A 48,719-nucleotide genomic window follows, 5' to 3' on the forward strand; every position below is an offset into this window, starting at 1 on the left:
GAGCCTCTAAAAAGCAAATTCCTATAGCATAAACAACACCAACTCTGTCACACCGAGCAGGTAGCAGCTCAGTCCAACAAGCGATTATGCAACACAAACTGCGTGTCGCATAAATACTAAAATGTTAGGCACACCTACAGCATCACAAAGGATAGTAATGTTAGTTTCTTTCAATACAGTTTTAGACTTTATTTGTTTAGCTGAACCAAATCAGTTAAAACGTAAGGAAATAATTGAAGTCAACAAAGTAAAACCATTTACCCATTATCAGGTTTGTGAATTCAATCGATTAAGGATAAGACCTGAGTCCGTTGTTAATACGTCTGAGTATATTAGGTTTGTTGTTTCTAAACAGTTGAACGAATTCGACTGGGAGGAGCATGAAATGGTGATGCAGGCCTCGCACCGGGGTGTGACAGCATCAATGGAAATTAGGGGTAAATCGGTTGTTATTCACAACAGTAATGGTAGTGAGCAGGGATTTGAAACGGTTTTTATGTTTCTTGAAATGACTGGCTCTGATATGGGGTGGCATAAGTACGTTGAAAATTTGCTTAACCTTAAGGTTATGTATATTGGCCAAACTGAAATTACAGATGGCTCCTATCTCAGATTTGATGGGCATGAAAAAATTAGTAAAGTTGCAAATGACATAATATCAAATAGGCCAGAGAAAGAAGTTATCGTTAAACTGATGTCATTCCAACCCCCATCCGCAACAGCCATGATGATACCGGAGATTGTAAGTGATGATTCAAGAGATGATTGGATGCCTGGCGGAGGGTTATTAGAAAACACCCCCAAGGAAGACTGGAAAACGGTGATCGAAGGTACTCTAATAAAATACTTCTACCCCGAATTTAATGTCCATTATCGCGATAATTTTCCTTCTGACAGGCATACGAAATACTCATATTTTTATGATAACGATGTTCGTTCAGTTTGTGTTGAGTTGCATGAGGAATACAGAGCATATATTACTTGTAGTGATAGAGTTGCTCCGAAAAGAATTCGTTTAATTGAGTATGCGCTTAAAAAAGACGATTCGGGAGTAATGCTGGTAGATAACGAAAATCAATTTCCGGATGAAGTCTATGAAGCACTTATGCCTAACAAGTAGCTGCACTGGAAAAATAGCTCGCTACGCTCCCTATTTTCCGGTGAGCTAAGCGTTAGGTGTTTCGAGAGTTTAGATGTCGACTTTAAGAAAGTTGTTTCGTTGGGAGCGAGGAAGGCAAAAGTCAGGCTACGATAAAATGCTGATTTGCGGAGCTTATTGGCCTATAAAGTTCGATACTTATTTACTTCGCTTCCCTAAAGGTAGTGAAATTAAACCTCATACCGATACAGTAAAAAGTGGCAAGCATTACCGTTTAAATATAGTGCTAAGAAGCGCAAGAGTAGGAGGTGAATTTATTTGCTCCAATCCTATTTTTGAAACAAAGCGTATTAAATTTTTTAGACCAGATATAAGCGAACACCAGGTAACTAAAGTGCAAGAAGGTAATCGTTATCTTCTGAGTATTGGGTGGGTTAAAAACACCTAACAAATTAATTAAACAATGGACGCAAAACAGCAGGCTTGCGCTCATTCTTCGCTTAGTTTAGCCTGCTATTTTCCGCCGTTTATTAAGGCGTTAATTCAAAAAGAATTTAGGTGAAATTTCCAGAGTTAGAAACATCTCGGTTAATTCTTAATAAGCTATCAAGAGATAACAGTCTTGCTTTGTTAGCTATTTTTCCGACGAAAACGTGGTTAAGTTTTACGATATTGAAGCATATAAAACTGAACATCAATCATTAGCGTTGATAGACTATTTTCAATAGTCGTTTTGCCGAAAGTAGGTAATCAATGAAACGCATGCTGATAATCTATCTACTTGCCTCATGGGGCTGTACCGGGTTAGCTTGGATCAACGGCGCTATTCTTTTATGGGATGGTTTTGATAATGCAGAGTATCGGGTTATTACTTTCGCGGTCGCACTGCTTTTTGGCTTGATCGGTGGCACAGTTTTTGGGGTGGAAAGAAGCCTGCGTAGAATCTACCGATGTTCCTACAATACTTCAGAGGAGCAGGCGAGGTCAAAATCTTACAGTGCTTGGACATTACTCTATGTATGTCTTATTTTCGGAACGCTTCTTATAGGTGTGATAATGGGAAGCGGTTTAGTCGCTATCGTCGGAAGATTACAAAGTGGATTTCATATCTTTGGGTAAACACTAATGCAGATGTGTTCTATGCTCTAATAAGAAAGTGCTGACTAAAGTGCTAAAAATCCGTTGAAGAATACCAGCGAAAGCGTTTAGCGCTTCTAGCAAGGTACTAACACCATTCCTTTCTGACAAACAGACAATCGGGTTTGATTAAATCTGACTAATCAAACCCGATAGACAAGGCTAACCCTTGTTAAACTAAGAATTAAACCAAGGTAAGGTTATGGTTCTAGTTTGTCTTGGGTGCTGGTTTCAAAGTCGCTGGCGTCGTGTCTTTCATGCAGCTGCTCATGAGGTTCTCCCCATGTTTTATTTACCATTTTTCCACGTTTGACCGCTTCTCTTGAGGCGATGAGTCCAGCCCAGCGGATCACGTGTTCATAGCCATTGACGTCTAAAAACTCTGCCGCATCGTATAGGTGCCCTTGGGCTAGCACGCCATACCACGGCCAGATTGCCATATCAGCGATAGTGTATTCATCGCCACAAATATATTCTCTTGTGGCTAAATGTTGATTTAGTAAGTCCAGTTGGCGCTTCACCTCCATCGTGTAGCGGTTGATTGGATACTCGTAGTGCTCGGGTGCGTAGGCATAGAAGTGACCAAATCCACCACCAAGTAGTGGCGCAGCCCCCATTTGCCAAAATAACCAGTTGAGGCACTCTGTGCGTTTTGTAGGATCCTGAGGAATGAACTTTTGAAACTTTTCAGCTAAATAAAGCAAAATTGAGCCAGATTCAAAGATTTTGGTAGGTTCCTTGGTGCTGGTATCTAATAACGCGGGGATCTTAGAATTTGGATTAAGTGCAACAAACCCTGAGCTAAATTGTTCACCTTCCATGATATTAATTAAAAAGGCATCATATTCTGCTTCTTTTACCCCGGCAGCTAAAAGCTCTTCTAGCAAGATAGTCACTTTCACGCCGTTTGGGGTCGCGAGGGAGTAGAGTTGTAACGGGTGTTTGCCTTGCGGTAGGGACTTTTCGAATCTTGCGCCTGCAGTAGGGCGGTTGATATTCGCGAATTTACTACCATCGCCACTTTGCCATGGCCACTGCCAAACTTTAGGTGGTGTATAACCCGATGTACTCATTTCATGAACTCCTTCTGTGACTGTCCAAATCCATTATAGAGTGTAGAAGTGAAATGGAAATGAACAAATTTCTGTGGTCACAGGTTTACCCGTTTTATCCAGATCTTAAGAGAGATCCGAACAAGCTATCAACAAAAGATGGGGGAGAGTAGTAGAATAAAAAATGCCGATCAAAAGACCGGCATTCTTGAATTGGTTGGTTGGGAGTTAAAACACAACAGTTTGTGTTGCTGAACAGGCCGCAGTGCTACCTTGTTCGCACACTTGGTAGCCGTAAGTACCGCCGCCTTTAACACTGATGCTGTCTGTATGACTATTATCATTGCTAGTTGTGACAATTTTACTACCGTTACGATAAATATCGACTTGTGACGTGCTTGCACCGTTCCAGCTTAAGTCAACATAACTGTTACCTTTTTGCTTATAACCTGAAGCTGAAAGCTCAACGCTCGTTGTGTTATCACCGTCACCTGAACCACCGCCAGCACAGCCATTAGCGGTTAAGTAAGCGCTTGCATCTGCTGCTTTAACGATACCGTAACCAAAGTACACGTCTTTACCTACAGCGCCAGCATCTGCTGCGGTTGCTTTTAATGCACTACGGATTTCTTCACCAGTACACTCTGGGTGGTTAGACCATACCAATGCAGCAAGACCAGCAACAGCAGGAGTTGCCATTGACGTGCCGCTCATTAAGCCATAATCACTCGTACCAATGCTGATATTCGCGTTTGTAGCGGCCATCAACGCAGTGCGATCTTCAAATGCAGCGCCAACCGCTGGGATTGATGTGCTGTTAGTATCACCTAAAGTGCCGTATAGCATGCCAGCCTCATTATTTACGATAATCGCGCCGATACCACCAGATGCTTCACAGTTTGCTACTTTATCGTGGAATGAAATATTACCACGGTCAATTAGGCACACCTTACCGTTTGCAGCGCCATCAGTTGCTTCAGCGGTGCCCATAAAGTAAAGCGAGCCTGACGCGTTACCACTGTTTTCCATTGCTGAACTTGCAAACGCCGCGCCGTCAGCGGTCATGCTTGAAGAAGTCGCCATGTCTGCTGGGTAAGTTGAAAGTGTATCAACACCGCCTGCAGTTACCTCTACACAAATATGCTCGTCGTTAGTCGCGCGTTTTCCACGGCCAGAAGTACAGCTTGGATACTGAGAAAAGTCTGCAATTTGATTATCTGCATCGTTTGCACCGATCATCATTACTGAAGGATAGCCAGCAGGATATGAACGAACATTGTTGCCATCGTTACCAGCTGCCGCAACCACTAAGCCACCAGCATTACGGAAGTTTTCAAATGCGTTTGATTCTGTATTGTTTGAGCCACCACCACCCAAACTCATATTGATGATGTTTGCACCTGCTTGTGAGCATAGGTTTGCTGCGTGAGCAAGGTCAGAAGAGTAGCCCCAGCCTTCTGCGTTAAATACTTTAATAATGTGCATTGGCACGCCAGGAGCCATGCCGATAACACCAATATTATTGTCAGCAGCACCGATAGTACCAGCCACGTGTGTGCCGTGTGGGCCACCATTTTCATACCAATTACCTGTGCCGCTGTCATTATCACCGGTGATATTACCCCAAATGAAGTCAGGGTTTGATTGGTCAAGACCTGAGTCAATCACACATACTTTCATGCCAGCGTTCGCATCGAAAGTAAGTTGATTTGCTTGTGATTGGTACACAGCATAAGGCGTAACCTGTTGCTGCATTGGGTTACCTGCGTCGTCGTTATAAATCCCCAGTGGGTAACGCTTTTGGTCTGCTTCAACGAGTTTGATGTGTGGGTTGTTTAATAAGCCTTTTACTTGACTAAGATCTTTGCCAGTAAAAGTTGCAGCAAAGAAGCCATCGCCATCAACATGCAGCTCAGCGCCAAGCTTTTTAGCAAGTGCTTTTACGACGCCTTTTTTCGAATTGTCGACCTGAATGATGTATCGATCGTCAGATGCCTGTGCTTGTGCCATAGCGCAAGCGCCAGCGATGAGTAGTGCCCCAGTTAACTTGTTTAATTTCATTGTTATTTTCTCAGTTACATTGCGTGAATATTGTTGTTAATAAAAACTAACAACTTCTTAACGGTGATTAGCATATAACCAATAACAAGAACTCGTAAAGAGTAAATTATGCAGATTTGTGGAATTAATAAGAATATTTAATTACTTTAATATAATGTATGGTTATGACAGGACGTCTAACCATACACCGTAGTTATTAATAAAGGAACTGTACTGATAATTGCTATTATATCAATTACAATTAAGCTGCACTGTGAAGCTGGTGGCGATGCTTCGTAGCCAGCAGCAGTAAGAAAGGTAATGCGAGTAGTAAGTGCAACGCGAGTTGCATCGGGGCATCCAATGCCAGTGGTTGCGTCATGGTTGCAAGTACCCCCGCGCCACTCATCTGTAATACCCCAATCAACGCTGAAGCCGTCCCTGCTTGTTTCGCAAACCCAGATAACGCTTTACCAGCCGCGGCTCCAATCGTAAATGCAAAGCCGACTGACGCCATATACATAGGCAGTAAAAAATGCGCTATTTTAGTTTGTGGCAAAGCCAGTAACAACAGGCCACTAAAGCTAAAAACGGCGAGGCCAAAGGTAAGCGACTTCTGGCTATTGCGCTTGATGAAGTGGGGCGCAATGAAACTTGCGACAATACTCAGCGCTGCATTGCCAGTAAACCAAAACGTGAAGTCGGAAACACTGCCACCCATTTTTGCCATGATCCACCCCGGAGCCGAAATCACAAATACCAGCATTGCAGCCATACCAAGCATCGCTAAGGCGGCATTGTAAATGAAAGTCGTGCTACTGAGCATCGGCTTAAAACGTCTCAAATCTAGGATATGACCGCTGTAATGTGTATCTTCGGGGCGAGTCTCTTTATAGATAAGAGAAACCAAGATGAGACCAACAATAGCAAAACCAAACAAAAAGCTAAAATTACTCTGCCAGCCAAATTCGACAGTGAGCCACGCACCTAAAAGAGGCGCTAACGCTGGGATAAAACATACAATACCGTTGAGGTAAGTGATCATTTGGCCACTGCCTTTGTGTCCAAAGCTATCACGAACGATAGCAAAAGCGCTGACGAATGTGGCACAAGCGCCTAGGCCTTGTAACACTCGAGCTACCATCATGAGTGGCCAAGTGGAGACTGTGCTTGCCATCACTGCGCCAAGCGCAAATAAAATTATTCCAACCAGTGCAACCGGCTTACGGCCATATTTATCCGCAAGCGGACCTGCTATCAATTGTCCAAGACCCACAGCTAACATATAAATACTCACTGTTTGCTGAATTTGACTTTCTGATACTTGAAGGTTGGACTGCATGTCCACAAACGCAGGTAGATAGAGATCGATACCTAAAGGGCAAAAGATAACAAGTAAAGCGAGAATAAAAATCAGTGCTTTTGAATTTGATTGGGTCATGGCGTCTCCTTTTGGCCGTTATTGTATTGTGGAGAATGAGAAAAGACAGGACAAAGCGCCGATTTAGCAAATTTTTAAGATATTTTATTCGCTGAGAATTGCAGACGGTTGATTAACTGGTCAGATGTGTTAATTTTAAGCAAAATCATTTTAGAAAAATCTTATGTCTGCACCACTTTTAAAAATTTATAAAAGGATGAGTTGGTTGCCATTTGGTAAATGGATGTTCAGTAAGGCGGTATGTCGTAAGGCTCCTTACTTTGGCACCATTAAGCCTAAAATCACACAATTGAAGCCCGGCGTTTGTAGAGCCACAATTCGTAACCGTAAAGCCATTCATAACCACATAGGTACGGTTCACGCTATTGCTCAGTGTAATCTTGCGGAGTTGTGTGCTGGAGTCATGACAGACGCAACCATCGACCATAAAACCCATCGCTGGATCCCAAAGGGGATGTCAGTGCAATATTTAGCTAGAGCTGAGACCGATCTGCATGCTGTGGCGCAAATAGAATATCCGCGAACATGGCAAGATAAAGAAGAGCTAGTTGTACCGGTGGAAGTTTTTAATACTGCGGGAGAGAAAGTATTTCACGCCGACATTAACATGTATATCAGCGCGAAAAGATCTTAATTGTTTATGGTTTGATCACCGGTAGGGTCAATTGCCGTGACGTTATTGGTTCGCTCGTTACGGTGCGTCAGTTTACCATCGACATGCGCACCAGCTTCAATCGTTAAGGTCTCGTGTTCGATATTGCCAAACACTTGAGCGCTAGGAAGCAGCGTGACTTGTTTGGCATGAATATCACCTTCCACTTTGCCTAATATCGTCAGTTCATTGGCTTGGATATTACCTTGTACTAAACCTTTATTGCCGATGATTAGTTTTTCGATGTCGAGGTTACCATGGACGGTACCATCTAATTGCAGCTCACCTTCACAGACAATATCGCCCGTGACTTTAGTGCTTTGAGCAATAATGGCTGGGACGTCGTTTCGTTGGTTTTTAAAAGAATTAAACACGAATGCCTCACTATCGCAGCGTAATTGCAATTAGATGTTACTTATTGAATGCACGAGCGATTTTAATTGGGTTTAGGTGTTTTTTACCTTGAATCACTTCATAGTGCAAGTGCGTCGCTGTACTTCTTCCTGTGCTGCCCATTAGTGCAATTACGTCACCTTTATTGATTTGCTGGCCTTTTTTTACCTTGATGGTGTGAAGGTGGCCGTAGCGTGTGGTGATGTCATTTGCGTGTTCAATTTCAATAAAGTTGCCATAGCCGCCATTTTTCCCAGCTCGTTTAACAGTACCAGAAGCGGGGGCTACTATCTGTGTTTTGTGCCAACCTGCGAGATCGATACCTTTATGATAGGCACGGCGGCCAGTGATTGGGTCTTTACGAAAACCAAAAGCACTAGAGACATAATATTTCTCCTGAGCGACAGGCAATGTATCTGGCAGTTGGCCAATCATAGTCGCTAACTGCGCATAAACTGCGTATTGGTCAATGGCATTAATAAAGCTGGCTTCTACCAATTCTAAGTCGGCTTGGAAGTAGGGGCCACCTTGCGCTTCTGAGAAGTCAGATGATAGTTGTAATCCCGCACTGTCGATGGATTCTTGCATCGCGGCAATGTCAGCGCTGAACGATTGCCCAAGTTGTTCGCTGAGCTGTCGTTGTTGGATGAGTAGGAGACTGGCTTGTGGAGCAAATTCGGTTGTGGTACTTGGTTGTGAGCTGTTAAGGTCTGTTGGTGTTTCTTCTAGCTCGCCTTCCACCGCGCTGTTATCAGTTGTTTGAGTCGAGTCAACCAATGACTCAAGCACACTGTGCTGCTGTGACAGTTGGTCAAGCATGCCTTTTTGCTGTGCTAATTGCGCTTGAAGCTGTGATTTTTCTGTTTGCCACTTGGCTTGCAGCTGCGCTAAGTTTTGTTGCTCTTTAGTAAGCTGGTCACCGTTTTCTTGTAATTTGAGTGAGGTATTGGCTATCCACATAGCGACAGCGAGCAAAATCAAAATCGAGCAAGCTTGAACCCAAGATGGTAATTTTAACATCTTGACAGTTGCGTCTTGACGAACAATTAATTGAGTCGGCTTAAACAGCTTTAGATATAGGCGCTTGAGTACTTGCAACATTCAACCTCAGATTTAAATCAGCGCTACACTCTAACAATTTTTAGTCAAATTTCCAGTTTTTAGAACTAAAAAAAGGCATGAAATCATCATGCCTTTGATTTAAAAGTAAATAAAATTGCGATTAACGCACGAATAATTGCGATTATTTTGCTGGAAGTACAGTGCCTTCAACACAGCCAAAACCGATACGGTTATAGCCTTGGGCTTCACACCAACCGCGCATAATCACTTTATCGCCATCTTCTAGGAACTTACGCTCTTCGCCGTTTGCAAGCGTGATAGTTTCTTTGCCGCCGCGTGATAGTTCGAGTAATGAACCCGCTTCTACATGCTCAGGACCAGACTGCGTGCCTGAGCCTAACATATCGCCTGGTAGGAAGTTACAGCCGTTCACTGTGTGGTGTGTAACCATTTGCGCAACCGTCCAATAGCTGTGCTTGAAGCTGGATTCAGACAGTTTGCTTGGTTTAGCGCCTTCGCTACGCATTTTTTCAGTCTCTAGTAAGACATCCATACGAATATCAATAGCACCAGACTCGCGGTTTTGCGTTGATTCTAAGTATTCCAGTGGTTGTGGATCGTTTTCATCACGGTGCCATTGAGTACGGTATGGTGCAAGTGCTTCTGTGGTCACAACCCAAGGAGAAACCGTTGAAGCAAAGTTTTTCGCAAGGAATGGACCTAATGGTTGATATTCCCATGCTTGCAAGTCACGTGCAGACCAGTCATTGAATAAACAAAAACCAAAAACGTGATCTTCAGCGTCTTTAATTGCGATAGAGTCGCCAAGTTCATTACCTTTACCTAAGTAAATACCTAGCTCTAATTCGTAGTCTAGACGCTTACAAGGACCAAATGACGGTGTATCTGCATCTGGTGCTTTGGTTTGGCCTTTAGGGCGAGGGAACGTTTGACCAGATACATCAATAGACGATGCACGGCCATGGTAACCGATTGGTACCCACTTGTAGTTTGGTAGCAGCGGGTTATCAGGACGGAACAGGCTACCTACCGCTGTTGCATGGTAGATTGAGGTATAAAAGTCAGTGTAATCGCCAATGTGGCAAGGTAGAGCGTATTCTACGTCATCCTGTGCAACCAATGCACCTTCAAGGCTTGATTGCAGTTCAGAACCTTCACGTAATGCACGAGACAGGGCAAGTCGAAGTGCTGACCAGTACTGCTGGCCCATTCCCATAAATTCATTTAATGCTGGGGCATTTGCAGCTTCGGCGGCCTTAGCAGCGTCACCTGAAAATAGGTTAGCGTCAACAACTGCGCCAAGGTCTAGTACTTGATCGCCAATCGCAACACCGCCGCGAAATTCTTCGTTACTGTTCTTACGACGGAATATTGCAAAAGGTAAGTTTTGAATAGGGAAATCAGTTCCAGTCGCATTCGCACTAGCTACCCAACTTGTTAATTGGATGTCGTGTGTTTCATTAATTTGAGACATTGCCTTTCCTTTAATTTTGGCTTTCAACTTGAGTTATGGTCAAAAGTGAAAAACTCAAGTCGTAATAGCAATTTGATAAACCACAAAAAGCAGCTATCGCTAGCTGCTTTTTTATTAATTTGATGTGTGTGTTTAGATTACACCACGGCGCTCTTGGTCGCGTTCAATTGACTCGAATAACGCTTGGAAGTTACCTTCACCAAAGCCGCCATCGTCAACACGTTGGATCATTTCGATGAAGATTGGGCCAAACAGGTTTTTAGTAAAGATCTGTAGTAGGTAGCAGTCTTCGCTTTGGCTATCTACTAGGATTTGGTGCTGCTTGATCTTTTCTTTATCTTCTTTAACCCAAGGCACACGGTCAAAGATAGTGTCGTAGTAGTGATCTACGATATCTAAGGTAGCAATAGTGCTCTTGTCTAGTTTATCTAGTGAACTAACCAAGTCGTCAGTCAAAAATGCTAAATGCTGAACACCTGGACCATTGTACTCATCTAAGTACTCATCGATTTGGTTGTTGTTGTCGTCTTTACCTTCGTTGATTGGAATAGAGAAGGTGCCACATGGTGACTTAAGTGCATAAGAAAGCAGCGCCGTTTTTTGACCTTTGATGTCAAAGTAACGAACTTCAGTAAAGCCAAATACGTCTTTATAGAAGTTAGCCCAAGTTTCCATCGTCCCTTTGTAAACATTGTTTGTTAGGTGATCGATGCGCTTAAAGCCTTTGTCTTCAACAACCTTTTGCTCTTCTAGGTCAACGAAGTCTTGCTCGTAGATAGACCCTTTATCGCCAAAGTTTTCGATGAAATAGATAAGGCTATCGCCGATACCGTAAATCGCTGGGTATGGTAAGTCTTTGTGTGTTGAATCAGTCGCAGGTTTTGCACCACGCTCAACTGCGGTTTCAAACGCCTTTTGCGCATTTTCTACACGCCAGCCCATAGAACAAATAGCCGGGCCGTGACTTTTAGCAAACTGTGCTGAGAAGCCTTCACGCTCGTTATTCAACAAAAAGTGAATATCGTGCTGGTTGTAGTAAACGATATCTTTATCTTTAAATTTCTTTAGTTTTGAGAATCCAAAGTCAGTGAATACCTTATCCATGTAATCAGCGTCTGGTGTTGCATATTCTGTAAACTCGATGCCGACTAGGCCTAGTGGATTATTTACTTCACTCATTGTTTTACTCCCGTATTAAGCACTGGGTGACTTGTTAGTATTTATGACTGGATGATTAATCAAATTACTGCAAAGGGGAAGCTAGAGGCAGTAAATAGCAGTATGAGACTTTGTAAATTTAGTTGCACAATTGCCATGTAAAAGACACAAAATTGACACAGGCGTGACGATAATTATTTTTGCTTGAATTTTGACTAAAAACAGCAAGGAGTTTTGTGGGGTATTTTGTAACTTTGTTTTTGTATTATTTTGATTTTATTTGCTTTTTATGTTTTTGATTGGTGAGTTATATGAGAGGGAGGATTTTTATCACACGACTAAATTGAGAGGGGAAATGATGCTAAGTGTATTCAAGGCTTTACACTTGGCTGTTGTGGGAGAGGTAAACCACGCTAAATCAGCGTGGTTTACGGCAAATATTATTGCTTCTCAGCGGATACTTCTAGTTCTTCCGCTAGGTAATGCTCTTGTGTATGAGGCTCGTGCTTGCCCTCAGCGCCGTGCATCCAATCTACAAGCTTGTTGCTTAATAGATACATTAACACAGCAGACAGCAAGGCTACGCCGCCTAAACCAATGAAGATGCTCATCGCATTTTCCATTGCTTCTTGGCCTTCACCGATGAAAGAGCCAACAAGACCTGCAAGCTTGTTTGCAACAGCCGTACATAGGAACCAAATACCCATTAGCAGTGATGCTAAGCGTAGCGGTGCTAGTTTACTTACCATAGAAAGACCGATTGGTGATAAACATAGTTCACCAAGTGTGTGGAACATGTAGAACAACACTAACCAAATCATGCTGATCTGAAGTGTACCACCCGCTTCACCACCTTCTGTTGCAAGCGCAAGCATCATGGTTAAGAAACCAAGTGCTAAGAACACCAGACCAATTGCGAATTTCACTGGAGAGTTCGGTTCTTTGTTATCTAGCTTTAACCAGATCATCGCTACTAATGGCGCAAATACAATGATGAAGATAGAGTTAAGCGACTGGAACCAAGAAGCCGGGATCTCAAAGCCCATAAACATACGGTTGGTATAGTCGTTTGCGAATAGGTTCATCAGACCACCAGCCTGCTCGAAACCCATCCAGAAGATAATTGAGAAAACACTCATGGTGAAAATAACACGGATACGATCTTTTTCTTTCTTCGTAAGCGGTTCTTTAGTCTGTGAGTCAGACATCTGTTGAGAAAGTTTAGCTGAAGGTACTTTACCGATATCGCCAAGGTATTTCTGGCTTAAGATAAGCTGCATAACCACAGAAATGATCATACCAACACCGGCTGCGATAAAGCCTGCCTGCCAGTTAACGACTGCTGCTACATAACCCGCAACAAGTGGACCTAATGCACCACCTAAGTTGATACCCATATAGAAGATAGTAAATGCACCGTCACGGCGCTTATCACCTTCTTGATATAGATCACCAACCATTGTTGAGATGTTTGGCTTGAATAAGCCATTACCTAAACAAAGCAGTGCTAAACCAAGGTAGAAGACATTTACTTCTTGTCCTGCCACAACGCTGTGAGGAATACCCATAATAAAATGGCCTGTAGCCATTAAAATACCACCAATAATGATGGCTTTGCGCTGACCTAATACGTTATCTGCAAGCCAACCACCAAACAGTGGGGTGAGATAAACGGCCATCGTAAATGTGCCGTAAAGGCTTAGTGCGTCGGCATTGCTCCAACCGAAGCCACCATTTTGAACTTGTGCTACAAGATAAAGAACTAAGATGGCACGCATACCGTAGTAGCCAAAGCGCTCCCACATTTCGGTACCAAATAATAAGAAGAGGCCTTTAGGGTGACCCAGAAATTCTCCGGCCTTCGGAACTGAATTCATATGTACTTCCTAATCTAATCAATGTGTTGTATCTGGCCATTTTTATAAAGGATGCGTTATTGCATCTAATGTTTTTCAATCAACACTGAATAATGAGCCATGTACTTAACATGCAACGTTTGAAGCGATGCGCGGTAAATAGAACATTTTTCAATGCAGATTGGCATTGCTCATCGAGTCACCGAGTAAAAATCTTAATCAGATATTTGCTTGTATGAACTCAGGCATGCCTGTACTTTTTTTGAACGGGTGACCAGTACCTATTTCAACTAGCGTTTGTTGTATGTAACGACTAACTAATTTAAAAAAGTGCGTCAGTATACTCAGTGAGAATTAATAGGGGAAGTGTTTGGAGTCAGAAAGCGCATAAAATGCGGTCAGTGATTCAGGGAAGGATCATTCTTTTAGGTGGCGGTTATATCTCAATGAATGGCGTAACCATTAAGGTTATGTATCTTTTTATCGCTGATATTTACCATTTGTTGCAGGTGTGGGAGCAGGTTGTCCCTGCGATCCATTTATCTTTACCTAGTCGAGAAAAACGCTTCCAACCAATTAGCGATAAGATTTGTGGGGGCAGTGCTACCCACCCCCATATCATTACGCTTCTTGACTCAAATATTGTTGAATAAACTCGGTTGCAGCTAAAAAGTCCTGCTCCAATTTATCACGCATTTGGATCAGCTGATCGGTGGTCAGCGTGCCTTCCTTACATAAAGTCTCAAACTCTATGGCAGTTTCTGCTACTTTTTCGGCACCGATAGTTTTGGAGATGGACTTAAGTTGATGACAAGCTTCAATGATTTCCTCTTGGCTCATCGTGATCACCGCACCATTTACATCTCGTGTTAACTGGCTACTTTGTTCTAAGTACATTCGGAAAAAGCGATTTCGTTTCGCTTCATCATGGTTCACATACTTGTTGAGCATGTCCATATTGATAGCGGGAGCTGGTTCGCTGGCCTCAGCTTCAATAATTTCAGACTCTACAACTATAGCCTCATCAACAACTGGCTCTAACTCAGCCGCTTGCTCTGATCCTACCGGTACTTGGCTAACGGCTACTGGTGCGACAGTTGATGGCTCAGTACTTTGTCGTGGTTGCTGTGTTTTTGGTAAGCTTTCAATACATTTATTGAGCGTTGCTTCTAGTACATTTAACTCTACTGGTTTGGTGATATAGTCATTCATACCACCCGCCTCACAACGTTCTCGTTCACCTTTTAGTGCATTAGCTGTCACGGCAATGATGTATGGTTGCTCAATGGTATCGGTTGCGGTTTCTACATAGTCTCTAATATGTTTTACCATGTCGTAGCCTGACATCTTAGGCATATGTAAATCAGTTAGTACGATTGGGAAGTGCTCTTTTTTCCAAAGTTCTAAGCCTTCCTCACCATTTTCTGCAACCTCGACACCATAGCCTAACAGGTGTAATTGGTCGGTCAGCACTTGCTGATTTAATACGTTATCTTCAACTAACAACACCAGCTTGTTGGTTGCTCTGGCTTCATCAACGCTTAAAAAGTCGTTGATGGTGCGAGAAGGTTTAATTTCCTTTGGTTTATGCAAACCGGCAGCGACCAAGATAGCCGTCATAAAGCTAGACTTACACAACGGTGATGCATTGAGATAGAAAATATTTTTGTGATTAAGCGCTGCTTCGTCCATTTTACTTAAGACAACAACTTGCTGTTCGTTTTTCTCAAGCGAGTAGACTACGGTTCTTAGCTCTTCATTGACTTTATCCATGCCGTCTAAACCGTCTAACACCCAAATCAATTTGTCCTCGTGTTGGTGTTCGGCTATCTCGCTTTCATCAATAGTAATCACGTTCGCACCCATAAATGAAAGGTAGCGATTTAAAATGGTGCGTCTCTCATTATTTGGGGTGAGCAGAGCAACAGTGCGACCGTTTAACATTTGTTTGTTTACGTAATTAACTTTGCCATCCACACTAAATGGTAATTCCACAACAAACTCGCTTCCCATGCCAATATCTGAGTTAACATGGATACTACCTAGCATGAGTTCGATTAAACTTTTACAAATAGAAAGGCCAAGTCCTGTACCGCCAAATTCTCGGGTGATAGAGCCTTCAGCTTGAATAAACGGATTAAAAATTTCTCTCAACTGAGCTTTTGTCATGCCTTTACCATTGTCAGTGACGGTAAAGCGTAGGGTGTAATGCTCCGAGGTGTTTTGTGCAACTTCAACGGAGATTTTTACATAACCTTGGGTTGAGTCGTCTGTAGTCGTAAATTTAATGGCATTACTGCAAAGGTTATAAAGTACTTGTCTAACGCGAACTGTGTCACCAACTAAATTTGTTGGAATGTCAGGAGCAACAAACAGCTGTAAGTCTAATTTACGCTTTTTCGCTACTGATGAAAGCACACGTGCGACTTCCTCTGTGGTTTCAGCCACCGAGAAAGCACTATTGTCTATACGTAATTTACCTGCCTCAATTTTAGAAAAGTCGAGAATATCATCAAGAATACCAAGTAAAGAAAATGCCGAGTCGCGAATAATCGTGGTGAGGCGGTGTTGAGCACCGTCAAGATCGGTTTGGCGCAGTAAATCAATGGTACCAATGACGCCGTTCATTGGTGTGCGGATCTCATGGCTCATAGTGGCTAAGAAAGTGGTTTTGGCATCACTTGCACGCTCCGCATTTAAAATCGCTTTTTCCAGCGCCAGCGTGCGGGCTTGAACTTCAGTTTCGAGACTTTCTTGAAGCTGTTTTAACTCGTTTTGCGTTGCTTGATCGGACTCTATGGATGACTGTACTTGCTTTAACAGTGCATTTATCGCTTCAGCAACCTCAGCCAGACCGCCACTATAATAAGTACCAACCGTCGACTTGTAGTTTTTATCCATCGTTAGGTGATTGATTTCTGCGATGAGTTCTTCAGTATCGTTGCTTGATGCGCCAGAAAGCCGACGTGCTGCAATGACAACGATCATCAAGGCACTAATAATAGCAGCAGCGAGTAATACATAAGCAATGAATGGGTCGCTTGATGGCGCAGCTGCAACGGGTGGCGTATAGGTCAAAATGAGTTCACCGACGTTTTGCTCATCTAGTAGCAGTGGCATGTGGTAAACCTGCATTGTGTCTTTGTTATAAGACTCTTCACGATTCAATGCAGTGATTTGCTCACCTGCACTTTGTTGAAATACCAGGTTTGGTTGCCCCATCCCTGTATTGACATACAAATAGGCGCCCAAATGCTCGTTAGAAGCTAATAATGCGGATACAATTTGCTTGGCACTGTCAAAACCGTGTTGTGTGACCACCTTAGCAAGGGGAGTTGCAACTGTTGTTGCTTGCTGCTGCAGATTCACGGTTGGTGCGGTAGGGACGTCAGCCTGCTTTGGCAGTAGGTAAGCACCTACGGCGCTGCATAGTCCAACAATCAATATTGCGATAAATAAAAAAAGTATCCGTCCATTTGCATTGGTGTTCGCGCTATTTGGCATGCTTAATCCCGAAAGAATTATTTATACTTATTAGTTGTAGCAATCCTATCACCTTCGGCAAGTTTTTACCTCTCGTTTTTCAATCAATAGTGGCAATAGCCTAAGATTATCTGATTGTTTTAAATCTTAAAATAATCAGGTTGTTATCTCGATAATTTTCACTACGCCTGCGATGTGCAAAGCAGTAAGCTTTAATAAAAATTAAATTCTACTTAATGCTTTTGTTAAATGATAAGTGTCCATGACGGTAATTACGCAGGCTAATATCAACTTTAGTTCAGAGACAATATTGCTCGCCAAGTGAGGTATAGGTAATTTAGGTGAACTAGAGCTGCGGTAAACGAATGGCTTACATGTTACCTTGCTATATTGCCGTGTAAATTCGTTTTACAATCAGGGGGGAGTCCTTGGGGATTGATAAGATAAGTCTCTGTAGTTTCGGTTTTCTTGAAAGACAGTCTCGTTAGTTGCTTCAAATTTGGTATGAATAAGGTGTTCGTAATGAAACTTTCGCGACATTAAAACGAAGCGCGGCGTGAAACAGGAGACGTGCTATAAAGACGAGAATCAAAAAGAGTGAATAAGTGTCGTCTAACTGTGGTATCAGAACAGCAAAAGCACATACCTTCTTGTTTGTTTCACTCCTTTATAGGTATATAAGCCTCAAGAGCTGGCTTTCTCTTTATTATAGGTCTAGAGTCGTTTGCCTTACTCAAAGATAAAAGTCGTTAAATACCGTAAAACATAGCTAGTCGAGTGTTTTTCCATCGAAAAAGCGGTATTTTAACCGCTTTGTCTGAAAACTGTGCAAACGATAAATGTATTTAAAAAAAGGGTTGACTTAGAACCGCAAAACCCGTTTAATACGCCGCACGCCCAGATAGCTCAGTCGGTAGAGCAGAGGATTGAAAATCCTCGTGTCGGTGGTTCGATTCCGCCTCTGGGCACCAAATTAAAATCATTGCATTAGCAATGTGGTGCATGCAGAAACTGCATGGTACACGAATTAGTGTGCCGACTTAGCTCAGTTGGTAGAGCAACTGACTTGTAATCAGTAGGTCATCCGTTCGACTCGGATAGTCGGCACCATTTAATTTAGGCGTCAGCCTGTATTTTCTAGAACGCTCAGTTGATTGAGTTTTTAGGATTAAGATACTAAAAAAGATTTGCCCAGATAGCTCAGTCGGTAGAGCAGAGGATTGAAAATCCTCGTGTCGGTGGTTCGATTCCGCCTCTGGGCACCAATAATTTAGTGTGCCGACTTAGCTCAGTTGGTAGAGCAACTGACTTGTAATCAGTAGGTCATCCGTTCGACTCGGATAGTCGGCACCACTTTATTTAGGCGAAAGCCTGTATTTTTAGATAGCTTAGGTATTAAGTTATTTAGATACTAAAAAAGATTTGCCCAGATAGCTCAGTCGGTAGAGCCGTTTGGAGTTGTATTGAAAATCCTTTTAAGGATTTAGATACTAGAAAAAATTTGCCCAGATAGCTCAGTCGGTAGAGCAGAGGATTGAAAATCCTCGTGTCGGTGGTTCGATTCCGCCTCTGGGCACCATCCCCTCTCGCTTACAGCGCATTTTGAAAATACCGTTTCCTACAAAAACACCCATTTCCTACAAAATCTATAGCTTCGTCGCGCATGACGGAGGCGATTTAGCGAACGCCAGAAAGCAAAAAACCGCGATAAAGAAACTCAGATTAAGTTTGGCGACTTAAGTTTCCAACGCGGCTTTCATAAACATTCGAAAGTGTTTATATGGCTATCTTAGCCGTAGGGTAATCCTGTGTCTAGTAGGTAGTTAAAAATTTGCTGACGACGTTCCTGTCGAAAACGAGTTGAGTAGAGAAAATTTATTTGGTACTCAAGATAATAAACTTGAATCAAAGCGCGGTCGTGGGCTTCACAGTACTCGATGTAAAAACAAAGCCCCTTCATATGATGTGCCCAAGTCGCACGTTAACCGCTTGGTTTTTATAAAAAGACTGGTTGACCAATCACAAGCCCGTGATGTGACTCGTTCAGATGTTGCTATGCTTGCCCGCTCCTGGAATGGGCGTAGGAAACATTTTTATCAAGATCGTGTTAATGCAATCAATGCCTTACATGCAGTATTTTGTGAGCATGTAAACCTTGCTACTCACCAAATCGAAATCTCCCTTAGAAATGCTTCGGATGCCGCTGGCCTCACTACTATTTCAGATGCAGAGCTTAGAAAAATAAAAGAAGATCCCTCGTACACTCCAAAAGTGTCTATATCGAGAGCCAGTAGAGCACTTAAAGATATGGTTGATATGAATTGGATCAAAGCGGATAGAGCGTGGCAAGTTTGGGATAATGAATCGGGTCAGTGGATTGATAAATATTTTGAAGCGACAACGTTGTTTTTTAATGCTGCTGGCGTTACTAATGAAACTGTTGAGAAGGAACAAGCTAAACGTCTTGGCCGTTATAAACATGATGCATTACTAGCGGGTAAAACACCGGAAGAAGTTGGTCGAATGTCGATCACCAAATTACGTATCGAACGCCGTCAGATGTGGAGACGGAAAGCATTTGAACGTCGACAATTAGAGGTATCCAAGAAAAAAATAACGAGGCAATTGACTGGTAAATCTAGGCATGAACAACGCTCTATTGCTCAACAACGCGTGCTTGCTAGTCTAGGCCCTGAGACTCAATTTATAACTCCTTCTGACTTTAAAGAGCTTGTAAATAGAGAAATCGCAATGCTGCGTAAATTCTCTGGCGTTATAGCCCCCCCTCATTGACTTTAATAGGCTTTTCACTTTTATCTTCCCCCGAGCATGTGTTCGGTTTTTGTCGTCTTTGAACGCGTGAGAGGGCTCACACAAGACTCCTTTTAAGCTGGTTGCCTAGTAAGAAATAAAGGAATTCAAATAAGATATACTCGTGAATTTAGAGTGGCAACATAGTTATACATATAAAGTGCAAGGCTTTTTTTTATAAAGTGCCAAGTAGGCTTGTTAAAGTGCAATATTATCTTTGTTCTAATATATACAAATATTACTTATTACACACAGCAAGCTGTGTATATAGTGTCTGGCCAATTCCTGCTTTCAGCAGGGGCCAGTATCAACCCCCTCCGCCCCCTTCTAGGGGGAACGAGTCGCCCTCTGACGTCAGGAGCGTGGCAGGACTTCGTCCTTAACCAAGCTCCTTTGTTCAAGCTTATGTACTTTTCTTTTCTATCAAGGGGCCGAGTCCTCGGCGCAAGCGCCTGCGGGCCGCACCAACCCCTTGACAGAAATACTATCAATATCAGCGTATTATATTTTACTTGTGTAAAGGGATAGCCTGAAATAGTATAAAAAGAGTGCGTTCGATGCTTGATTATCGAACATAAGGATATGGAATAGGGGGGGGTATGTCTGAAACTGGTAATATAGAGAAACTTGCAAAAATTGTATCTAACGACATTTTCAAATGGTTTAAATGGGACACCTGTAAACCAAAAGATGTGGACTGGAGTTGCGAATTAGACCATCATTGTAAAAAGACTCACCCTTCAGACGTCGTATTTCATTATGACGATCCTTACTCCGGATATACCAAATATTTAAACACCGATCTAAAGAGCTATGCAGCTGGGAGTATATCCAGGCCAAGTTTAACTAAAGCACTAAAAAGTCTCGCTTTATCTGTAGAGTGCGCAAATATAAGTGCGAGCTGGCAAGATAAATTTTTATTAGACGATGTTGGGTTTGGTGATGTATCAGGGCTGTTATTCATTTATAACCATGATTCTAAATATGATAAAGATTTCCATGAATTGGTAGAAAGTGTTGAGTACAAAGAAATCACTATAGCTGAGGAAAATGAGCTGATAATAATGGGTCCGAATTTAATTCAGAGGTTTTGTGATGTCGTTAGCGATATGAAGATGCTCAAGGCTGACGATTCATTCCCCGGCCCTAAAGATTATACATTTTTTTATCCGGATTTAATCCGTTCTCGCCGGTGTGGCGATGAATGGGGTAAGCCAGCAACGATTGAGGCCCTCACTTCGCCTTGGCTTATTGTAAAGCATCGAGGTAATGACGATTTTAAAAGTGGCTTTGTTATCTACTACCATCAATCTGGTGAGTCTGTAGAGGAATTTATTTATCTTATTGACGCTATGTCTCATTATCAGATGTTTAGTGGAGATTACACGATAAGAATTCGGTTTACTGGTGCAAGTACTCATGCCCCAACTAATTTTGAAAAGGCTAAGCATGAATACCTGAAAATGTGGGGAAATGATGAAGGAAGAAGGGAACAAATGGAAAGTATTCAAGCGGAGCAAATAACTAATTTCACAACGACTTTTAACCCTATGGAAATAGGAATGCGCGAAGATGTCTAAAACTGCAGGCCCATCTATTTATATTCCCACAGATAAGAATATTTATGACGCTTTAAAACATAAAAAGGTCACCCAGTGTGAGTTGGTTAGTTTTCTACGTAAGCGTGGAGTATTAGTGTCAAACAATGCGCCAAAACAGCAGCTTATTGAAAAAATATGTTCTTTAACAATGGGCTATGAAGACTTTAAATGGATTGGAAAGTTGTTGGAAAACCCTAATAAAAAGGATAAGACAACTCACTCTAAGCTTAAAGGGGATGTGGAGCTTCCCCAGATAAAAATTGCTTGTGATGCTGTAAAGGCTCAAGTTACATCGGGTAGTGACGATTCGGTCAAAGTCACAAAGTTGGGAAACACGACAACGCTGAAAGTTACATATGTGGATCATGATTTCACGAAAACAGAGTTGCGCCAACGCACAGTAAAGACATGTGAAATTCAAATTGAGCAAGGAGCTGATGGGGTTGTCATGAAATATCCATCGACGAAGAAGGCGAAGGAGATTACTGGACAGCTGAAGAAAGCGTTGGCAGAACAGGTAAATAAAGATACTGGCACTGAACTTGAAGAACTTGTTATATCTCTCGAGGCGCTAACGGATGCTGAAGTAAGAAGTGGCTTCTTTGATTATTTGATAAGGAATGTCCCTGGTTTTAATTTTGATACAGTCACAAATGTAGACGTGTACCACTTAGAACAGGACAAACTAGACGAGTTAAATGATGATGGGGACTCGGAAGCAAGGCTGGCTTCATACATTAACAAAGCAGCGTTAGCTGGGGCAGGAGTATTAGAGTCAAGTGAATTCAAACAACTGCATAAAAAAGGCTTTTACATATATAGAATTATTTGGACGGCTATAGATACTGCTTTTGAGGGAGCTAAAGTCGAATTTGAAGCCCAGTTTGGCAATCCAAAAATATGCAAAGATTTTATGTACACAGTAAGGGGAACTTACCCGTACAACAGTCGAACTCAAGATTATAATGTCACTAGGAAAGCAGCTACGCCGCATGAAAATGAAAAGTATAATATGAAGCTGAGGGATACATCTGAGAACGCTGTTAAATTTGCGGTAAGCAAATACGGAGTTTAAAAATGATAAAGGCAAAGTGGTTATATTCAGAGCTTCCGATACCTATTGGCCTGCTCGCAAAAAAAATGAAGGAAAATCAATATAGTGAAAACTTGGGGAATGGCTACTTGCTATCAGCTTCTACTTCTACCAAATTAGTTGGTAAGTATATTGAAAGAATTATCCAAAAGACTGTTATTGAAGATCCTTTTGGCGGTACCGCAGAAGTTGAATCAATTAGTTACTATACTTGTCACTTCAATTGGCATTCCGATTCTAACTATTTAGTAATCTTAGATCCTCCGCGCTCCCTCAGAAAATTTATCAATAAACTTCATGAGATTACAGGTCTCGGTTTGGTTATATCGGAGTTAAATATATCCCTAGAAAAATGGCTTACTCTTATTGAAGAAAGTGCCACAGATGTCAAATTACTGCAGATATCTTCATATGGCATTAGAACATCGCAAAACTCAACAGCAAAGGTGTCTGTTACGGGAACTAAAGATGTTAAAGAGGCATTTTCTAGTTTGGTAAGAGATAAGCGCTATTTAGTAGATAGCATTAAGTTTGAAGCATGTTTTGATAGTTTAGTTGTTTCTGGAGAAATTACGAAAACCGGAGTTTGCAGATTGAAAACATCAAACAGTACCTTCACTCTTGATATACTTAGAGAATCTCTAGAAAAATCATATTGTGATCATGGCTAATATTGAGGAATTATTATGGGGTGTGCCCCTTGATGATTAACCCTTTCAGCGGTGGTGCTATAGCGCTATAAATTTGGGCTCGCACGTATTTATAGTAATGCTGCTGCCAGCCTCTGATAAACCAATCAATCTAACAAGCAATTTTTCGGCTTCGCTCCGGCTCAATCGTGACAATTACGCTCTAGAATGTAGATCTTAGTAAAGATACTTTCTCGAAGCATATCGTACAAGCCAAGAAAAATGCTATCGACTTTTCAAGTTTTTATAAATTGTTAAAACAAATAGTATTAGTCCAAAAAACTATAAAATGTTATGTTTTTTGAGTGCCTTTTGATTATTTTGTTGTGGGTATTCTAGGGTTGTCACTCTTTTATGACTGGTGAGAGGACAACCATTACTGAGCCCATAAGCAAATACCAATTAACAATCTAATTTCCACCACTTCAAAAATCGGCAAATCTCCAGGCATTTCTTCTTATGGCTTTGTAATAAGTCTGATAGTGTCCATAAAAACCAAACGACGAATGCCACAGAAAAAACTACTATATATATAAGTTGGGAAGATACAAGCTTTTCCTGCTTTAGGTACTCTACTGTTAAGCTTGCCAAGCTAGTGAAAAATATTAATAAAATTGGGGCGTTGAATATTCCGTTAGTTTCTAATTTTTCTTTACGTACCCCCTCCCACTCGATGAGCTTTTCTACAGATGTTGGAGTAAAAGTGTTTCTTTTAGTAAGTTCTTCAGCAAAAAGGATATATCTTAAATATCTCGTCCTCAAGAAGAAAGGATGAGACTTTAGATTATGGGTAACATAATGATTCTTGTATTCATTCTGAATTCTAAGCTCTAACCAAACGTAGAGAATAATAGCTGCTAAAGCGACCGAAAATAGCGATAAATTAGAGTCTCTCCCTAAGAAAAAAGCGCCCACAGAGACTGCAAGGTACATGAAAAATGCAAGAAAGTATGGCCATGTCTTGCTTATCGGTTTGTGTCTATACAGAGATTTTACAATTCTTGAACGGTGTGTTTTCTTATAAATGTCGTATAACTCACCCCATTTGTTTAAGTTTGTCATCTTCCCTATCGCGATTTGAACATTTCTATGTATTTGATTTTTGCATATTTCTTATCCAGCACAAAGAAAAAAATATGCTTAAAAAGTACCTGATAAACCGCGTCACTACTCCCTTTTCAAGGGGGTAGTGACGCGGTGGTAAACTCCGCGCTAAACAAAGTAGAACAAAGAGGGGAAATTATTTGTTGAGCTTATGTGCGCGTTATGACACTCTAAAAATGATTCCAAAAATAGCGAGACATCGGTCATCGCGTCATCAAACAAAGCCTTTGGCTTTGTCATACCAGTGAGATCTACTCACAACTAAAAACCAAGCTTTCGGGCTTTTTAACTCACAAATTAGTTCATCTGATTTAGGCACTTTTATGCCTTGATTTGGCTATTTGTACCTGCGTTTTGCAGAGAATTAAGCGATCCCTAACGAACCCAAATAGGAGAAATGTTATGACCTAACTGACCTGTGCTGAGCACATTTTTATTTGCGTTTTATCATGCACGCCCACTACGGGAAGCATCTAAAGCGAGGCTAATTTGGCCATTTTGAACTGTTGTGCCCTTATCCGTATTTATACGGAAATTGTACGCTCCAACGTGCAATTGGCATTTAAAACTTACCATTTGGATATTGGTTCAAATAGTTAGTTGGGTTGGTAACGTGTAATCGAATTTATAAACACGGTGAGTGAACAAGTATTGAGTAATTTAAAATATCAGCTTCAAGGGCTTATGCTCAGAAACCAAGACGGCAGTTTTGGAGTTAAGGCTGAGCGTAAAAAAGTACTGGTCCAGATATCTGCTCAGCTTAAACAGGGCGGATATCGCTTGCAATCAGTACAATCACTCAAGCCCAAACACGTAAACTATCTTGTTGAGCGCTGGCAGGGAGAAGGGCTATCTGCTGGCACCATTAAAAACCGGCTTAGTCATGTAAGATGGTGGGCGGAAAAAATCGGTAAAGCCTCGATGCTGCCAAAGTCCAACAATGGTGCAAACCAAGCAATCACACTGGATTTGGAAAAGCGAACCTACACACCTACCGAGTCAAAAGCAAAAGAGCTAGAACAAAATAAGCTTGAGAAAGTCAGCGACCCACTTGTTAAGCTCTCACTTCGGCTTCAGCGAGAGTTTGGCTTACGTAGAGAAGAAGCCATTAAATTTCGACCTAATTATGCCATTCGAGGCGAACAGTTAGTGCTAAAACCCAGCTGGACAAAGGGCGGTCGTCCCAGAGTCATTCCTATCAGAACAGAATCTCAGCGACATCTACTTCAACAAGTGCGAAAGCAAGTCGGTGGAGGCGCGCTGATCCGCCCCGACCGAAACTATATTCAACAACTCAAAGCGTATGAACGGCAAACAAGCCAAGCAGGGCTAGATAAAAACCACGGGCTTAGGCACATGTATGCCCAACAGCGTTACTTAGAACTAACTGGTTGGCGCTCTCCAATTGCCGGTGGGCCAACAAGCAAACAGCTCACACCAGAACAAAAACAAATTGATAGGCAAGCACGATTACAAGTTTCGAATGAACTCGGCCACGGCCGAGAGCAGATCACAGTCATATATTTAGGTCGATGATGGGAGCAATTAGATGGCAGAAAAAATAAAGTACCGCGATGTGAACGGTATATTTATTCCTGACGCTGAATGGGCACAATTTTTAAATGATGTGAGTACTATTAAACAGCGCTCAACAGAATTGGAAAAAGTAAATGGTGAGCAACAGTACAAGTTAAAAAAGCTGGCAAGGATCATTCAACGCAAGGATAGACAGCTGGCTAAATTCAATCATGGAGGAAGCCATGTTTGAAGGGACACTTGATTTCAAAAATGAAGCTACACAGTTGCTAGTTCAAGGAATATGTGAGCTTAGCGCTTATGATGGTATTGACTCCGCGGTTCAAGAACTTGGAATTAGCAGGCAGGCTGGTGTGTTTATTACCGAATTGACAGTATGTGAGCTGCATGAGTTTTGCCTTAAGCTGTCGAGTCAAAAAGCAGTTGAGCTAAAAGTTAACTTTAATACTGCTACGAAGTTGGCTGAGTTAGTTGCGGAACTAAATTTATCTCAATTACAAAAGCTTAATGTATCGACTCAATTATACGTAAAGAGTTTGGGCGCAAGGTTCGAACATGATCAACTTTTAGCGAGTAAGTTTTTAGGTTTGTTGAGTGGTGCAATGGAACATGCAGAGCAAGCTCCAAGCAATTACTTTATGTTTCCGGTACCGTCTGAGTTAATAGTTGTAATGCAACGGTTACAAGCCGTTCATCTCAATTTGTACATGAGATTGTTAATTCAAAAAAACGTGGTTGGACTTGAAGTGGATAGTGCTAAGATCGATAGAGTGGTTGCGTCAATGAAGATTCAATTACAAAAGACTCGGCCAATTAGAGAGCTTATCGCAGCCGGAGCTGATTTAAGCTTTGTTCGCAAATATACTGGAGTAAAACATGTTAGCAGTAAGCTCTATACTCAATGCCGAATGCTGTATGGAGCCCATTGGCAAATCGAGTCCATCACTGCAAAAGATTGTGAAACTGTGTATGAGCAATTCAAGTCAATGGTGCAATCAAGAGCTCCTGTGGTAAAGATATACCTAGGCTTGCATCACACATTTGGTTATCGAATTGAAACCTTATACCAGTTTATTCAAAAGACATTGGTTTCAGAGTTTGAACATGATGATTATCAATTAAATTTAGAGGTAAGCAAACTACTCAATGACTAATAGACCTGCTGAGTCTGTAAACCAGTAAACGTAATAACGAGGCATCGGCCATCGTGGATCAGAGCAAAAAAGAAGAATTTAGTTGAGGCGTGGATTGGCTGCGGCTCGATGTTTTTGATTTACGGAATACGGAGCTTTGTATGAAAACATTTCTTAAAAATACCCTTATCATTTCAGTTGCAGTTCTGGCGCTTCAAGCCTTGTTGTTAGGCCTTGTTATCAGTAATCCTAGTGCGATAGTGAACGGAGCTGATAGTTTCCTTGCTGGCTTAGTGGCCATGAATAAATCTACTGTAACTATTGGTTCTATCACTGATATTCTGGTCATCGTTGCCTCATTAGTGCTGACTTTTCGCTTTGAAAAAGGCTTAGCTTGGTTAGTGAGATCCAAGCGTCTATCACAAGCACACGCAGACTATCTACAAACTAAGAAAGTGCGTGTTCTGGTTGCATTGTTAGCCGTTCCAATTTTGACGGTGATCGCATGACATTCACAAGCCTAAGCGACCTGTATTTTTTTGCTACAGGGGTATATGCCCTCAACACTATAACTGATATTGCTATCAGCACTAAACTGATAGTTGCACCTGTGATTGTGTTCATTGTAACCCAATTAATAAAAGCGTTTGAAGGTGATGAAGAAGCGAAGGTGGCCATACTTAACAAGCTGGAAATTGGCATCTATATGCAAATGTTTGTGTTTCTAGTTGCCTTTTATCCGATGGTGCCGCTTAAGGTAGATAGCTTTCAGCTATACAGCAAGCAGTGCGAAGGTTACAAGCAGCCAGAAATTAACAACGGCTTCTTTAAAGAAAACGGCCCCGCAAAGGATTTGGGGGTCTTGCTATCGAATAATGAGTTAAGAATTCCTCTTATTATTGGGCTGGCTAGAGCTTACGGAACTGGCTTTTCTATTGAAGCGGTGGACAGTTTACCTTGCGGTTTTAATTTAACAGGGGCTAGAAACACTTTGTTGAATAGTCGTATTGCTGATACAGCGCTACGTATCGAAACAAAGGAATTTATAAAACAGTGTTATCAACCGGCACTCAATAGAGCGTTACGCCAAGGCGATAAGAATATGCCGTGGATAGATGATCCTCGTACAGATGCTCAACCGTGGCCAGGACATAACTCATTTATGAATAACGCTTACTACGGAAACATAGGAAATGGCTTCTATTCTCAAGTCTTGTTACCTGGTTGGCAAGGAGCGCGAACCAATAAGAATATCCCTAAATGGTCTGAGAGCCAGCAAGCGGAAAGTAACGGGGAAATTGATTCCAACGGTGGCCAGTGTATTCACCAAGTGGGCGGTTTCCCCTCGTGTCGTGAATGGTGGCAAGGTATCGGAGCAGGTTATGGCGGTATCAGCGTTAGCAGTAACGATATGAGCCTCCGTAAGCGTCTATGGGATAGTATGCCTGAGGATGATAAGAGCAGTATATGGGCGCTCTTGCAGGTATCTTACCATGACGTTTCTGATACCTGGTATGAAGATAAGCTAATGGAAAAGGCCTATTTCAGCAAGGTGGCCATGCACCGTATTCAAGGCGCAGAAACAAGAGACTATGGACTGCAAAGTGAAGGTTTCTGGGGGACTGCTGGCAATTGGTTTAACCGACTAATGGGTACTGCCGGTAATATAGTTTCTACTGTTCCTGATTATGCCGAAGCTAGTTTAGTTCAATCAGCCGCGCCTATGATTAAAGGCGCTGCAATACTGATTCTATTGGCGGCCTTTCCTTTGGTTCTCATGGTAAGCCAGTATAGTATAAAAATGGCTACGACCGTTGGGGCGCTATTTGTTTCGATACAGTTCTGGCCATTCTTCTGGGAGCTTACAATTGTTTTTCAAAAGGCGTTTATTCAGACGGTTGCTAATAGCTCGAGCGTTCCCGTTGTTGATGTGTTAACGCAGCCTAACGTTATGATGAACAGCCAGCGTATAACAGATATGATGTTTATTGCGTTCCCTTTCATCCTGACCTCGTTATTAACCTATGCTGGTTTGGGCTTGGGTGGCGCTATTGGAAGCTTTCAGGGCATGAGTAAAGGAGCTGGCTCTGCCGGTCGAAGTGGTGGTGATGCTGCTAGAAAGGTTGGTGGTAAAGTTGCCCGAAAAGCGGCGAGCAAAGGTGCTGGGTAGTACATATTCAAAGGTGATTTTTTATGAGGATTATCAGGTTTAATTTCTTTGCAGCAATTAGACCTGACATTAGCTGATTCTTAGCTGTAGTAGCTAAGATGAATAAGTCTTAACCTAATCTGCCAGGTTTGATTGTGAGGGCTTAATCAAAACTGATAGTCACATGAGTGCCCATAGCAGACCTTCAAGCCTAACACGTTTCTGCCCCGAAGTGAGTTAACGTGAATGCTCTAAAGGTCTGTTTTGAGCGAAGCACGGCCGTTGGTAAAGAGTAAAATTGTATGGTTTTTATTCAAATCGCCTGATTTTGTCCTATACATTGTTACTCACCGTTTTGGGGGAAAGTGACAAACTGAAATTTTCCGCTGTGATATATGCCTGTTTACAGTGGCAATTATTGGTGGAATTATAAAGGTATGTAATATGACCCGCTTTGGTGTGTTATAAATTACCAAAGAGGGACAGAATAAGCTTTTATATCACATCGTGGCTGAGAATATTATGAAGATAAAAGAAGCAGAAATAAGAGAGAACATAGCAGAATATATAAAAACCCTGGATCCTAACTTAAAAGTTGTGGCGCAGGAGCATTACATAAAAATGCCAAATGGTCGAACTGCTTATGTTGATATATTAGCGAAAGATCAGTTTGGTTGTTTTACTCTAATTGAATTGAAAAAAAGTGACCAAACGGCTAGGTCTGCTATTCAACAGTTAATGAAGTATGCAAACATGCTTAAAAACAAGAATAGACTAGAAGAAAGTCAAATCCGATGTGTAGTAATCTCAACCGTTTGGCGAGAACTTGAAGAGGCTTTTGATGAGTACTCACGGGTTTCTCAATATGAATTTAAAGGCTATAGTGTTGTATATAAGCCTAATGAAGAACCTATATTTCAACAAATTGTCCCTAAATATAATAGTGGTGATCTAAGCCCTTTAAAAAATTTTATATTCTTTGAGTTCAGTGAACATAATGAACGTGATAAGGCATATGCTGATTTTACGTCAACATTGGAATTATTACCTTCTTGCAATAGTGTTTTAATAAAAATGGACTACAAAGGTGACGATAATAACATTATCCACCCATATGGATTTTCATGGTCTATGTTTACAACTGATACTGATAGGTTATATAACGAAATTTCCTCATTGCCAGTAAGGGAGCTAAATGATAATCACCTTAATATTGAAGGTATATTGAACCTATGGCAGTTGGATGGAGCTGAGTATGAATTAAGAAGTAAAATTTTGCTCGAACAAGTTAGATTGAATTATGGTGTTGGTGAATATACAGGTCTTGCGTTACACAGTTTAAATAATACCTTAAGTACATGGAACCATGGTGAGCCTTTAGGGGTTGGAGACATGTTTTCAGATGCTTTATTTGATAGTGATGATATGCTATCGATGGCGTGTGGTTTTTCAGGTGATCATCCTTACGGGTTTAACATTAAGACTATGCCATGTAGAGAGTATCAATTTAATATGGTTAGGAAAAAGCTAAATAAATTTTTATCTGCCAACTATCGATGGTGTAGCCAAGTTGACTATATATTAAATACGTTGCGAACAAAGGATGTTGCGCATATTAATGTATATAATCCTTTGAATTTTTTTGGCTTAATGTATGACCTTAAAAAACACTCATCTTCTCAAAGGGTTCCATATCTTATCATTACAATCGACCGCGAAAATGGTGATAAGGAAGTTTACCAAGGTTTATTGGCTTGGACAAATAAAGACCGAAAACCTGATAGCGCTAAAGAGGCTGTAATTACAGCCTATGATAGCATCGACAGCTTAAAAGCTCGAATGATATATCAAGAGCTAAATGAATTTGATGAGAAATTATCTGAATTATACGGTTTAACGTATGAAGTGGTGACAGAAAAAAATAACACTTTATTTAGCATTCAGAATGATGAAAATTCAGGTTACATGCAAATTATTGACTCTATTAGTACTTTAAATGACTTTGTTAGGTGCAATGACAACCTTATTGAAGAGGTTGATTATTTACTCAATAAAGAACCTAGTTCAAATGTGGAAATTACATTTTAGGTCATGTGATATAAGAAACTGTTTGTGAGTGATTCGCAACGCGTGGTATTTTTACTATGCGTTGCGTTTGGTGATTAAGGTGGTCTGTGGCGGCATCAGTATTGCGTTGCTCACACCTATACAGAGCGTTACCGAGCGTCAGCTTTCATATAGTGATAATTGTTGATATTTAGGTAACCGAACTAATCAATGGGGTCAGAGTTGTTGATTTTAATAATACTATTTAACGGCTGCTTCTGGCACAAAGCCATCCTCAGCCCGTAATTCACTTCTGTCCAAAAATGAGTTTGGACGACTATCTGTCAAATGAACCTTCTGAAAGCTTATTATGCGGAGTTATTGCTGCATCTTAGAATGACTGTGTTTCGTTAATCACTATTTAAAATTGCTCTCTTTTCGCAACCACTGACCACCTCTTTCTAGAGCATTATCCCCCTCTAGGTCATTAATAACCTCGCATTGTTCATTCAGACGGTAAGAGTTAGAAAAGTCATCGATATCGTTATAACAATGCCCAGAGGTAGCTTTGTTACTCTCTTCCATAGTTTCCAAAATTGCTTCACCAATCATTTTCGCAAGAGATATGAATTTCAATCTATCATTCCTATACTTAACTGGGTTACGACTAAAGAAGACCACATTTACTTTGTTGAATCAAGACAAAAGCCCTTTTAGGCTCTTTTAATGAGCTAAAAATCTAGGAACTCAAACACTAAACTTCGTAGTAAGTTTTATGGAGAAAGAAATGTTAAAAATAGGTAACTTAGACTTATATGTTGGAACGAAGGAAGAATACACTGCTGCAAAGTCAAAAGGAATGAAAATCGTGTGTGCATTAAATCGAGCTGGCGGATTTGTCACTCACCAATCTGTAGTAGGCTGGACAGGAAGAGGTTGTGATAAAAACCATCCACATTACTTATTTAAAGAAACAGAAGAAGCAATTTATTTAAATATGATTGATGGTGAAGACCCAAAATATGTTAACGATGCGATGATAGAACCAGCACTCAACTTTATAAAAAATAACTTAGATCAAGGGTACTCTGTGTTCATATACTGTAGCTTAGGTGAATCTCGAAGCCCTTCAATAGCTCTGATGTATATGCTTGAAAATAATATGATAAATAAAGAAAATGCTGTTGAAGAGTTTAAGAAACAATATTACCCAGCTTACTCTCCAAAGTTTGGTAATTTGGGTTACATCCAAAGGCGGTGGTTATAAATATAGACTCCATCGCAGTGCTTATTAATGAGCTGTTTTCTTCTTAAATAGCTCATGAACTGACTTTCAAATACTACAAATCGCCGCTCTAATTTCATTTCAGCTATTGCAAACCAAAAACTCATAAAGTAGAGTAAAAAACGCTGAAATATTGGGAAATCAGCAGAAATAAGCAAAAGCGAAATTCTGATTATCGCGAATAAGGTTAGTCCCAAGCTGATTCACGGCTAGTTGTTAGTCGTGGTTACTTATTCGTTGGAGGATTTTGTGAGCACATTCCTATCTAAAACTGAAGTTGCTGAGTTAACTGGCCGTAAGCAGCGCCAGAAGCAAATTGAGCAACTGACCTCAATGCATATTACTTTCACCCTTGATGCCTTTGGCTGGCCTAAAGTTTTGCGTAAAACGATTGAAACAGAGCTGGGCGCTGGTGATAGCTGTCAAATTAAGCGTGGCGGGGCTACGCTTAGTGGTGACGAGCTGTACACGGGGTAAGCGGTCATGGGAAGAAAACGTTCTGCAGAAAATGCAAACCTGCCCAAGGGCATGATCTTTAATAAAAAAGGGAATACCTATTACTTAAGGGCAAGTGGTCAGAAAGATATTCGCCTTGGTAAAACGCTGAGTGAAGCTTTTCGCAATTACTACGCTTACGCATCAATTAATTTTGAATGTCAAACGATGCATGATTTGATTGACCGCTATCTCAAAGAGATTTCACCCACGAAGGCAGAATCGACACACAAGAGTAATATTAGTGCGTCAAAGCATTTAATAAAGCGTTTTGGTCATATGAACCCAAGAGTGCTTAGAGCCAGGCATGCCTATCAATATCTCGATCTTAGGAGTCGAGAGGGGGCACCGGTAAGAGGCAATCGTGAGTTTGCGTTACTGAGCACCATTATGTCTCATGCTGTGCGTTGGGGCGTAATTGACGACACACCATTTCATGGAATTATACGTAACCCAGAACAGCCAAGAGATCGGCTAGTCACAGATGATGAATTGGCAGTGTTTGTTAAGTATTGCCCTCGATGGCTGCAATTATATGTGGCGCTAAAGCTGGCAACCGGCTTAAGGCAAACCGATATGCTTAAACTTAGCAGCAAAGACTGGGATGACGAAAAAGGACTCAAAGTTCAAGCATCAAAAACAGGTAGCCGGTTGCAGTTTGAAGCGGTGGATCACCTTAGCTTTATCATCAGCGAGCTTAAACAAATTAATGGTTACCGCACCACTAGAAAGCACAGAACGCCGTTATTACATTGGTATTTCTTTGCATCAAGCGCTAATGCACGAAAGGAACAAGCCCTGACGCCTGACGGTTTTAGAACTGCATGGAACAAAGCGATGCGTGCAGCAATCGAAAGTGGTGAGTTACAACCAGAGCAGCGCTTTCAGGATCGTGACTTACGAGCTAAAACAGCAAGTGAGTGTGAGACGATTACTCAGGCATTTGAGTTACTGGGCCACTCAAGTGTGGCAACAACAAAGCGTGTCTATCGGCGAGGTTACTCACAAGTAACGCCGGTCACGCCTAAGTCGCCAGATGATAAGAAAAAAACAAAGCATTGAAAAGTAGTCATAAAAAAGGCATTATTTTTATATTAAGAATTGTATGTTTAGCTAAAATTTCTAAGTTATTAAAAACAAAGTAATTTTAGCTAAATTAACCATAAATATTAAACTAGACGAAAGTTATAGGAAATATTTTGTGGGTTTGTGTAGTAAAAACAGTATGTTAGATGCACAAGCGTTAAGGGTTGAAAATCCTCGTGTCGGTGGTTCGATTCCGCCTCTGGGCACCATACTTTAAAAAGCCTCGCAATCGCGAGGCTTTTTGCTTTCTGGCATTTGTAAATCTTAGCTTAGTGCGGGTTTTACCCACACTAAGCCATAAATCTTATTAGCCTATCATTCAATTCCCATGCAGCTGGCGTAAAAGCTGGTGGTGGCAGGCCAGTCACTAAATACAGCAACTACGCCAACTTGTTTTGCCAATATGTCCAACACCCTAAGTATATCGCCATCATGCTTAACTGCGTTTTTTACAGATTGATAATACCAACCGCCGCCGTTCGTTAAAGGGCCTGAGCGCTCTAAAGACCAAGCAACTATCTTTAATCCTGCACGTTTAGCGGCTAGGGCGTACTGCGACGGAATGATATCGCCGTTTTTATCTTCGCTAATTAACATCCAAATTGGTGGGGCGATAATTTTTACCTTATTTTTGGCTAAGTCTTCCATTGACGGTTGCCAAGTACTTGGTTTGTTAATATCAAAATGTTCGCCAGCTTCTCTACCATCAAGAAATACGGCATGGTTTGCAAACTCTGGTGCATGCTTTATCCAGTACAGAATATCTTGGTAAGAAAAGGATTGTGGAAAAACTTGAGATGGGGGGACATTGTGATCAGTATATTCGTCTAACATTTTTTGTGCGAGCTGGTTTTGGCTTAACCCATTAAATGGCATTGGCACTTCTGGTGTTTTTAACTCAGGAGTCATATTTACACCAAGTTGCTTAAATAAAGCAATGCTTTCACTGTGGGTCATTAAGGTTCCAGAACTGGCATAAAGATCTGTACGCCAATTGGGAGTGCCTTTGACAAACTCTGATACTGTGGTTGCTTGAGTATTCACACCATCCATTTTTCCTTTTAGTTGCTTGAATTCTGCTAAGGTAATGTCTGAGGTGCAGCATTGAGCAGACGCAAGTTTACCAGAGTCTGGATCCGCTGGTGTGAAGGGTTGTCTACACTTGCTAGCAAGCTTAGGTTGTAACAAGATATCGGTTGTCGCATGAAGGCCACATTGTGCATGGCGGCAAACGAGAGTCTTGTCTTTCGTAAAAGTAACATCACATTCGAGCGTGCCAGCTCCCATTTTTGCGGCGGCAATGTATGATTCTTTGGTGTGCTCAGGGTAGAAAAGTGGTGCACCGCGATGTCCAATGGAAAAACGTGTGCGCTTGATTGGTTTATCTAAACAGCTTGCAAGCTTTTCCTTAAGCTCACCATCTGGAAGTTGCGAGACTAAAAATTGAGGCCGTGTACCGACATCAAACTGCTTTGTTGCCTGGCATCCCGTTAGCGTAACCACCAACCATATCATCCATATTATTTGGCGCATACCTGCCTCATTCTAACAAAGCGTAAAAGGCGTAAGTAAATCATGGAATTTTTACAGTCCGATGTCATACCTCAATTTGTTTAACGATATTGCTGACGATAGTTCTCTACCCACAACTTAGTGGCGCCACATACGGCAACGGGCATCACGATGAGGTTAACAAATGGGATTGAGGTCAGTACAAACACCGCAAAGCCAAAGCCATAAGACAGCCCTTGTTTACTTTTCAAATCATCTTTCATTTGCTTGAAATGAATTTTATGGTTATCAAACGGATAATCATTATATTGCACGCTGTACATCCAACACGTAAACATAATCCATAAAATTTGCCCAACGATAGGCAGCATCCAAAGTAAGATGAAAAAGCCGAGTGCACGTGGAAGGTAGTAGCAGAGTTTGGTCCATTCTCGACCCAACATTCGCGGCACATCTTTTATGGTATCAATTAACTTATCATCATTGATATGTTGGTTGGTCAGGTAAAGTTCTACTTTTTCGGAGAGTAAGCCATTGAAAGGCGCAGCAATAAAGTTGGTTATCACCGTGAAAATCATACTATAACTGAAAAGTATCACTAAGATAGCAATTGGCCACATTAGCCATTCCAGCCAACTGAGCCAATCTGGTAACAATCCGTTGAGATAAGTAAATCCTTGAGTCAGCCAGTCATAAAGAAAAAAGAGTGATGCACCAAATAGCAGTACATTGATTGTTAAAGGAATAAATACAAAACGTTTTAATCCTTTTTGGGTGATTAAAGAAAAACCGGCAATAAAGTACTCGATACCGCGTGATAGTTGCACTGTACACCTCGTGTTGTAATACCAATTAGTCTTAATACTGGCTCAATTTGAAGGAGCAAATCTGACGCTAACTGCGTTAAAAATTTCTCATTTAGAACAACTAAATAGTAAAGTTTTCGCCTGGTTATCGACAAGGTTTTCTCGCCCCAAAATAGCTCACTTAATTAAGCAAATTGGTATGATTTAATTCTTTTGATTTAAGGCACATACCAAAAATGTTGGCGTTAGTATAACGCTAAACAGCGGGCTACAAATAGGAGATTAGTAACAATTCATCTCAGCCCACATAGTGCCTGAGTGTGCGTATGAAAATTAACCTCAGTATATTTAGAAGCTTAGTAAATAGATTAGAAATAATACTTGTAAACGCAAGAAACTGCCCATACACTCAAAGTAAGGCAGTAGAAGTGAGAATACTATGCGGTTAATTCGTTGGATGATTACATTTTGTATGTTGAGTCTGTTGACAGTGTCAACGGCCGATGCTGCTAAATGTGATACCACGCTTTCAATCGCGCCTATCGTTGTTGACCTAGACAATTCGAACTCCAGCCCTGATTTAGATGATTGCGTTGTATCAACAACCCATCGTTTCGTGGTTGCTAGTAGCTTTATCATAGCGCAATCGCAACCCACCTATTCTTATTCAAACTCAGTATGTGAGTCTATTAGAGCACCACCTGTCGCAAATTAATTTAGTCCTTTTCCGTGCTTAATTAATTTTAAAGATAGAGGTGATCTATGAACACTTACACAGTATTGAAAACTCAACCTGTTGCAAATTATGAACTTGCTGAAAATAACTTCCCAGCTTGTAACACTGACAACCTAGAGCAAGCGCCAGCACATTGCCTAATGCACAATCTACATTTGGCACCTATGCAGCATATTGATGAAAACAGTAGCATAGATGAAGCTACGTTAGTGCTGGACAAAACGCACCGCAGAGCAAGCTTTGTCGTTGATAGCAAAGAAAAGCTTGTTGGTATGATCTCTAATGCAAGAATTGGCAGTCGCTACGTGTTGAGTATTGCAGAAAGACGCGGTTGTACAAGACGTGATTTAAACGTCAATGATGTCATGATCCCACTATCAGATCTTCGTCAAATCACCTTAAAACAAACTAGCCAAACTGTGGTTGGCAATGTGCTTAAAACAATGGAAGAAGGTGGCTTCGAGTTTTTACTTGTTATTGATGAAGTGACTCAGCATCCAGTCGGTTATTTTGACCTAATCGATATGATGAAAGCCTGTGGACGTGCAGTAAACTCAATGAAACCAGCAAATAAATTCAGTGATATTGTTGGTACGATTTTGCACCACGCAGAAATTTAAAAGAATCCCTATAGTTAATGTAAATTAAAGTTAGCAAGGCGTCGTAAGGCGCCTTTTTTGTGCCTCAAGTTTGCTCCTGTGCAGCAGAGGCTAGGTGCTATTTTTACTTTGCGCCAGCAAACCCAAGTTGTCGCCAAGACTCATAGACAAAAACGGAAACAGCATTAGATAGGTTCATACTGCGACTATCGGGGCGCATTGGAATGCGGACTCGCTGAGGCTCAGGCAGTGAAAAAATAATGTCTTCTGGCAAACCTCGAGTTTCAGGGCCAAACAATAGGCAGTCACCTGCTTCATAGGCTACTTCATGATGGTATTTGCTACCTTTTGTCGTGCAAGCAAATACTCGCTTTGGATTTCGTTTGGCTAAGTATGCTTCAAAGTTAGGGTGGCGCTCTACTTCGCTAAATTCATGATAATCAAGGCCTGCACGTCTTACCCGTTTATCATCCCATTCAAATCCTAGCGGCTCTATCAGGTGTAGTGAATATCCTGTATTAGCACACAAACGAATAATATTGCCTGTATTAGGCGGGATCTCGGGTTGGTATAAAACGATATCTAACATGATAGGCCTCAATTAAATTTTGCCCGGCAGTATAGCTGATACTTGTCGACATTTATATGTGCTGCGCTTGATCGAGCGAAATCCATTACCCAGTTTTTAAAGTACGACTGTTGATAAAAACTATACAACCGTAATCTGTTTTTCATTTCAAAGCATTACCCTGTAATATAGTAGCATCGCGATGCCGTGGCATTTTGCGAGTGGTTTGACGACTAATCATTTCAGTTAGCCAAACGTCAGATTAAATAATATGAAGAAATGAGGTGCCAGTGGATCGCAGCTATGAGTTTTGGGTTAGGTTTTCAAGTGTCTTTACCATCATAATGGTGGGATTGATGATCGCAGCTAAGTGTTGGGCTTGGCTGTCTTCAGGTAGTGCCGCTATGCTCGGTTCTTTAACTGATTCACTGCTTGATATTAGCGCCTCTTTAATGAATTTCTTTGTACTGAGCTACGCACTGCGTCCTGCGGACGATGATCATCGATTTGGTCATGGAAAGGCAGAAGCATTAGCTGGGCTTGGACAAGCGGCCTTTATCGCGGGCTCTGCGAGTTTATTGGCTTTTCATGGCGTAGAGCGCATTATCAATCCAACCCAAATTCCACATTCGTTGTTTGGTGTGTGGGTGAGTTTATTTGCGATAGTTTGTACTTTGTTGGTGGTTGCGGTGCAGTATCAAGTCGTTAAACGCACGCAGTCCATCGCCATTAAGGCCGACTCGTTGCATTATAAGGGCGATATTTTATTAAACCTTGCGGTGCTCCTAGCGGTATTGCTTAACTTTTACGGCGTAGGTTACGCCGATCCGATTTTTGGTATTTTGGTGGCGGTGTATTTACTTTACAACAGTTGGGATATTGCCAAGGAAAGTGCTGCACACTTAATGGATAAAGAGCTGCCAGATGAAGAAAAAGCACAGATCATACTTATCGCGTCGAGTCATGAGGACGTTTATGGAGTACATGATTTGCGTACCAGGCAAGGTGGCAAAATCAAGTTTATTCAACTGCATCTAGAGCTTGATGACGATATGCCGCTGATGCGAGCGCATCAGGTTGCGGATGAGGTGGTTGCTAGCATTAAAGAAGAGTTTGATTGTGAGATGGACGTGCTTATCCATCAAGACCCAGTTTCTTTAGCACTAAGTAGCTCGTCTGTAAACGCATAAAAATCATTTAACACGGCTTTGCGGGTATTATCTTGCTCGCAAAGTAGTTCATGTTTCCCGATAAACTCTGTAACTGTCACATTATCCCTGTGCGCGGCAAATTGACTTTGCGCCTGATTATCAACAATGCTGTCTTCACTGGCTGTCGCGATACGGATTGGCAGATCTAGCTTAATATCTTGAAACGAGCGGCATTTATGTAGAGCCGTGTATAACCAAGCAAAGCTAACACCACCGAGTTGTAGCTCGGGAAATTGATCGTACAAACCTCTAAATAGCGCATATCTAATTGGACAATCAGTAAGGTCATTATCTTGAAAAGGTTTGTTGTGGTAGTGCACCTGTCCCAACGCATAATGCTTACCTAGCCCAAATAAACAAGCTGCGCCCGCAAGTCCCTCGGCAAACCAAGTCGGGTAGGGAGTCGTATTGATCCCAAGCATCGGGGCTGATAAATAGACTCCCTCTATGTTATGAGGCGCAAATAATGTTAAATAATCGCAGGTAATGGCACCGCCCATTGAATGTGCCAATATAAAAAGTGGCAAGGTGTTCTGCTTGGCAACGATTTGATCCATAAAGCAGTGCAGCGTTGCAGCATAATCTTCAAAGCGTCTAACATAGCCGATTTGCTTATCTTTAAGTAATCGCGGCGAGTAGCCTTGTCCTGGATGGTCATAGGTAAATACCGCTATGTTGTTTTGCGCAAACTCCCACAGCAATTCTCTGTATTTATGAGCAGACTCAATACGGCCATTAACCAACACCAGGCTGAACGTTGCCCTTTCTGGAATGTGGTAGGCGTAAAATAGCCTACCATGAGGGGTATCAAAGAAGCCTTTTTGGCAGCCTTGCCAGTGCTCATCAATTTCCGGAAGGTGTGATTCAAGTTGCTGACTTTGGCTATAAAACATGGCTACCTGTGTAATGGAATTCGAATGCTGACTTGCAAACCAACGTTATTACTAAATTCGATATGGGCATCATGTACTTTTAACGCGTGCTGCGCAATGGCAAGACCCAGCCCAAACCCACCCATTTGATTTTTGCTTGGCGTACGTGCGCTCGACACTCTGAAAAATGGAATGCAAAGCTTGTCGAGCATGTCTTCACTTACGCCTTTACCATCATCACTGATAGTGCATAGCAACTGATTACCGTCACTCTCAATATCGACATTAATAAGGCTAGTCGCATACTTAATTGCGTTACGAATAATGTTTTCGAATGCGCGGTTAAGTAGCATTGGGTCGCCATAAAGTGTTGCCTCGGGTAGTGCTGTGACGACAAGGTCCTTCCCTAATTGTTGTGCCTCAAACAGTGCATCTTCCAATATCGGGTCGAGCAGCTCATTGAACTTAATTATCTGCTTATCGATTGGCACTTGATCCGCTTCGAGCTTAGATAAATGCAAAATATCGCTGAGCATATTTTCAACTAACTGAGCTTCACGTTCAATGCGCTCGATATAACTTTGGCTTTGCGCTGTGGCATGGCCTGCAGCGAGGCCTGTGGCCATTTGTAAGCGGGTGAGCGGTGAGCGTAGTTCATGGGATATATCAGCAAGCAAGCGTTTTTGATTGTTAACTAAAGACTCTAATTTATCAGCCATTAAGTTAAAATCATGACCCAGTTGACCGAGCTCGTCTTGGCGCTTGGTATTTATATCGGCTCTGCTCGACAATTCTCCACGGGAAAGTTTTGCAGCGGCTTTTTGTAGCTCTTTAATTGGCGACAATAGATCTCGAGTAAACCAAAAACACAGTAATAAGCTTGCGCCTAGCACGACCGCGATTTTTACCCAAAGCGGTAGGGTTCTTAATTTGATGAGTGCACTTGGGGTATGGTTTTCAAAAATTAAATAAAGACGATAACTTTCACCTTGAAGTGTAAGTTCTAGGGGGCCAAAAGCCTTGTACTCTGGGGTAAAAATAGCGACCGGTTTGGCATCTTCGGTAAAGCTGAGTAAATCTAAATTCAGCGTTTTTATATTGGGATCGGCGGCAACGCTTTTTTCGGCATCGCGGTGGCTCAAGTAGATATTTCGAGCCTTTCTTTTACGCAGTTTGGCAACCTTATTCAACTCAAAGTTGGGGCGCTCGCTTGCGCGTATTAACGCTTGTTCTAATTGTTTTAGATTTTGCAGCATGGGTTTTGAGATGCGGTGAGTTTCTACAACATCAGGTTGTAGCATGCTGATCCCAAGCAACAACAACATAGTGGCAATGATAGTGAGCCAAAACCAGGCAAAAACCTTAACAAGTAAGTACCGCTTCATTCATTACGCCTTTAGGAAAATATAGCCAGCGCCGCGGATCGTTTTGATATAAGTGTGTTCACTTAATGCGGCAATTTTCTTGCGAACGTTAGAGACATGCATATCGATAGAGCGATCATAAGGCACGAGTGGCCGGCCTAATACTTGTCGTGAAATTGTCTGCTTGTCGACCACTTCTCCTGCAGTTCTGACCAGCAAGTGTAGTACCTCGTATTCGGTGCCCGTCAGCGACAGCACCTCGCCATTAACAGTAGCGCTTCTCGAAGCAACATCTAAACGCAGCTGGTGGATAGTAAAGGTATCATCCGGACTGTGTTGTTTATAATGATCGACGCGACGGGTAATAGCTTTAACGCGTGCGAGTAGTTCGCGGTGGTTAAACGGTTTTGGAATATAATCGTCAGCACCTAGCTCCAAACCAAAGATGCGGTCAAAGTCATCGCCTTTTGCCGTTAGCATAATAACAGGTGTCATCTTCTGGACACGTAACGCCTTTAGTACTTCAAAACCATCCATTTCGGGAAGCATTACGTCTAACAATATCAGGTCGAAATTTTGCTTTAATGCCAGCTGTAGACCTTCTGTTCCTGTGTGGGCCATCGCCACTTCAAAGCCTTCTGCAGTAAAGTATTCTTTTAACAGGCTGCAAAGTTCTTGGTCATCATCAATAAGTAAAATGGAATGTTTCATTGTCATACTTAGTCCAGCATTGTTGATTGGCGTTGGCCTGAATAGTTCGGCTCTAGCATATTACACCTTACTTCAACGCCTTATGTAAATTGCCTTTGCTTTTTTTTGCAAAGCACTGACAAAACTTTACCTCTGTCTGACGTTCCTTTTCTTTGTGCTTGCTAAATTTGGAAGTGACAAAGCAATGGCGAACAAGGAGCCAATACCATGAAATTACTATCTACTTTAGCATTAGTTACAGCACTTGGTGTATCGACTTTTAGCTTCACTGCAAACGCGGGACCTATGGGCGGGCAGCTTGAGCACTCAGCAAGGTTGCTACTATCTGATAAAGGCCAGAAATTATTAGAGCTAACAGAAGCGCAGCAAGACCAACTAAAGACGATTTATGCGGATTACAAAACTGCAAAAAAAGCGTTAAAAGAAAGCGGGAAAGAAGCACATTCAACTTATCGTGAAGAAATGAAAGCACTCATGGCAGCCCCAGCCTTTGATAAGGTTCAAGCGCAACTTTTACTGGAAAAAGGCCAAGATAAAAAGCAAGCGTGGGCGCTACTTTCAATGGAAACTCGTCACAAAGTATTCCATGTATTGAATGAAGAGCAGCGCGATAAGCTCCAAGCACTTAAGTCACGTCGTAGCCACAAAGGCCATAAAAAAGCAAATTAAGTCTTTCTAACTTAGTCCTTACCTTCCCAGTAAGGACCTTATCATTTTCAAGCCTTTGTCACCTTCCTATAAAAATGAGAGCTTGTATTCCAGATTGATGTAGAGAACTGACCCCTTGGATCAGTGTATAAAATATTACAACGGTTTGTACTGGTTTAAGTTACATGTTGATAACATGTTTGCGTTGTGATATTTTTCGATTAAGAGTACATCTAGCAAGTCTGCGGACAACTCTTTGAAATAGTGTCGAATTGAAAAATTCTTAATTTACGCGCACAAACTTTCCAATAACTTTTGCTTTCTTCTGAGTAACTAAGGGTATTCTTTGTTGTTGGCTGTTTGTTACTAGGTATCACTGAGGGAGACATGCAGACACCTGAAGAATACGAGGTGACACTTAGGATCCGAGAACTGCTAAAAGAACTCAAAAAGCGTAAAGGCTATACTAAAAAAACCATTAGCCAGAAGCTCGGAATAGGTCTCACCACACTAGACGACTATCTTAACGGAACAAGCTCATTTCGCTTAGGTACCTTAATTAAATTGTCGGAAATTTGTCGGATCCAATTAAGTGATATTTTGGAAGGAGCAGGGCATATTGCTAAAACTTACCAAAATGAAGTGAGAAGTTCAGAGTCAAAGACGGAAGAAGAGCAAGTAGAACAAGGTGACTAGTGATTTTACTGTGCTTGGTTTTTGCTTTTCTAAGCAAGTAGTTATGAGTGAGTAAAGGCCGAGATACTCGGCCTATAGATTTATTCTTTAAAAAAGTTTTCGTTGTTTTTTGCCAGCATCGCTTCTATATCTTCAATCAAACTTTCCGCATCTTGAGGCGTAAGTTCACCACTTTTCATCGGTGTAGAAATCGTATTTGATTCGTCAGACCAATCACCTAAATCAATTAATTGACAGCGTTTTGAGCAGAACGGACGAAATGGACTTTTATCCGACCATTCAACAGCCTGTTGGCAGGTTGGACACTTTACTGTGGTTGTCATAATACACTTACTTTTTACTTCGTGATTGTGTAAGTCTAATCGCATTTTATCGCTTTGTGAACTGAACGCATATCTACTCTGAACAGCTTGCATGCTAGGTGGGGATCCGTGATAGGATGGTAAAGCTAGGTAAAAGGAGAGGATGTATAAAAGGTGGAGAAGTTCGAAGCAACACTAGACAATTGTCATAAAGAGCCAATTCATATTCCAGGTTCAATTCAGCCGCATGGCTATTTATTGCTATTCGACACCAACACATTAACACTACGCTACTTTAGCGAAAATTTTGCCGAACTTGTAGGGCTTGAGCCTAGCGCTTTAGTCAATACTCATGCTGAAACGATTTTTGAGTCTCCTTTTTTTGAGTTGTTAGCCAGTAATGCTAACTCCTCTGAAATCCATCGTTTGAATCCGATGACGGCCACCATAAAAACCAAGGATGCAAAGTGGGTTGAACTTTCTGTAGTTGCAAGTCAAAACGAAGCTGGTCTCATTTTAGAGCTTGAGCAAAACACGGCGCAAGGCGTTGAAATCAATCATTCAATGCAACACCTTATGAAGCACTCACTGTCTAGTATGGTTGACTCTCAATCTTTACAAGCCTCGTTCGAGATGGCTGTGGAAGAAATTAGAGAGTTAACGCAATTTGACAGGGTGATGCTGTATAAATTTGATCACGAGTATAATGGTGAGGTGGTCGCAGAATCGAAGCGTAATGATCTTAATTCCTTTTTAAACCAACATTTTCCTGAGTCTGACATTCCAAAGCAAGCAAGAGCGCTATATTTAAGAAACCCTATTCGTTTGCTTGCTGATGTTGACAGTGAAAATTCACTGCTTTATCCGCAAGATAAGCCAATTGACTTAAGTGCCTGTATTTTACGTAGTGTTTCGCCAATTCACTGCCAATATTTACGCAATATGGGTGTTCAGGCAACCATGTCTATCAGCATTATCGTTGCTGGTAAGCTTTGGGGGCTGATTGCCTGCCACCACTACGAAAAGCACGTAGTGCCATTTAACATCCGTGAAGTCGCTCAGTATATGGGGCTGATGCTATCTTACTTAATTTCTCTTAAAATTTCGTCTTTAGAAGCAATGGCAGAAGCCAAAGCCCTGACATTGAGCTCGTCTGTTACTGAACGTATGGCAAAAGAGATCTTTTTTGTAGATGGCCTGCGCTATGAATCCGCGGCATTGCAAGAAATGATGAAATCCAGCGGTGTTGCGTGGCGTGTTGAAAGTGATTTGGAGTGCTACGGGCAAACTCCTGCAAAGGCGGATATTGAGAGTATCTACCGCTGGCTTGCGGAGCATCAACTTGGTGATGACTCCATTTTTTATTGTCATAGCTTAGGTGAACTTAACGAAACATTTAAAACATTTGCGAAAACGGCGAGTGGCGTGCTATTGATGCCACTTTCTGCGGATGCTAATCACTTTATTATGTGGTTTAGAAAGGAAGTTATTCAAACCAAAAACTGGGGAGGGAAGCCTGAAAAATCCATTGAGTTTTTGGATGATGGTAGCCACCGTTTAATGCCGCGTAGTTCGTTTAAGTTGTGGGTCGAGAATGTGAAGTGCAAATCTCACCCTTGGACGGAAGCTGAAGTAAGTTGTGCATTGAAGTTTCGTAATACGTTGGTTAATTATGTGTTGGCTAAATCAGAGCGATATAAAAAGCTCAATGCAATTCTAGAGCAAAAAGTTACTAAGCGTACCGAAGCGTTGGAAAATGAGATCACTTCGCGTCGTACTGCTGAGCAATTACTGACGATAGCACTTGAAAAAGCACATGAGTCGAATCAAGAGCTGGAGCGTTTTGCCTTTTTAGCATCCCATGATCTACAAGAGCCGCTTAGAAAAATCCAAATGTTCGGTGATCGGATCCAATGCTCTGCAGAGGGACTAAATGAAAGACATGCGTCCTACCTTAAGCGTATGATGGATTCTGCGGAGCGAATGCAAAAGTTGATCAAAGGGCTACTAAGTTTTTCACGGATTGACCGTAAAGGTGAGTCATTTAAATCATTTGATGGCGATAATGCGTTAGCTGAAACCTTACTGGATCTTGAGTTAGTGATTAAAGAGTCAAACGCTCAAGTGGATACCACAGGGCTTGGTGATGTTTTTGGAGACCGTAGGCAGTTGCAACGCGTGCTGCTAAACTTAATCAATAATGGGATTAAATTTAGTGCGCCAGAAAGAACGCCGCGGGTCTCGATTAGCAGCGAACGTAAAGCAAATGAACTGATCGTTGCCGTTAAGGATAACGGGATTGGTTTTGATCCTGAATTTAGTGAGCAGATCTTCAATCTTTTTGAAAGATTACATGGTCGTAGCGCATATGCCGGTACAGGACTTGGACTTGCTATTTGTAAAAAAATCGTCGAAAGACACCATGGTCGCATATGGGTCGAAACGGAAGTAGGGCAAGGCTCTACTTTCTATTTTAGCTTGCCGATTTCGGCGCAAGAGAGTTAACTTAGCTGTAGAACCATTGATGCGGTTCTGATATCAGCATACAAACTCGAGGTTAATGCGAGTTTAAGGAGAGTGTGTATGGTTCATCATCATGATTTAATTAAACAGCTTCACTCTGTAAACTATATCTTGGTTGCGGATGATGATTTCGACGACCAAGAATTAATCCGTGATGCATTTGAAGACAACGGCGTGATGGAGGCTAAGTTACAATTCGTAAGTGATGGCGTTGAGTTGATTGAGAAACTCAATAGCACTGAGCTATTACCCAGCCTTATTATTCTTGATTTAAATATGCCACGAAAAAGCGGTAAAGATGTATTGGCTGAGATGCGCGGGGCTGCAAACCTTAAGCATATTCCGGTTATTATGTTCAGTACATCGGATTCTGAGCTAGATATAAAACAGTGTTACTTGCTTGGGGCAAATTCTTATATGACCAAACCGTCTCAATATCATGAGCTGGTTGATTCAATGAAGTCCTTGCTGTCCTTTTGGCTTGGCACTGCAAAGCTCGTGATCGATTAGAAGTGAAGGGCCAGAATAACTAGCTGGCCCTTAAGCTGTTATAGCACTAAATAGCTTCGTTGGTATGCTTTTGCTTTAACAAGCGACTTGTCACTGTACCTGCGGTCATTGAGCCCGATACATTGAGTGCCGTTCTTGCCATATCAATTAGTGGCTCAATAGAAATAAGCAGCGCTGCAATTGTCACTGGTAGTCCCATCGCAGGCAGTACCACCAACGCCGCGAAAGTGGCACCACCTCCAACACCCGCAATACCAAACGAACTAATTGCAACCATAGCCACTAATGAGACAATAAAGTCGAGTGCGAACGGGTCAATTCCTACAGTCGGCGCAACCATTACAGCAAGCATTGCAGGATAAATGCCAGCGCAGCCATTTTGTCCGATTGTCGCACCAAACGATGCAGAAAGGTTTGCAATCGCAGGGGGAACATTAAGCTTGTGGATCTGCGCTTCAACATTCAATGGGATGGTTGCCGCGGAGCTTCTAGAGGTGAAAGCAAAAGTTAAAACAGGCCAAATTTTTTGGAAGAAATGCTTTGGGTTTTCACCAACCAAAGTAACTAGTAAGCCATGCACCACAAACATCAGTAAAATGGCAACGTAAGAGGCAATAATAAAACCGAGTAAGCTAATAATGTCAGCCATGCTTGATGTGGCGATCACTTTGGCCATCAAACCAGCTACACCATAAGGTGTAAGGGCGATGATCATACGTACTAATCTCAACACAACTGCCTGTGCGCCTTCAACTGCATTTTTTATTGGACTACTTAAATCTGATTCTTCCATGATGGCTCTACGAGCAGCAATACCAGTTAACACACCAAAAATCACCACTGCGATAATCGAGGTCGAGCGCTCGCCAGTCAAGTCAGCAAACGGATTGGTTGGTACAAAGCTAAGCAGCATTTGTGGAATGGTTAAATCGGCAACGGTTGTTGCACGTTCTTCAAGTACCGCTATTCTGGCCGTTTCGCGTGCACCTTCAACCAAGCCTTGTGCGCTTAAACCAAATGCTTGAGTGATAAAAATACCAATGAGCGCTGCAATGGCCGTGGTAAAAACTAAAATTGCGATGGTGACAAACGAGATCTTTCCAAGAGAGCCTTGATTATCTAATTTTACGACCGCGGCAATCATAGAAACTAAGACCAATGGCATAATCACCATTTTGAGAAGATTGACATAGCCGCTACCAACAATCGCAACCCAATCTAGTACGGTCTGTTTGGTGGTTAAATCACCTGAGAAAACAAATTGTAAGGCGAGTCCAAATAGGCTACCCGCAACTAAGCCTAGTAATACCGTTCGTGACAGGGTTTCGGAGCGCTGTTGAAAGCGATAAAGACCGAAAAGTATGGCAATAAAAACCGCAAACGCGGCGATAACAGCAAAAGACATCAGAATACCTTTCGAAATATATGAAAATAACGCGCTACTATAGAGGTTTTGTTGATTTGGCTAAAATATTCTTTGACTATGGAATAGAACAAAAGGTTATCAATAAAAATGAAAGTTTTTAATGGTTTTTCCTTTCATATAAAGATGTTTTGTAGTGAGTTGGTACTAACTCATAGTGATTAAAAACACTGAGATATGCGCTTAGCTTACAATAATCTTTCGTAGCAGCGAGTTTATCTCGCGACTCTTTTCTAGAGTTATCTCGCGACTCTTTTCTAGAGTTATCTCGCGACTCTTTTCTAGAGTTATCTCGCGACTCTTTTCTAGAGTTATCTCGCGACTCTTTTCTAGAGTTATCTC

The 48,719-nt window shown here is 41.6% G+C and carries 44 protein-coding genes and 5 tRNA genes; 30 read left to right on the top strand and 19 right to left on the bottom strand.

Features of this window, described 5'->3' with window-relative positions:
* Nucleotides 1-157 precede the first annotated feature (157 nt).
* The 3 genes from L1271_RS23235 (at nucleotide 158) to L1271_RS23245 (ending at nucleotide 2,218) form a co-directional block, all read left to right on the top strand.
* Nucleotides 158-1,120: a hypothetical protein gene (locus L1271_RS23235; protein WP_235368897.1), complete on the top strand. Its 963-nt coding sequence runs from the start codon at nucleotides 158-160 to the stop codon at nucleotides 1,118-1,120.
* A 73-nt stretch (nucleotides 1,121-1,193) separates the two neighbouring features.
* Nucleotides 1,194-1,547 carry a 2OG-Fe(II) oxygenase gene (locus tag L1271_RS23240; protein WP_235368898.1) on the top strand — a complete coding sequence of 118 codons (354 nt, stop codon included), beginning with the start codon at nucleotides 1,194-1,196 and terminating at the stop codon, nucleotides 1,545-1,547.
* A gap of 305 nt (nucleotides 1,548-1,852) precedes the next feature.
* Nucleotides 1,853-2,218, top strand: a complete 366-nt coding sequence (locus L1271_RS23245; protein ID WP_235368899.1) for a hypothetical protein — start codon at nucleotides 1,853-1,855, stop codon at nucleotides 2,216-2,218.
* 218 nt (nucleotides 2,219-2,436) lie between these two features.
* Here the strand turns inward: L1271_RS23245 and yghU are convergent, their stop codons facing one another.
* From yghU to L1271_RS23260, 3 genes are all read right to left on the bottom strand, one after another.
* Nucleotides 2,437-3,309: a glutathione-dependent disulfide-bond oxidoreductase gene (yghU, locus tag L1271_RS23250; RefSeq protein ID WP_235368900.1), complete on the bottom strand. Its 873-nt coding sequence runs from the start codon at nucleotides 3,307-3,309 to the stop codon at nucleotides 2,437-2,439.
* Between the two features lie 207 nt (nucleotides 3,310-3,516).
* Entirely contained in the window at nucleotides 3,517-5,349 is a 1,833-nt protein-coding gene (locus L1271_RS23255; protein ID WP_235368901.1) for a S8 family serine peptidase, read from the bottom strand.
* A gap of 241 nt (nucleotides 5,350-5,590) precedes the next feature.
* A complete protein-coding gene (locus L1271_RS23260; RefSeq protein ID WP_235368902.1) occupies nucleotides 5,591-6,769 on the bottom strand; it encodes a multidrug effflux MFS transporter in 1,179 nt (392 codons plus the stop codon).
* 163 nt (nucleotides 6,770-6,932) lie between these two features.
* Between L1271_RS23260 and L1271_RS23265 the strand changes: the two genes are divergently transcribed.
* Nucleotides 6,933-7,403 carry a hotdog fold domain-containing protein gene (locus tag L1271_RS23265; RefSeq protein ID WP_235368903.1) on the top strand — a complete coding sequence of 157 codons (471 nt, stop codon included), beginning with the start codon at nucleotides 6,933-6,935 and terminating at the stop codon, nucleotides 7,401-7,403.
* Here the strand turns inward: L1271_RS23265 and L1271_RS23270 are convergent.
* From L1271_RS23270 to L1271_RS23290, 5 genes are all read right to left on the bottom strand, one after another.
* Nucleotides 7,400-7,795, bottom strand: a complete 396-nt coding sequence (locus tag L1271_RS23270; protein ID WP_174169798.1) for a bactofilin family protein — start codon at nucleotides 7,793-7,795, stop codon at nucleotides 7,400-7,402. The genes L1271_RS23265 and L1271_RS23270 overlap by 4 nt on opposite strands.
* A 37-nt stretch (nucleotides 7,796-7,832) precedes the next feature.
* The gene (locus L1271_RS23275) at nucleotides 7,833-8,834 is read right to left on the bottom strand and encodes a M23 family metallopeptidase (protein ID WP_235368904.1); all 1,002 of its coding nucleotides are present in this window, start codon (nucleotides 8,832-8,834) and stop codon (nucleotides 7,833-7,835) included.
* 223 nt (nucleotides 8,835-9,057) lie between these two features.
* Nucleotides 9,058-10,371 carry a fumarylacetoacetase gene (gene fahA, locus L1271_RS23280; RefSeq protein ID WP_235368905.1) on the bottom strand — a complete coding sequence of 438 codons (1,314 nt, stop codon included), beginning with the start codon at nucleotides 10,369-10,371 and terminating at the stop codon, nucleotides 9,058-9,060.
* Nucleotides 10,372-10,503: 132 nt separating this feature from the next.
* Nucleotides 10,504-11,550, bottom strand: a complete 1,047-nt coding sequence (gene hppD, locus L1271_RS23285) for a 4-hydroxyphenylpyruvate dioxygenase (protein ID WP_010606040.1) — start codon at nucleotides 11,548-11,550, stop codon at nucleotides 10,504-10,506.
* A gap of 419 nt (nucleotides 11,551-11,969) precedes the next feature.
* Nucleotides 11,970-13,406 (bottom strand): peptide MFS transporter, encoded by a 1,437-nt coding sequence (locus L1271_RS23290; RefSeq protein ID WP_095726716.1) that lies wholly within the window; start codon nucleotides 13,404-13,406, stop codon nucleotides 11,970-11,972.
* A 371-nt stretch (nucleotides 13,407-13,777) separates the two neighbouring features.
* Here L1271_RS23290 and L1271_RS23295 point away from each other — a divergent pair, with 371 nt between their 5' ends.
* On the top strand, nucleotides 13,778-14,038 hold the full coding sequence (locus L1271_RS23295) for a hypothetical protein (RefSeq protein ID WP_029215839.1): 261 nt from the start codon (nucleotides 13,778-13,780) through the stop codon (nucleotides 14,036-14,038).
* Here the strand turns inward: L1271_RS23295 and L1271_RS23300 are convergent.
* Complete coding sequence (locus L1271_RS23300; protein WP_235368906.1) at nucleotides 14,007-16,889, bottom strand: ATP-binding protein; 2,883 nt, start codon at nucleotides 16,887-16,889, stop codon at nucleotides 14,007-14,009. The two genes, L1271_RS23295 and L1271_RS23300, sit on opposite strands and share 32 nt — an antisense overlap.
* A gap of 874 nt (nucleotides 16,890-17,763) precedes the next feature.
* Between L1271_RS23300 and L1271_RS23305 the strand changes: the two genes are divergently transcribed.
* From L1271_RS23305 to L1271_RS23375, 15 genes are all read left to right on the top strand, one after another.
* A tRNA-Phe gene (locus tag L1271_RS23305) sits at nucleotides 17,764-17,839 on the top strand.
* Nucleotides 17,840-17,902: 63 nt separating this feature from the next.
* Nucleotides 17,903-17,978: transfer RNA gene (locus tag L1271_RS23310), tRNA-Thr, on the top strand.
* A 79-nt stretch (nucleotides 17,979-18,057) separates the two neighbouring features.
* Nucleotides 18,058-18,133, top strand: a tRNA-Phe gene (locus tag L1271_RS23315).
* Between the two features lie 12 nt (nucleotides 18,134-18,145).
* Nucleotides 18,146-18,221, top strand: a tRNA-Thr gene (locus tag L1271_RS23320).
* 150 nt (nucleotides 18,222-18,371) lie between these two features.
* Nucleotides 18,372-18,447 (top strand) — tRNA-Phe (locus tag L1271_RS23325).
* A 281-nt stretch (nucleotides 18,448-18,728) separates the two neighbouring features.
* Nucleotides 18,729-19,661 carry a plasmid replication initiator RepA gene (repA, locus tag L1271_RS23330; RefSeq protein WP_130125837.1) on the top strand — a complete coding sequence of 311 codons (933 nt, stop codon included), beginning with the start codon at nucleotides 18,729-18,731 and terminating at the stop codon, nucleotides 19,659-19,661.
* 617 nt (nucleotides 19,662-20,278) lie between these two features.
* Nucleotides 20,279-21,259 (top strand): DUF438 domain-containing protein, encoded by a 981-nt coding sequence (locus tag L1271_RS23335; protein WP_235368907.1) that lies wholly within the window; start codon nucleotides 20,279-20,281, stop codon nucleotides 21,257-21,259.
* Nucleotides 21,252-22,355, top strand: a complete 1,104-nt coding sequence (locus L1271_RS23340) for a hypothetical protein (RefSeq protein ID WP_130125839.1) — start codon at nucleotides 21,252-21,254, stop codon at nucleotides 22,353-22,355. Before L1271_RS23335 ends, L1271_RS23340 begins: the two co-directional genes overlap by 8 nt.
* A 2-nt stretch (nucleotides 22,356-22,357) precedes the next feature.
* Nucleotides 22,358-23,044, top strand: a complete 687-nt coding sequence (locus L1271_RS23345) for a hypothetical protein (RefSeq protein ID WP_235368908.1) — start codon at nucleotides 22,358-22,360, stop codon at nucleotides 23,042-23,044.
* Between the two features lie 1,773 nt (nucleotides 23,045-24,817).
* Entirely contained in the window at nucleotides 24,818-25,702 is an 885-nt protein-coding gene (locus tag L1271_RS23350) for a phage integrase N-terminal domain-containing protein (RefSeq protein WP_235368909.1), read from the top strand.
* A 13-nt stretch (nucleotides 25,703-25,715) separates the two neighbouring features.
* Nucleotides 25,716-25,934, top strand: a complete 219-nt coding sequence (locus tag L1271_RS23355; RefSeq protein WP_235368910.1) for a hypothetical protein — start codon at nucleotides 25,716-25,718, stop codon at nucleotides 25,932-25,934.
* A complete protein-coding gene (locus tag L1271_RS23360) occupies nucleotides 25,927-26,856 on the top strand; it encodes a hypothetical protein (RefSeq protein WP_235368911.1) in 930 nt (309 codons plus the stop codon). Before L1271_RS23355 ends, L1271_RS23360 begins: the two co-directional genes overlap by 8 nt.
* Nucleotides 26,857-26,996: 140 nt before the next feature.
* Nucleotides 26,997-27,344 (top strand): hypothetical protein, encoded by a 348-nt coding sequence (locus L1271_RS23365; protein ID WP_235368912.1) that lies wholly within the window; start codon nucleotides 26,997-26,999, stop codon nucleotides 27,342-27,344.
* The gene (locus L1271_RS23370; RefSeq protein ID WP_235368913.1) at nucleotides 27,341-29,005 is read left to right on the top strand and encodes a conjugal transfer protein TraG N-terminal domain-containing protein; all 1,665 of its coding nucleotides are present in this window, start codon (nucleotides 27,341-27,343) and stop codon (nucleotides 29,003-29,005) included. Before L1271_RS23365 ends, L1271_RS23370 begins: the two co-directional genes overlap by 4 nt.
* A gap of 501 nt (nucleotides 29,006-29,506) precedes the next feature.
* The gene (locus L1271_RS23375) at nucleotides 29,507-31,072 is read left to right on the top strand and encodes an endonuclease NucS domain-containing protein (protein ID WP_235368914.1); all 1,566 of its coding nucleotides are present in this window, start codon (nucleotides 29,507-29,509) and stop codon (nucleotides 31,070-31,072) included.
* Nucleotides 31,073-31,447: 375 nt separating this feature from the next.
* Here L1271_RS23375 and L1271_RS23385 read toward each other — a convergent pair whose 3' ends face one another.
* Entirely contained in the window at nucleotides 31,448-31,666 is a 219-nt protein-coding gene (locus L1271_RS23385; RefSeq protein WP_235368915.1) for a hypothetical protein, read from the bottom strand.
* A 151-nt stretch (nucleotides 31,667-31,817) separates the two neighbouring features.
* On the opposite strand from L1271_RS23385, the gene L1271_RS23390 reads away from it, so the two are divergent.
* The 3 genes from L1271_RS23390 to L1271_RS23400 all read left to right on the top strand — a co-directional run bounded on the left by L1271_RS23390 (nucleotide 31,818) and on the right by L1271_RS23400 (nucleotide 33,872).
* Entirely contained in the window at nucleotides 31,818-32,297 is a 480-nt protein-coding gene (locus L1271_RS23390; protein WP_235368916.1) for a dual specificity protein phosphatase family protein, read from the top strand.
* A gap of 267 nt (nucleotides 32,298-32,564) precedes the next feature.
* Complete coding sequence (locus L1271_RS23395; RefSeq protein ID WP_235368917.1) at nucleotides 32,565-32,792, top strand: DUF4224 domain-containing protein; 228 nt, start codon at nucleotides 32,565-32,567, stop codon at nucleotides 32,790-32,792.
* 6 nt (nucleotides 32,793-32,798) lie between these two features.
* The gene (locus tag L1271_RS23400) at nucleotides 32,799-33,872 is read left to right on the top strand and encodes a tyrosine-type recombinase/integrase (protein ID WP_235368918.1); all 1,074 of its coding nucleotides are present in this window, start codon (nucleotides 32,799-32,801) and stop codon (nucleotides 33,870-33,872) included.
* A gap of 339 nt (nucleotides 33,873-34,211) precedes the next feature.
* On the opposite strand, the gene L1271_RS23405 is transcribed toward L1271_RS23400, so the two are convergent.
* Nucleotides 34,212-35,411: a glycerophosphodiester phosphodiesterase family protein gene (locus L1271_RS23405; protein WP_442960389.1), complete on the bottom strand. Its 1,200-nt coding sequence runs from the start codon at nucleotides 35,409-35,411 to the stop codon at nucleotides 34,212-34,214.
* A gap of 98 nt (nucleotides 35,412-35,509) precedes the next feature.
* On the bottom strand, nucleotides 35,510-36,235 hold the full coding sequence (gene cysZ, locus L1271_RS23410; protein ID WP_010606045.1) for a sulfate transporter CysZ: 726 nt from the start codon (nucleotides 36,233-36,235) through the stop codon (nucleotides 35,510-35,512).
* A gap of 418 nt (nucleotides 36,236-36,653) precedes the next feature.
* Between cysZ and L1271_RS23415 the strand changes: the two genes are divergently transcribed.
* Nucleotides 36,654-36,929 (top strand): hypothetical protein, encoded by a 276-nt coding sequence (locus tag L1271_RS23415; protein WP_010606046.1) that lies wholly within the window; start codon nucleotides 36,654-36,656, stop codon nucleotides 36,927-36,929.
* Between the two features lie 47 nt (nucleotides 36,930-36,976).
* Entirely contained in the window at nucleotides 36,977-37,570 is a 594-nt protein-coding gene (locus L1271_RS23420) for a CBS domain-containing protein (protein WP_010606047.1), read from the top strand.
* Between the two features lie 103 nt (nucleotides 37,571-37,673).
* Here the strand turns inward: L1271_RS23420 and trmL are convergent, their stop codons facing one another.
* Nucleotides 37,674-38,138, bottom strand: a complete 465-nt coding sequence (gene trmL / locus L1271_RS23425; protein ID WP_010606048.1) for a tRNA (uridine(34)/cytosine(34)/5-carboxymethylaminomethyluridine(34)-2'-O)-methyltransferase TrmL — start codon at nucleotides 38,136-38,138, stop codon at nucleotides 37,674-37,676.
* Between the two features lie 323 nt (nucleotides 38,139-38,461).
* Here trmL and L1271_RS23430 point away from each other — a divergent pair, with 323 nt between their 5' ends.
* Nucleotides 38,462-39,307 (top strand): cation diffusion facilitator family transporter, encoded by an 846-nt coding sequence (locus L1271_RS23430; RefSeq protein WP_081489965.1) that lies wholly within the window; start codon nucleotides 38,462-38,464, stop codon nucleotides 39,305-39,307.
* Here the strand turns inward: L1271_RS23430 and L1271_RS23435 are convergent.
* The 3 genes from L1271_RS23435 to L1271_RS23445 are packed head-to-tail and all read right to left on the bottom strand — an operon-like array spanning nucleotide 39,259 to nucleotide 42,275.
* Complete coding sequence (locus L1271_RS23435; RefSeq protein WP_235368920.1) at nucleotides 39,259-40,221, bottom strand: alpha/beta fold hydrolase; 963 nt, start codon at nucleotides 40,219-40,221, stop codon at nucleotides 39,259-39,261. The two genes, L1271_RS23430 and L1271_RS23435, sit on opposite strands and share 49 nt — an antisense overlap.
* A 2-nt stretch (nucleotides 40,222-40,223) precedes the next feature.
* Entirely contained in the window at nucleotides 40,224-41,585 is a 1,362-nt protein-coding gene (locus L1271_RS23440; RefSeq protein ID WP_102057399.1) for an ATP-binding protein, read from the bottom strand.
* 3 nt (nucleotides 41,586-41,588) lie between these two features.
* Nucleotides 41,589-42,275 carry a response regulator gene (locus L1271_RS23445; protein ID WP_102057398.1) on the bottom strand — a complete coding sequence of 229 codons (687 nt, stop codon included), beginning with the start codon at nucleotides 42,273-42,275 and terminating at the stop codon, nucleotides 41,589-41,591.
* A gap of 207 nt (nucleotides 42,276-42,482) precedes the next feature.
* On the opposite strand from L1271_RS23445, the gene L1271_RS23450 reads away from it, so the two are divergent.
* Nucleotides 42,483-42,944, top strand: a complete 462-nt coding sequence (locus L1271_RS23450; protein ID WP_102057397.1) for a Spy/CpxP family protein refolding chaperone — start codon at nucleotides 42,483-42,485, stop codon at nucleotides 42,942-42,944.
* 366 nt (nucleotides 42,945-43,310) lie between these two features.
* The gene (locus tag L1271_RS23455; RefSeq protein ID WP_010606054.1) at nucleotides 43,311-43,619 is read left to right on the top strand and encodes a helix-turn-helix domain-containing protein; all 309 of its coding nucleotides are present in this window, start codon (nucleotides 43,311-43,313) and stop codon (nucleotides 43,617-43,619) included.
* A gap of 80 nt (nucleotides 43,620-43,699) precedes the next feature.
* Here L1271_RS23455 and yacG read toward each other — a convergent pair whose 3' ends face one another.
* A complete protein-coding gene (yacG, locus tag L1271_RS23460) occupies nucleotides 43,700-43,942 on the bottom strand; it encodes a DNA gyrase inhibitor YacG (protein WP_029215840.1) in 243 nt (80 codons plus the stop codon).
* Between the two features lie 153 nt (nucleotides 43,943-44,095).
* On the opposite strand from yacG, the gene L1271_RS24905 reads away from it, so the two are divergent.
* Together L1271_RS24905 and L1271_RS23470 are read left to right on the top strand one after the other, a co-directional pair.
* Nucleotides 44,096-46,426 carry an ATP-binding protein gene (locus tag L1271_RS24905; RefSeq protein ID WP_206472197.1) on the top strand — a complete coding sequence of 777 codons (2,331 nt, stop codon included), beginning with the start codon at nucleotides 44,096-44,098 and terminating at the stop codon, nucleotides 46,424-46,426.
* 78 nt (nucleotides 46,427-46,504) lie between these two features.
* Complete coding sequence (locus L1271_RS23470) at nucleotides 46,505-46,954, top strand: response regulator (protein ID WP_010372351.1); 450 nt, start codon at nucleotides 46,505-46,507, stop codon at nucleotides 46,952-46,954.
* A gap of 46 nt (nucleotides 46,955-47,000) precedes the next feature.
* Here the strand turns inward: L1271_RS23470 and L1271_RS23475 are convergent, their stop codons facing one another.
* Both L1271_RS23475 and L1271_RS23480 read right to left on the bottom strand, forming a co-directional pair.
* Nucleotides 47,001-48,359 carry an L-cystine transporter gene (locus tag L1271_RS23475; protein ID WP_102057395.1) on the bottom strand — a complete coding sequence of 453 codons (1,359 nt, stop codon included), beginning with the start codon at nucleotides 48,357-48,359 and terminating at the stop codon, nucleotides 47,001-47,003.
* A 118-nt stretch (nucleotides 48,360-48,477) separates the two neighbouring features.
* A partial coding sequence (locus L1271_RS23480) for a hypothetical protein (RefSeq protein ID WP_235368921.1) occupies nucleotides 48,478-48,719 on the bottom strand: 242 nt, incomplete at its 5' end.

The organism is Pseudoalteromonas sp. OF5H-5 (genome assembly GCF_021530695.1).
GTDB lineage: Bacteria > Pseudomonadota > Gammaproteobacteria > Enterobacterales > Alteromonadaceae > Pseudoalteromonas.

What these genes read in the sequence shown, in the direction of transcription:
- L1271_RS23235 (WP_235368897.1), top strand. Translation starts at nt 158, where the DNA reads ATGTTAGTTTCTTTCAATACAGTTTTAGACTTTATTTGTTTAGCTGAA.
- L1271_RS23240 (WP_235368898.1), top strand. Translation starts at nt 1,194, where the DNA reads ATGTCGACTTTAAGAAAGTTGTTTCGTTGGGAGCGAGGAAGGCAAAAG.
- L1271_RS23245 (WP_235368899.1), top strand. Translation starts at nt 1,853, where the DNA reads ATGAAACGCATGCTGATAATCTATCTACTTGCCTCATGGGGCTGTACC.
- yghU (WP_235368900.1), bottom strand. Translation starts at nt 3,309, where the DNA reads ATGAGTACATCGGGTTATACACCACCTAAAGTTTGGCAGTGGCCATGG.
- L1271_RS23255 (WP_235368901.1), bottom strand. Translation starts at nt 5,349, where the DNA reads ATGAAATTAAACAAGTTAACTGGGGCACTACTCATCGCTGGCGCTTGC.
- L1271_RS23260 (WP_235368902.1), bottom strand. Translation starts at nt 6,769, where the DNA reads ATGACCCAATCAAATTCAAAAGCACTGATTTTTATTCTCGCTTTACTT.
- L1271_RS23265 (WP_235368903.1), top strand. Translation starts at nt 6,933, where the DNA reads ATGTCTGCACCACTTTTAAAAATTTATAAAAGGATGAGTTGGTTGCCA.
- L1271_RS23275 (WP_235368904.1), bottom strand. Translation starts at nt 8,834, where the DNA reads ATGTTAAAATTACCATCTTGGGTTCAAGCTTGCTCGATTTTGATTTTG.
- fahA (WP_235368905.1), bottom strand. Translation starts at nt 10,371, where the DNA reads ATGTCTCAAATTAATGAAACACACGACATCCAATTAACAAGTTGGGTA.
- hppD (WP_010606040.1), bottom strand. Translation starts at nt 11,550, where the DNA reads ATGAGTGAAGTAAATAATCCACTAGGCCTAGTCGGCATCGAGTTTACA.
- L1271_RS23290 (WP_095726716.1), bottom strand. Translation starts at nt 13,406, where the DNA reads ATGAATTCAGTTCCGAAGGCCGGAGAATTTCTGGGTCACCCTAAAGGC.
- L1271_RS23295 (WP_029215839.1), top strand. Translation starts at nt 13,778, where the DNA reads ATGCGGTCAGTGATTCAGGGAAGGATCATTCTTTTAGGTGGCGGTTAT.
- L1271_RS23300 (WP_235368906.1), bottom strand. Translation starts at nt 16,889, where the DNA reads ATGCCAAATAGCGCGAACACCAATGCAAATGGACGGATACTTTTTTTA.
- L1271_RS23335 (WP_235368907.1), top strand. Translation starts at nt 20,279, where the DNA reads ATGTCTGAAACTGGTAATATAGAGAAACTTGCAAAAATTGTATCTAAC.
- L1271_RS23340 (WP_130125839.1), top strand. Translation starts at nt 21,252, where the DNA reads ATGTCTAAAACTGCAGGCCCATCTATTTATATTCCCACAGATAAGAAT.
- L1271_RS23345 (WP_235368908.1), top strand. Translation starts at nt 22,358, where the DNA reads ATGATAAAGGCAAAGTGGTTATATTCAGAGCTTCCGATACCTATTGGC.
- L1271_RS23355 (WP_235368910.1), top strand. Translation starts at nt 25,716, where the DNA reads ATGGCAGAAAAAATAAAGTACCGCGATGTGAACGGTATATTTATTCCT.
- L1271_RS23360 (WP_235368911.1), top strand. Translation starts at nt 25,927, where the DNA reads ATGTTTGAAGGGACACTTGATTTCAAAAATGAAGCTACACAGTTGCTA.
- L1271_RS23365 (WP_235368912.1), top strand. Translation starts at nt 26,997, where the DNA reads ATGAAAACATTTCTTAAAAATACCCTTATCATTTCAGTTGCAGTTCTG.
- L1271_RS23370 (WP_235368913.1), top strand. Translation starts at nt 27,341, where the DNA reads ATGACATTCACAAGCCTAAGCGACCTGTATTTTTTTGCTACAGGGGTA.
- L1271_RS23375 (WP_235368914.1), top strand. Translation starts at nt 29,507, where the DNA reads ATGAAGATAAAAGAAGCAGAAATAAGAGAGAACATAGCAGAATATATA.
- L1271_RS23390 (WP_235368916.1), top strand. Translation starts at nt 31,818, where the DNA reads ATGTTAAAAATAGGTAACTTAGACTTATATGTTGGAACGAAGGAAGAA.
- L1271_RS23400 (WP_235368918.1), top strand. Translation starts at nt 32,799, where the DNA reads ATGGGAAGAAAACGTTCTGCAGAAAATGCAAACCTGCCCAAGGGCATG.
- L1271_RS23405 (WP_442960389.1), bottom strand. Translation starts at nt 35,411, where the DNA reads ATGATATGGTTGGTGGTTACGCTAACGGGATGCCAGGCAACAAAGCAG.
- L1271_RS23415 (WP_010606046.1), top strand. Translation starts at nt 36,654, where the DNA reads ATGCGGTTAATTCGTTGGATGATTACATTTTGTATGTTGAGTCTGTTG.
- L1271_RS23420 (WP_010606047.1), top strand. Translation starts at nt 36,977, where the DNA reads ATGAACACTTACACAGTATTGAAAACTCAACCTGTTGCAAATTATGAA.
- trmL (WP_010606048.1), bottom strand. Translation starts at nt 38,138, where the DNA reads ATGTTAGATATCGTTTTATACCAACCCGAGATCCCGCCTAATACAGGC.
- L1271_RS23430 (WP_081489965.1), top strand. Translation starts at nt 38,462, where the DNA reads ATGGTGGGATTGATGATCGCAGCTAAGTGTTGGGCTTGGCTGTCTTCA.
- L1271_RS23435 (WP_235368920.1), bottom strand. Translation starts at nt 40,221, where the DNA reads ATGTTTTATAGCCAAAGTCAGCAACTTGAATCACACCTTCCGGAAATT.
- L1271_RS23440 (WP_102057399.1), bottom strand. Translation starts at nt 41,585, where the DNA reads ATGAAGCGGTACTTACTTGTTAAGGTTTTTGCCTGGTTTTGGCTCACT.
- L1271_RS23445 (WP_102057398.1), bottom strand. Translation starts at nt 42,275, where the DNA reads ATGAAACATTCCATTTTACTTATTGATGATGACCAAGAACTTTGCAGC.
- L1271_RS23450 (WP_102057397.1), top strand. Translation starts at nt 42,483, where the DNA reads ATGAAATTACTATCTACTTTAGCATTAGTTACAGCACTTGGTGTATCG.
- L1271_RS23455 (WP_010606054.1), top strand. Translation starts at nt 43,311, where the DNA reads ATGCAGACACCTGAAGAATACGAGGTGACACTTAGGATCCGAGAACTG.
- yacG (WP_029215840.1), bottom strand. Translation starts at nt 43,942, where the DNA reads ATGACAACCACAGTAAAGTGTCCAACCTGCCAACAGGCTGTTGAATGG.
- L1271_RS23470 (WP_010372351.1), top strand. Translation starts at nt 46,505, where the DNA reads ATGGTTCATCATCATGATTTAATTAAACAGCTTCACTCTGTAAACTAT.
- L1271_RS23475 (WP_102057395.1), bottom strand. Translation starts at nt 48,359, where the DNA reads ATGTCTTTTGCTGTTATCGCCGCGTTTGCGGTTTTTATTGCCATACTT.